At 69.4% G+C, this 56,754-nt stretch carries 53 protein-coding genes and 1 tRNA gene (2 of these 54 running past the window's edge); 42 read left to right on the top strand and 12 right to left on the bottom strand.

The genetic code is table 11. The annotated features are described in order from the left end of the window. A protein-coding gene (locus H4W30_RS18960; RefSeq protein ID WP_192743977.1) for a DNA polymerase III subunit delta' crosses the window boundary here: on the top strand, positions 1 to 1,152 show its 3' portion. The gene continues 57 nt to the left of window position 1, outside the view; only the last 1,152 of its 1,209 coding nucleotides appear in the window; its start codon lies off the left edge, out of view; it ends in the stop codon at positions 1,150 to 1,152. Positions 1,153 to 1,548: 396 nt separating this feature from the next. Here H4W30_RS18960 and H4W30_RS18955 read toward each other — a convergent pair whose 3' ends face one another. Further along, entirely contained in the window at positions 1,549 to 3,237 is a 1,689-nt protein-coding gene (locus H4W30_RS18955) for a hypothetical protein (protein ID WP_192743976.1), read from the bottom strand. A 140-nt stretch (positions 3,238 to 3,377) separates the two neighbouring features. On the opposite strand from H4W30_RS18955, the gene H4W30_RS18950 reads away from it, so the two are divergent. Next, positions 3,378 to 3,451, top strand: a tRNA-Thr gene (locus H4W30_RS18950). 95 nt (positions 3,452 to 3,546) lie between these two features. Here the strand turns inward: H4W30_RS18950 and H4W30_RS18945 are convergent. Beyond that, positions 3,547 to 4,173: a TetR/AcrR family transcriptional regulator gene (locus tag H4W30_RS18945; RefSeq protein ID WP_192743975.1), complete on the bottom strand. Its 627-nt coding sequence runs from the start codon at positions 4,171 to 4,173 to the stop codon at positions 3,547 to 3,549. A gap of 44 nt (positions 4,174 to 4,217) precedes the next feature. Here H4W30_RS18945 and H4W30_RS18940 point away from each other — a divergent pair, with 44 nt between their 5' ends. From H4W30_RS18940 to H4W30_RS18915, 6 genes are all read left to right on the top strand, one after another. Beyond that, the gene (locus H4W30_RS18940) at positions 4,218 to 5,144 is read left to right on the top strand and encodes an alpha/beta hydrolase (protein ID WP_225949381.1); all 927 of its coding nucleotides are present in this window, start codon (positions 4,218 to 4,220) and stop codon (positions 5,142 to 5,144) included. Then, a complete protein-coding gene (locus tag H4W30_RS18935; protein ID WP_192743974.1) occupies positions 5,141 to 5,956 on the top strand; it encodes an SDR family NAD(P)-dependent oxidoreductase in 816 nt (271 codons plus the stop codon). The genes H4W30_RS18940 and H4W30_RS18935 overlap by 4 nt, the downstream gene beginning before the upstream one ends. After that, on the top strand, positions 5,956 to 6,885 hold the full coding sequence (locus tag H4W30_RS18930) for a ferritin-like domain-containing protein (RefSeq protein ID WP_192743973.1): 930 nt from the start codon (positions 5,956 to 5,958) through the stop codon (positions 6,883 to 6,885). Before H4W30_RS18935 ends, H4W30_RS18930 begins: the two co-directional genes overlap by 1 nt. Further along, positions 6,882 to 7,367: an NAD(P)/FAD-dependent oxidoreductase gene (locus H4W30_RS18925; RefSeq protein WP_192743972.1), complete on the top strand. Its 486-nt coding sequence runs from the start codon at positions 6,882 to 6,884 to the stop codon at positions 7,365 to 7,367. The genes H4W30_RS18930 and H4W30_RS18925 overlap by 4 nt, the downstream gene beginning before the upstream one ends. Next, a complete protein-coding gene (locus H4W30_RS18920) occupies positions 7,364 to 8,851 on the top strand; it encodes a flavin-containing monooxygenase (protein ID WP_192743971.1) in 1,488 nt (495 codons plus the stop codon). Before H4W30_RS18925 ends, H4W30_RS18920 begins: the two co-directional genes overlap by 4 nt. Before the next feature lie 72 nt (positions 8,852 to 8,923). Next, entirely contained in the window at positions 8,924 to 10,456 is a 1,533-nt protein-coding gene (locus tag H4W30_RS18915; protein ID WP_192743970.1) for a PstS family phosphate ABC transporter substrate-binding protein, read from the top strand. 189 nt (positions 10,457 to 10,645) lie between these two features. On the opposite strand, the gene H4W30_RS18910 is transcribed toward H4W30_RS18915, so the two are convergent. Next, positions 10,646 to 11,110: a GreA/GreB family elongation factor gene (locus H4W30_RS18910; protein WP_034310019.1), complete on the bottom strand. Its 465-nt coding sequence runs from the start codon at positions 11,108 to 11,110 to the stop codon at positions 10,646 to 10,648. A gap of 123 nt (positions 11,111 to 11,233) precedes the next feature. Between H4W30_RS18910 and H4W30_RS18905 the strand changes: the two genes are divergently transcribed. The 6 genes from H4W30_RS18905 to H4W30_RS18880 all read left to right on the top strand — a co-directional run bounded on the left by H4W30_RS18905 (position 11,234) and on the right by H4W30_RS18880 (position 16,031). After that, complete coding sequence (locus H4W30_RS18905) at positions 11,234 to 11,821, top strand: TetR/AcrR family transcriptional regulator (RefSeq protein ID WP_192743969.1); 588 nt, start codon at positions 11,234 to 11,236, stop codon at positions 11,819 to 11,821. A gap of 115 nt (positions 11,822 to 11,936) precedes the next feature. Beyond that, positions 11,937 to 13,163 (top strand): M14 family metallopeptidase, encoded by a 1,227-nt coding sequence (locus H4W30_RS18900; RefSeq protein ID WP_192744158.1) that lies wholly within the window; start codon positions 11,937 to 11,939, stop codon positions 13,161 to 13,163. Between the two features lie 85 nt (positions 13,164 to 13,248). After that, positions 13,249 to 13,770, top strand: a complete 522-nt coding sequence (locus H4W30_RS18895; protein ID WP_126730126.1) for a gamma carbonic anhydrase family protein — start codon at positions 13,249 to 13,251, stop codon at positions 13,768 to 13,770. A 33-nt stretch (positions 13,771 to 13,803) separates the two neighbouring features. After that, a complete protein-coding gene (locus tag H4W30_RS18890; RefSeq protein ID WP_192743968.1) occupies positions 13,804 to 14,235 on the top strand; it encodes an uL11 family ribosomal protein in 432 nt (143 codons plus the stop codon). Continuing rightward, positions 14,232 to 14,651: a CGNR zinc finger domain-containing protein gene (locus H4W30_RS18885; protein WP_192743967.1), complete on the top strand. Its 420-nt coding sequence runs from the start codon at positions 14,232 to 14,234 to the stop codon at positions 14,649 to 14,651. The genes H4W30_RS18890 and H4W30_RS18885 overlap by 4 nt, the downstream gene beginning before the upstream one ends. A 111-nt stretch (positions 14,652 to 14,762) precedes the next feature. Next, positions 14,763 to 16,031 carry a serine hydroxymethyltransferase gene (locus tag H4W30_RS18880; protein WP_192743966.1) on the top strand — a complete coding sequence of 423 codons (1,269 nt, stop codon included), beginning with the start codon at positions 14,763 to 14,765 and terminating at the stop codon, positions 16,029 to 16,031. A 148-nt stretch (positions 16,032 to 16,179) separates the two neighbouring features. Here H4W30_RS18880 and H4W30_RS18875 read toward each other — a convergent pair whose 3' ends face one another. Then, positions 16,180 to 16,698, bottom strand: a complete 519-nt coding sequence (locus H4W30_RS18875) for an inorganic diphosphatase (RefSeq protein ID WP_016337787.1) — start codon at positions 16,696 to 16,698, stop codon at positions 16,180 to 16,182. A 167-nt stretch (positions 16,699 to 16,865) separates the two neighbouring features. On the opposite strand from H4W30_RS18875, the gene dacB reads away from it, so the two are divergent. The 13 genes from dacB to folK all read left to right on the top strand — a co-directional run bounded on the left by dacB (position 16,866) and on the right by folK (position 30,390). Then, positions 16,866 to 18,875, top strand: coding sequence for a D-alanyl-D-alanine carboxypeptidase/D-alanyl-D-alanine endopeptidase (gene dacB, locus H4W30_RS18870; RefSeq protein WP_192743965.1), 2,010 nt, complete (start codon positions 16,866 to 16,868; stop codon positions 18,873 to 18,875). Between the two features lie 100 nt (positions 18,876 to 18,975). Continuing rightward, the gene (locus H4W30_RS18865) at positions 18,976 to 20,004 is read left to right on the top strand and encodes a zinc-dependent metalloprotease (RefSeq protein ID WP_192744157.1); all 1,029 of its coding nucleotides are present in this window, start codon (positions 18,976 to 18,978) and stop codon (positions 20,002 to 20,004) included. Beyond that, the gene (gene tilS, locus H4W30_RS18860) at positions 20,001 to 20,975 is read left to right on the top strand and encodes a tRNA lysidine(34) synthetase TilS (protein WP_192743964.1); all 975 of its coding nucleotides are present in this window, start codon (positions 20,001 to 20,003) and stop codon (positions 20,973 to 20,975) included. Before H4W30_RS18865 ends, tilS begins: the two co-directional genes overlap by 4 nt. A gap of 13 nt (positions 20,976 to 20,988) precedes the next feature. Next, a complete protein-coding gene (gene hpt / locus H4W30_RS18855) occupies positions 20,989 to 21,552 on the top strand; it encodes a hypoxanthine phosphoribosyltransferase (RefSeq protein WP_093933323.1) in 564 nt (187 codons plus the stop codon). 144 nt (positions 21,553 to 21,696) lie between these two features. Further along, positions 21,697 to 22,059 carry a hypothetical protein gene (locus H4W30_RS18850; RefSeq protein WP_125683481.1) on the top strand — a complete coding sequence of 121 codons (363 nt, stop codon included), beginning with the start codon at positions 21,697 to 21,699 and terminating at the stop codon, positions 22,057 to 22,059. Positions 22,060 to 22,076: 17 nt separating this feature from the next. Next, positions 22,077 to 23,441, top strand: a complete 1,365-nt coding sequence (locus H4W30_RS18845) for a WXG100 family type VII secretion target (protein WP_192743963.1) — start codon at positions 22,077 to 22,079, stop codon at positions 23,439 to 23,441. 240 nt (positions 23,442 to 23,681) lie between these two features. Beyond that, positions 23,682 to 24,476 carry an ESX secretion-associated protein EspG gene (locus tag H4W30_RS18840; protein ID WP_192744156.1) on the top strand — a complete coding sequence of 265 codons (795 nt, stop codon included), beginning with the start codon at positions 23,682 to 23,684 and terminating at the stop codon, positions 24,474 to 24,476. A gap of 214 nt (positions 24,477 to 24,690) precedes the next feature. Then, positions 24,691 to 25,524, top strand: coding sequence for an ESX secretion-associated protein EspG (locus H4W30_RS18835; protein WP_192743962.1), 834 nt, complete (start codon positions 24,691 to 24,693; stop codon positions 25,522 to 25,524). A gap of 189 nt (positions 25,525 to 25,713) precedes the next feature. Then, entirely contained in the window at positions 25,714 to 28,131 is a 2,418-nt protein-coding gene (gene ftsH, locus H4W30_RS18830) for an ATP-dependent zinc metalloprotease FtsH (protein ID WP_126730140.1), read from the top strand. Further along, the gene (folE, locus tag H4W30_RS18825; RefSeq protein WP_192743961.1) at positions 28,100 to 28,714 is read left to right on the top strand and encodes a GTP cyclohydrolase I FolE; all 615 of its coding nucleotides are present in this window, start codon (positions 28,100 to 28,102) and stop codon (positions 28,712 to 28,714) included. Before ftsH ends, folE begins: the two co-directional genes overlap by 32 nt. Continuing rightward, on the top strand, positions 28,711 to 29,553 hold the full coding sequence (gene folP, locus H4W30_RS18820; protein WP_192743960.1) for a dihydropteroate synthase: 843 nt from the start codon (positions 28,711 to 28,713) through the stop codon (positions 29,551 to 29,553). The genes folE and folP overlap by 4 nt, the downstream gene beginning before the upstream one ends. Continuing rightward, a complete protein-coding gene (folB, locus tag H4W30_RS18815) occupies positions 29,546 to 29,905 on the top strand; it encodes a dihydroneopterin aldolase (RefSeq protein WP_125694967.1) in 360 nt (119 codons plus the stop codon). Before folP ends, folB begins: the two co-directional genes overlap by 8 nt. Continuing rightward, entirely contained in the window at positions 29,902 to 30,390 is a 489-nt protein-coding gene (gene folK, locus H4W30_RS18810) for a 2-amino-4-hydroxy-6-hydroxymethyldihydropteridine diphosphokinase (protein ID WP_016337774.1), read from the top strand. The genes folB and folK overlap by 4 nt, the downstream gene beginning before the upstream one ends. A gap of 216 nt (positions 30,391 to 30,606) precedes the next feature. Here folK and H4W30_RS18805 read toward each other — a convergent pair whose 3' ends face one another. Then, entirely contained in the window at positions 30,607 to 31,548 is a 942-nt protein-coding gene (locus tag H4W30_RS18805) for a MerR family transcriptional regulator (protein WP_192743959.1), read from the bottom strand. A gap of 60 nt (positions 31,549 to 31,608) precedes the next feature. Here H4W30_RS18805 and H4W30_RS18800 point away from each other — a divergent pair, with 60 nt between their 5' ends. The 7 genes from H4W30_RS18800 to H4W30_RS18770 all read left to right on the top strand — a co-directional run bounded on the left by H4W30_RS18800 (position 31,609) and on the right by H4W30_RS18770 (position 38,586). After that, on the top strand, positions 31,609 to 32,070 hold the full coding sequence (locus H4W30_RS18800) for a DUF3180 domain-containing protein (protein WP_126730147.1): 462 nt from the start codon (positions 31,609 to 31,611) through the stop codon (positions 32,068 to 32,070). Between the two features lie 69 nt (positions 32,071 to 32,139). Further along, positions 32,140 to 34,122: a DUF6779 domain-containing protein gene (locus H4W30_RS18795; RefSeq protein ID WP_192743958.1), complete on the top strand. Its 1,983-nt coding sequence runs from the start codon at positions 32,140 to 32,142 to the stop codon at positions 34,120 to 34,122. Between the two features lie 28 nt (positions 34,123 to 34,150). Next, entirely contained in the window at positions 34,151 to 35,320 is a 1,170-nt protein-coding gene (locus H4W30_RS18790; protein ID WP_192743957.1) for a PrsW family intramembrane metalloprotease, read from the top strand. A gap of 134 nt (positions 35,321 to 35,454) precedes the next feature. Further along, positions 35,455 to 36,381, top strand: coding sequence for a Rossmann-like and DUF2520 domain-containing protein (locus H4W30_RS18785; RefSeq protein WP_378234887.1), 927 nt, complete (start codon positions 35,455 to 35,457; stop codon positions 36,379 to 36,381). After that, positions 36,378 to 37,286 (top strand): pantoate--beta-alanine ligase, encoded by a 909-nt coding sequence (gene panC, locus H4W30_RS18780; RefSeq protein ID WP_192743955.1) that lies wholly within the window; start codon positions 36,378 to 36,380, stop codon positions 37,284 to 37,286. The genes H4W30_RS18785 and panC overlap by 4 nt, the downstream gene beginning before the upstream one ends. A gap of 12 nt (positions 37,287 to 37,298) precedes the next feature. Next, positions 37,299 to 37,793, top strand: coding sequence for an aspartate 1-decarboxylase (panD, locus tag H4W30_RS18775; RefSeq protein ID WP_126730155.1), 495 nt, complete (start codon positions 37,299 to 37,301; stop codon positions 37,791 to 37,793). A gap of 4 nt (positions 37,794 to 37,797) precedes the next feature. After that, positions 37,798 to 38,586 carry a type III pantothenate kinase gene (locus H4W30_RS18770; RefSeq protein ID WP_192743954.1) on the top strand — a complete coding sequence of 263 codons (789 nt, stop codon included), beginning with the start codon at positions 37,798 to 37,800 and terminating at the stop codon, positions 38,584 to 38,586. Positions 38,587 to 38,662: 76 nt separating this feature from the next. Here H4W30_RS18770 and H4W30_RS18765 read toward each other — a convergent pair whose 3' ends face one another. Together H4W30_RS18765 and H4W30_RS18760 are read right to left on the bottom strand one after the other, a co-directional pair. After that, complete coding sequence (locus H4W30_RS18765; RefSeq protein ID WP_192743953.1) at positions 38,663 to 39,424, bottom strand: class I SAM-dependent methyltransferase; 762 nt, start codon at positions 39,422 to 39,424, stop codon at positions 38,663 to 38,665. Next, positions 39,421 to 40,194, bottom strand: a complete 774-nt coding sequence (locus H4W30_RS18760) for a class I SAM-dependent methyltransferase (RefSeq protein WP_192743952.1) — start codon at positions 40,192 to 40,194, stop codon at positions 39,421 to 39,423. Before H4W30_RS18760 ends, H4W30_RS18765 begins: the two co-directional genes overlap by 4 nt. 96 nt (positions 40,195 to 40,290) lie before the next feature. Between H4W30_RS18760 and lysS the strand changes: the two genes are divergently transcribed. Together lysS and H4W30_RS18750 are read left to right on the top strand one after the other, a co-directional pair. After that, positions 40,291 to 41,802, top strand: a complete 1,512-nt coding sequence (gene lysS / locus H4W30_RS18755) for a lysine--tRNA ligase (RefSeq protein WP_192743951.1) — start codon at positions 40,291 to 40,293, stop codon at positions 41,800 to 41,802. Between the two features lie 151 nt (positions 41,803 to 41,953). After that, the gene (locus H4W30_RS18750) at positions 41,954 to 42,307 is read left to right on the top strand and encodes a histone-like nucleoid-structuring protein Lsr2 (protein ID WP_005165380.1); all 354 of its coding nucleotides are present in this window, start codon (positions 41,954 to 41,956) and stop codon (positions 42,305 to 42,307) included. A 6-nt stretch (positions 42,308 to 42,313) separates the two neighbouring features. On the opposite strand, the gene H4W30_RS18745 is transcribed toward H4W30_RS18750, so the two are convergent. Further along, complete coding sequence (locus H4W30_RS18745) at positions 42,314 to 43,153, bottom strand: AraC family transcriptional regulator (RefSeq protein ID WP_192743950.1); 840 nt, start codon at positions 43,151 to 43,153, stop codon at positions 42,314 to 42,316. Positions 43,154 to 43,381: 228 nt separating this feature from the next. Here H4W30_RS18745 and H4W30_RS18740 point away from each other — a divergent pair, with 228 nt between their 5' ends. Next, entirely contained in the window at positions 43,382 to 43,960 is a 579-nt protein-coding gene (locus H4W30_RS18740) for a TIGR03086 family metal-binding protein (protein WP_192743949.1), read from the top strand. On the opposite strand, the gene H4W30_RS18735 is transcribed toward H4W30_RS18740, so the two are convergent. Then, on the bottom strand, positions 43,957 to 44,715 hold the full coding sequence (locus H4W30_RS18735; RefSeq protein WP_225949380.1) for a (2Fe-2S)-binding protein: 759 nt from the start codon (positions 44,713 to 44,715) through the stop codon (positions 43,957 to 43,959). The genes H4W30_RS18740 and H4W30_RS18735 overlap by 4 nt on opposite strands. Before the next feature lie 406 nt (positions 44,716 to 45,121). Here H4W30_RS18735 and H4W30_RS18730 point away from each other — a divergent pair, with 406 nt between their 5' ends. The 4 genes from H4W30_RS18730 (at position 45,122) to H4W30_RS18715 (ending at position 50,775) form a co-directional block, all read left to right on the top strand. Continuing rightward, entirely contained in the window at positions 45,122 to 47,680 is a 2,559-nt protein-coding gene (locus H4W30_RS18730) for an ATP-dependent Clp protease ATP-binding subunit (RefSeq protein WP_192743947.1), read from the top strand. Between the two features lie 440 nt (positions 47,681 to 48,120). Further along, entirely contained in the window at positions 48,121 to 48,486 is a 366-nt protein-coding gene (locus H4W30_RS18725; RefSeq protein ID WP_126730168.1) for a type II toxin-antitoxin system RelE/ParE family toxin, read from the top strand. A gap of 1 nt (position 48,487) precedes the next feature. After that, entirely contained in the window at positions 48,488 to 48,826 is a 339-nt protein-coding gene (locus tag H4W30_RS18720; RefSeq protein WP_126730169.1) for a helix-turn-helix domain-containing protein, read from the top strand. Between the two features lie 188 nt (positions 48,827 to 49,014). Beyond that, positions 49,015 to 50,775, top strand: coding sequence for an Hsp70 family protein (locus H4W30_RS18715; RefSeq protein WP_192743946.1), 1,761 nt, complete (start codon positions 49,015 to 49,017; stop codon positions 50,773 to 50,775). On the opposite strand, the gene pcp is transcribed toward H4W30_RS18715, so the two are convergent. Together pcp and H4W30_RS18705 are read right to left on the bottom strand one after the other, a co-directional pair. Continuing rightward, complete coding sequence (pcp, locus tag H4W30_RS18710; RefSeq protein ID WP_192743945.1) at positions 50,776 to 51,411, bottom strand: pyroglutamyl-peptidase I; 636 nt, start codon at positions 51,409 to 51,411, stop codon at positions 50,776 to 50,778. Positions 51,412 to 51,502: 91 nt separating this feature from the next. Next, positions 51,503 to 52,918 carry a M1 family metallopeptidase gene (locus tag H4W30_RS18705; RefSeq protein WP_192743944.1) on the bottom strand — a complete coding sequence of 472 codons (1,416 nt, stop codon included), beginning with the start codon at positions 52,916 to 52,918 and terminating at the stop codon, positions 51,503 to 51,505. A 196-nt stretch (positions 52,919 to 53,114) separates the two neighbouring features. Here H4W30_RS18705 and H4W30_RS18700 point away from each other — a divergent pair, with 196 nt between their 5' ends. Continuing rightward, the gene (locus tag H4W30_RS18700) at positions 53,115 to 56,300 is read left to right on the top strand and encodes a BTAD domain-containing putative transcriptional regulator (RefSeq protein ID WP_192743943.1); all 3,186 of its coding nucleotides are present in this window, start codon (positions 53,115 to 53,117) and stop codon (positions 56,298 to 56,300) included. Between the two features lie 61 nt (positions 56,301 to 56,361). Here the strand turns inward: H4W30_RS18700 and H4W30_RS18695 are convergent, their stop codons facing one another. Beyond that, on the bottom strand, positions 56,362 to 56,754 hold the final stretch of the coding sequence (locus H4W30_RS18695) for an ABC transporter permease (protein ID WP_192743942.1). It continues 399 nt past the right edge of the window; the window shows 393 of its 792 coding nt (coding positions 400-792); its start codon lies beyond the right edge, outside the window; the stop codon is at positions 56,362 to 56,364.

Raw genomic sequence — 56,754 nt, 5'->3', positions numbered from 1 at the left:
GCCGCGCGCACGCTTTCCACGGCGTCGGCCGCGGCCACGCGGATCGTCGAGAACCAGCCTGTCGCGCCCGGCGCGATGACCCACGCCTGGCTGATCACCGGTCCGCCGGGGTCGGGGCGCTCGACGGCTGCGCGGGTCTTCGCGGCGGCGTTGCAGTGCAGCACCGGCACCGGCTGCGGCGAATGCCCCGGCTGCCGCACCGTGCTGGCCGGGACGCACGCGGACGTCAAACTCGTCGTGCCTGAAGGCCTTTCGATCTCCGTCGCGGAAATGCGTTCGCTGGTGCAGGCCGCCGCCCGCCGCCCGACCACCGGGAAGTGGCAGGTGGTGATCATCGAGGACTCCGACAGGCTGACCGAAGGCGCGTCGAACGCGTTGCTGAAGGCCGTCGAGGAGCCGCCGGACCGGACGGTGTTCCTGTTGTGCGCGCCGTCGGATCACCCGGACGACGTGTCGGTGACGATCCGCTCGCGGTGCCGTCTGGTCACGCTGCGGACGCCGCCGCCGGAGGCGATCGCGCAGGTGCTCATGGAGCGGGACGGCATCGATCCCGAACGCGCGCGGTGGGCCGCGTCCGTCTCAAGTGGACATGTCGGCCGTGCGCGGCGGCTCGCCACCGACGAGGCGGCCCGGCAGCGGCGGGCGACCGTGCTGCGGATCCCGCTCGGCCTGCGGCGTCCGTCCGATGTGTTCACCTGCGCCGATCAGCTGATCAGTGCCGCGGAGGCCGACGCGGGCGAGGAGAGCAAGGTCCGCGACGAGGCCGAGCGTTCCGAACTCCGCACCGCGATGGGCGGCGACGGCATCGGAAAGGGCGTCGCCGGGGCGAAACGAGCCGCCGAGGCCGCCGTGAAGCAGCTCGAGAAGCGCCAGAAGTCCCGTGCGACCCGAACCCAGCGGGACACTCTCGACCTCGCGCTGGTGGACCTGGCCGCGTTCTACCGGGACGTGCTGGTGACCGCGAGCGGCGCGGGCGCGACGCTGAACCACCCCGACCACGCTTCGGAAATCGCGCAGGCCGCCTCCGCCTGGGCGCCGGACTCGATCCTGCGGCGGCTCGAAGCCGTCCTGGAATGCCGCGAGGCCATCGACCTGAACGTGAAGCCGAGGATCGCCGTCGAAGCCATGGTCACCACCCTGCGCCAAGGCTGATCGGCGCTTCACTCACCACCCCAGCCCCCCGCCCGTCCCAGGGGGGCGACCCCGAGTCCAGTCTACCGGGGGTGGAGGGGGAAAAGGGCTGGTCGCGGGAGTTGTCCACAGGTGGGGATGGTTGTGGACAACTGCTGTGGGTAAGTGAAGGCGGTTCGGGTTCGGATCGCGATGGCGGCCGTTAACGCCGAGTGGGGGGTGTGTGGAAATAGGGACATTCAACGTCTCTATTTCCACACACCGTGTGGGTTTCAGGTCGTCCAACGCACTGAAATCCACACAGTCACTGCACGGCGAAAGGGGCCCTCGCCGCAAGGCGAAGGCCCCTGAAGACGAACGGTCCTTCCACGCCGGTGCAAAGCGTGAAAGGACCGTTCATCACCCTCCTCGCCCCGTCTAGTCCTCCGAGTCCAGGGAGCGCGGACGCGGCGAAGGTTTGAACCCAGGCGAGTTCTTCGCGATCGGGACAACCGCGAGCCGCCGCCGTCCCGGCATGGCCGCCACGAGCACCACGCCGATCAGCAGCATCGCCGTACCCGTCCAGAACATCGGCACCGTGTCGTAGGCCGCGTTGGTGTAGGCCAGGTTCTTGACCGGCCCCTTCGGCGCCGCACCACCGTTGTTGCCGGCGGGAGGTGCCTGAGCCGTGCCGCATTCGACACCGCCTGCCGGAGCGTGCGCCCGGGCGATCTGCTCGCCGAGCGAGATCTGCGCCAGTGACGACGGCAGGTTCTTCGCGGCCTCCGGCGGCAGCGCCTTCTGGAGCGCGGTCGTCGGGAGGATCTGGAGGTCCAGCAGCCGCGCCGAGGCACCCAGCTGGAAGCCCTTGAACGGCGACGTCGTGTCGCTCGACTTCTGGTTCAACCCGGCGATCGACAGCTTCAGCACCCCGAGGTCGAGCGTGAGCCCGTTGCCGGCCTCGCCGCCCGGGAGGTGCTTGGTGGCACCGTCCATCATCTCGGCGAGCCCGCCGATGACCGGCACGTTCTTCAGCTGCTCGAAGCCGGGGGTCTGCTTGAGCGACGGCAGCGGGATCCCGATCGGGATGTCCTTGGTCGGGTTCTTCGCGTCGAGGGTGAACAGCACCTTGTCGCCGCGGACGATCTGCAGCACCGGCGCGGTGTACTCGACTTTTGACGTCTTCTTGTCACCGGTCGAGGTGACCCGCAGCGTCGGCTGGCTGGCGACCTTGATCGTCAGGCCGAGCGGCGTGCCCTTCAGCAGCTCGATGTTGGCCGCCTGCAGAGTCGACGTCGACTCGACCGCCTTGTTCTTCGAGCCGGGGATGTCGACCAGCCGCACGACCGAACGCGACGACAGCGTGTTCGGCAGGCTCAGCACGGCGCCCTTGCCGTCGGCGTTGGTGCTGGTACCCGAAAGCAGCCCGCCGAGGTTCGCCAGCGGGCCGAGCGCGGACAGGCCCGCCTTGAGCTGGTCCGAAGCCTGGGTCAGCTGGTCGGCGCCCGGGATGTTCGGGATGGTCGGCAGCAGCGCGAGGTTCGCGATCGACGTGCTCGAGTCGGCGATCGTGCCGACGCACGGTCCGAGCGTCGGGCTCCAGCGCGCGTGCGCCTCGCCGTTGAGCAGGCCGAGGTTGAACAGCGGGTTCGTCGGCGCGTTGAGGCCGCCGCTGATCGGCTTCGGGTTGTCCGGCAGGGCCGTCTGCACGAGGCTGCCCGGCGTCTGCGGCGCGTTGCCCGCGGCGGACAGGCCGAACGGCGACGACTGCGCGATCGCCTTCTCATAGCTCAGGTAGGCCTCGGAGTTGGCCTGCGCGCTGGAGAGACCCATCCCGGCCTCGAGCGCGGACTGCTTCGGCAGCAGCTTGTCCGCCCCGGGCAGGATCGCGCTCGTCGGCACCGCGTTCGGCAGCAGCCGCAGCACGCCCAGCGCCGCTCCCGCGTCACCGACCGCCTTCCCGAGCGGCTGGGGGCCGATCGGCGCCGACATCGGCGGCTGTCCCGGATTGGCCGGATCGGGGATCGGCGTGGTCGGGATGTCCTGGGCGATCGCCGGGGCCGCGGTCAGCAGAAGCAGGGCCGCGGCGGCCGGAAGTGCCAGCACACGGGGCAGTCGTTGCCGCATGAACAGGTCCTCCAGTGGGGATGGGCCGATCTTGGGGGACTGAGACCGGCGTCATAGGACCTTAACGACGGTGGCCCCGGAAGGTGACGTTCAAGCCTCCGCTACACTTGTCCCCGTCATCGGGTGCGAGCCCGATGTCCGCCGCCTTAGCTCAGTCGGCCAGAGCGATTCACTCGTAATGAATAGGTCAGGGGTTCGATTCCCCTAGGCGGCTCCGCAGGTCAGGGCCTCATTCGGAACTCTCCGGATGAGGCCCTGACTCGTTTCCGGCCCGGCGGAGAGCTCGCGCCGGAAGTTCACCCGTTGGTGTCACCCCTTGAGGAACATCCGCGACAGCGAAGTGCCCACTCCGGTGAGGTGGCCGACGAGCGCGTCCGCGTCCGCGTCGAGCAGCCCGGAGCGCCACGCGAGCATGATCTCCACGAAGCCGCCGATGCCCAGCAGGACGTTCACCCGGAACTCCAGCCCGTCCACGTCCGGCTTCAGATGCGGTCGCGCGAGCTCGATCAGCAGGCCGGTGGTCTCCTGGACGGTCTGCCGCCGCAGTTGCTCCAGCACCGCGCTGCCCGCGTGGTCGCCGAACAGGATCTGCGCGCGGGCGGGCTCCTCTTGCACGTGGTGCACGACGACGTCGACAGCGGCGCGGAGCTGGTCCAGGGCGGGTCGCTCGATGTGGGCGGCGACGGCGTCGAGGACCATCCGCAGGGTTTCGTCGCGGACCTGTTCCCAAGCGGTGGCGAGCAGCGCGTCGCGGTTGGCGAAGCTCTCGTAGAAGTACCGGTCGGTCAGGTTCGCCCGCGCGCAGACACCCCGCATGGTGACCGCCGCCCAGCCCTGTTCCTGCCAGATGTCGAGTGCGGCGCCGAGGAGGGCGAGCCGTCGTTCGGCGCGGCGTTCGTCGGCGGTCTTGCCGCTGTAGCGGCGGGACGCGGTCACCTGCCCATCTTGACAGCAGGTGCCCTCAGATTCATTCTGAGGGCATGCGACCGCAGAATGGCCTGCGAACCGGTTTGGCCGCCGCGCTGACGTCCGTTTTCGTGCGGCCGATCGCCAACGCGATCCCGGCCAACCGCGCGGGTGTGGCGTTCTCCCGTGCCTTCATCGCGAGCAGCCTGTGGCTGGCCTCGCCGCCGTTGAAGGGGAGCCGCGTCGAGCCGGGTATCCGCGGCGAGTGGGTTCGCGCGCCCGAGGTGACCGAAGGCAACGCCGTGGTCCTCTACCTCCACGGCAGCGGGTACGCGCTCTGCTCGGCGCGCACGCACCGCGGGCTGACCACACGGGTTTCCGCCGGCACCGGCCTGCCGGTTTTCGCCTGCGAGTACCGGCTCGCGCCGCGGCATCGGTTCCCGAGCGCCGCCGACGACGTCCGCGCCGCCTACGACCGGCTGCTCGACCAGGGATATCGGCGGATCCTCGTCGCGGGCGACTCCGCGGGCGGGCATCTCGCGGTCGACCTCGCCGCCCAGCTGCTGCGGGAACGAAAAGACCCGCCTGCCGCGCTGGCCCTCTTCTCGCCGCTGTTCGACGTGACGTTTTCGCTGGCCGCCCAGCGAGAACGCATGAGCCCGGACCCGATGATCTCCGCCGCCGCGGCCGCGCGCCTGGTCGGTCTGTACACAGTGGACGCAGACCTCGATTCGGCGCGGCTTCGGTTCGCCTTCGACGACATCAAGGGCTTCCCGCCGACGATCATCCAGGCGGGTGGGCTGGAAATGCTCGCCGCGGACGCCATCGAACTGGCCAGGGCCCTGCGCCGCGCGGGGGCCGACTGCGAACTCGAAGTGGTCCCCGGCCAGATGCACGTCTTCCAGGCATTGACCCGCTTCATCCCCGAAGCGGCACCGGCGATGGAGCGGGCTTGCCGCTTCCTCACCGGCAATCTTCCGGCGATCGTGAGGGCGGCATGACGAAACGGACCCACGGAGCACACGCCGTCGTCACAGGCGCGGGCAGCGGGATCGGCAGGGCGATCGCGGCCGAGCTCGTCCGGCGCGGCAGTCGCGTCGTCTGCGCGGACATCGATCTCGAAGCCGCCGATGAAACCGCGAAGATGCTCAAGGACGCGGTCGCCATCGCCTGTGACGTGTCCGATGTGGACGAAGTCGCGGACTTGGCGAACCAGGCACGCTCCTGGTTCGGCCGCGAGCCGGACCTCGTCGTCAACAACGCCGGGATCGGCGCGGGCGGCAAGCTCGTCGGGGAGAGCCCGCTGTCCGATTGGCGGCGCACGCTCGGCGTGAACCTGTGGGGCGTGATCCACGGCTGCCACACCTTCGTCCCGGCCATGCGGGCGGCGAAGGCGGGCGGCGTCATCAACGTCGCTTCGGCGGCCGGCTTCACCGCCGCGCCGAAGATGGCCGCGTACAACGTGAGCAAGGCGGGCGTCGTCAGCCTTTCCGAAACGCTGGCGGCCGAACTGTCCGGCACCGGCGTCGCGGTCACCGTGCTGTGCCCGACTTTCGTCCGTACCAACATCTTCGGCGGCGAACTCATCGAAGACGGGGCTCGCGGGCTGGCCCAGCGGGTCTCCGACGTGGTCGGGTTCTCGCCGGAGCGCGTCGCCAGGATGACGCTCGACGCCCACGATCGCGGCCGCCTCTACGTCGTGCCGCAGCCCGACGCCCAGCTTCTGTGGCACGCCAAGCGTTTCGTGCCCGTCCCGTACACGCGGATCGCCGGTCTGCTCGGCCGGTTCCTGCCCGCCGAAAAGGAGAAGTGATGGCCTACGACTTCGCGGCGATGCTCCAGACGATCAAGGACAAGCAGTGGTCGCTGGCCGACATCGACTGGGACGCGCCCGGCGCCGAGACGATGACCGACGAGCTCCGCGCCAAGATGCGGCCGTTCATGGCCGATCTCGTGTGGATCGAGCACGTCGGCGCCCGCGGGTTCGCCTCGCTCGCCAAGAAGGCGCCGACGCCGGTGATCCAGGAGATCTACCGCTACTTCCACGCGGAGGAACAGAAACACGCCAACGCGGAGCTGGCGTTGATGAAACGCTGGGGCATGCTCGACGAGCACGGTTCGATGCCCGAGCCGAACATCAACGTCAAGCTCGCCATCAAGGTCCTCGACGACTACGGCGACACGCTCCCGCTGACGGCGCTGGCCACGCTCATCCCGCTGCTGGAATGCGCGCTGGACGGCGCACTGGTGAAGTTCCTGCTGGAAGAGGTCTCCGATCCGGTGTGCCATCAGGTTTTCCGGCATATCAACTCCGACGAGGCCCGGCACATCACGGCCGATTTCGAGGTCTTGGAACTGATCGGCGCCGGCTCCACGACCAAGCTCCTCACTGAATCCGTCGGCTCGCTCAAACCCCAGATCGTGCTCGGCCTGATCGTGGTGTTCGTCCCGCTGATCAACAAGATGCGGGACAACATCGTCGCGATGGGCCTGCCGGAGAAGAAGCTGTACAACGCCGTGAAACGGTTCTCCACCATCGGCGGGCGCGGCGAGTTCACCAAACGGATCCCGGCGTACCACGTGCTAAAGGCGCAGGCGGCCATGATCGTCGACCGTTCGCACTTCTATCACCGGCTGCTCGCCGACCCGATGGTGAAGATGACCCGCCTGATCCCCGCGCGGCTGCTGGGAAAGCCGCAGTCGTGGACCGAGGAGATCACGCACGAACCGGTCGCGTCATGAGCCTCGGCGAATTCCGGGGCGAGGTGCTGCGCGGCACCGAGTGGTTCGGGCACGACTTCTCCGGGCAGCGGGTGGCCGTGGTCGCGCCCGGTCGCGAGGCGGCGCAGATCGTGCCCGAGGTCGCGGCCACCGCGCGTGCGGTGAAGGTGTTCCAGGAAGAACCCGACTGGGTGGTCCCGATGCCGGTGCCCGGGCCGCACGCCCTCGGCATCGCCGTCGCCCGGGTTTTCCTGCGCTGGCAGGTGAAAGACCCGTGGATCCGCAGGCTCCTCACACCGGACCGGCGCTTCGGCTCGCGGCGGACGGCACCCGGCCTCGGCTACTACGGTGCGCTCCGAAGGCCCGGCTGCAAGCTCATCACCTGGCCGATCTACGCCTTCGCGCCTGACGGCATCCGCACCGCCGAAGGTATCGAGCACCAGGCGGACGTCGTCGTGCTCGGTGCGATTTCGCTGTTCGCCAAGGAAGGACTTCCCGTATGACGCCGGACCACGAGATCGCGATCATCGGCGGGGGTTTCTCCGGGATCGGCGCCGCGATCCTGCTTCACAAGGCGGGTTTCGAAGACTTCCTGATGCTGGAGGAGGGCGACGGTGTCGGCGGTGCCTGGCACTGGAACACCTATCCCGGCGTCGCCGTCGACATCCCGTCGTTCAGCTACCAGTTCTCGTTCGAGCAGATCTCCGGCTGGTCGCGCGTCTACGCGCCTGGCCGCGAGCTGAAGGCGTACGCCGACTACTGCGTCGACAAGTACGACATCCGCCGCCGCACCCGCCTCGGCAGCAAGGTCGTCTCCGCGGCCTTCGACGACGAAACGCACTTGTGGCGGCTGGAAACCGCCGACGGCTGGTCGATGACGGCACGATTCGTCGTCGGCGCCACCGGCGTGCTCACCCAGCCGAAACCGCCGGACATCGCCGGGATCGACGGTTTCCGGGGCACGGTCATGCACACCGCGCGCTGGGATCACTCCGTCGACCTGCGGGGCAAACGGGTCGCCGTCGTCGGCACCGGGGCCTCGGCCGTGCAGGTGATCCCGTCCATCGCGCCGGAGGCGGGCCACCTGACGGTGTTCCAGCGCACGCCGATCTGGTGCCTGCCCAAACCCGACGCCGTCCTGCCGCGGCCCGCCAGGCTCGCGCTGCGGCGGCTGCCGGGCGCGAAACTGGTGTCCCGGCTGGCCAGCCAGGCGCTCGTCGAGGTGACCTTCCCGCTGGCGGCCCATTTCCACAACCTCCTGCCGACCGCGGGCGCGGGGGAGCGGATCGGGCGCGCGCATCTGCGCCGCGCGGTGAAGGACCCGGTGACCCGGAAGAAGCTCACCCCGCGTTATGCCTTGGGCTGCAAGCGGCCGAGCTTCTCCAACGAGTACCTGCAGACGTTCAACCGGGACGACGTCACGCTGGAGACCACGGGCATCGACGCGATCACCGAATCCGGCGTGCGCACGGCCGACGGCACCGAGCATCCGGCCGACGTCCTGGTGCTGGCGACCGGGTTCAAGGTGTTCGAGAAGGGCAACATGCCGGCCTTCACCGTGCGCGGCGCGGGCGGCGCCGATCTGGAGAAGTTCTGGGCGGAGAACCGGTTCCAGGCCTATCAGGGCGTCAGCGTGCCGGGTTTCCCGAACTTCTTCACCATTCTCGGACCGTACGGCTACAACGGTTCCTCGTACTTCAACCTGATCGAGACGCAGACCGCGCACATCATCCGGTGTCTGCGCAACGCCCGGAAGACCGGCGCGACCCGCGTCGAGGTCACGAGCGAGGCGAACGACCGGTACTTCCGGAGCATGCTGGAGCGCCGCAAGCACCAGGTGTTCTTCCAGGACAGCTGCTCGCTGGCCAACAGCTACTACTTCGACGCGAACGGGGACGTGCCCTTCCGCGCCTCGCCCACCCTGGAAACCATGGTGACGAGCCGGTTCTTCGACCTCGACGACTACGCCTTCGCGGACGGCCGGTGAACACTGGCTGAAGTCCGCCGTCCCCCGCCGGGATGAGCCGTAGGTTCGATTCCCCGAACCTGGAGGCTGGTCTTGGAAGGCTTTCCCTGGGACGTCCTGCTCGCGGTGGCGGGGATCGGCGTCCCGGCCGTCGCGTTCCTGTGGGAGTTCGTGCTCGTCGGCCGCAAACGGCTCGGCTACCGCGTACAGATGGACACCCCGACGGCGTCCGGGCGTGGGTTCGCGCCGACCGCCGACGCGCTCGCGCAACTGCAGCACGAGAACGGGGAGCGGCTCGTCGACCCGTCGTTCGTGCTGCTGCGCATCGAGAACAACGGCACCACCGACATCGACACCGACGACTACGCGGTCAACGCGGACGACCCCGTCGGCATCCGCGTGAAGTTCCCCGGCCGCACCGTGGCCGGGATGGTGGTGACCGAGCTCAGCTCGCCGCATCTGCACGAATGTTTCGGCGACGACTCCGGTTTCGGGGCGCGCGACGAGAATCCCGCACGGCCGTCCGGCGTGATCGACCTGCCGAGGGTGCCGCTGAACCGCGGCGCGCACTACAAGATCCTCGCCGTGCTCGACCGCGTCCCCAACGGCTCGCCCGACGCCTTCGAAGATCCTCAGGTGATCGGCGAGATCAAGGGCGGCAGCCTCCGCGAGACCAAGAGCCGCACCGGGCCGACGGGTTCGGTGATGGCGCTGATCCTCTTCCTCGTCGTGGTCAGCATCTTCCAGCTGACCCGGTCGCTGTTCTTCGACGAGAAGCCGCCGCCACTGGACTGCGCGTCCGGGAAGCTCACGATCACCGGATCGACGGCCTTCGCGCCGGTGCTCAGGGAAGCGACGGCTTCGTACACGAAGACGTGCCCGGGCGCGTCGTTCGTCTTCGACAGCCGGGGCAGCGCCGAAGGGCTGGGCAGCCTGAACCAGGCGGCGAACGACGGCACGCTGGCGTTCTCCGACGGCGCCAAGGGCGAGGGCTATCCGCAGCTGCTTCCGCGCCCGGTCGCGTTCTCGCTGTTCACGCTCGTGATCAACAAGGAGGCGGGAGTCCAGGATCTTTCGCTCGCGCAGATCCGCGACGTCTACGACGGCAAGATCGCGAACTGGCGGGAGATCGGCGGCAAGGACCAGCCGGTCCGGCTCGTCGACCGGCATTCCGACTCCGGCACGCGGCGGACGTTCGAGGCCCAGATCCTGGCGGGCAAGCGGGAACCCGGCGACAACTCCGACGACTGCCTCAAGCCGGCGCCGGGTGCCCAGCCGGGAGTGGCGCGGTGCGCGAAGCCGTCCACGAACGACGTCCTCGACGCGGTGTCGCGGGTGCCGGGCGCCCTCGGCTACAGCGAACTGGGCGCGGCCACGAAACGCGAGGACGTGCTGCCGGTGCGGATCGACGGCCACCAGGCGACGCTGGAAGGCGCGATCCACGCGGCGTACCCGTTCTGGGAGACCGAGTACGCGTACACCTTCGGCGAGCCGAAGGCCGACTCGCTCGTCGCGAGCTTCCTGCGGTACCTGACGAATCAGGTCGGCAAGGACATCGTCCGGTCGCATGGGCACCGGCCGTGCGCGGAGCTGGCGAATCCGGTGCTGTGCCGTCCGGGTGTGTGAAGGCCCTTCACAGCCTGCCGGACGCTTGCGCCGGCGCTGGGGGTGTCGCGAAAGCCACTTTCGGGACATCAGGCGTCGCGAAAGTGGCTTTCGCAACGCGCCACCTTCGACCTTCCCCTCGACAACGCGCGTGAAGGCCCCCTTCCCTCGGCTCAGCCGAGGGAAGGGGGCCTTCACGCGCTAAACGGGTCAGGCAGGCGGCTTCAGCGTGACGACGGTGGCGCTGGTCTCGCCACGCGGCGTCCGGTACGTGATCTCGTCGCCCTCCTTCGCGCCGACGAGCGCGAGCCCCAGCGGGCTGTCCGAGGTCACCGTGGAGGCGTCCGCGTCCTCCCCGGGGATCGTGACGATGTGGAGCTCGTCTTCGTCGCCGTCGGCGAACCTGAGGGTGACGGTGGTGCCGTCGGGGAGCAGGCCCTTGCTGTTCCGGCCGCCGTGCTCGAGTTTCGCCGCGACGTCGGCGATGCGCCGGTCGAGGTAGGCGGCGGCCTCCGCGCGGTCCAGCACCTCCGCCTGGTCGGCCGCGTCGCCGGTTCGTTCCTGCTCACCGACGAGCGGCGCCATCGCGTCGCGCTGCGCACGCAGATCGGCGAGTTCCTTCTCCAGCTGCCGCCGCGCGGCCGGGCTGAACCCGTTGTCCCCTGAGGTCACCATGTCGCGCATTGTCCGCTACGGATCGGCGGCTAGCCACCTAGATTTTTCACCCGCTGTGATCGGCCAGGACGGTTGCCCTAAGCTTCAGGGCTCCCGTCCTGACTACTTGGTGTAAGGAACTTCGTGACCGCCGTTCCCGGCCGCAGCGCGCGGCTCTCCCCCAATCAGCTGCAGAAACAGGAGCAGATCGTCGAAGCGGCGCGTGTCGTGCTCGCCAGGGACGGGCTCGCGGGTTGCACCGTGCGCGCGATCGCGGACGCCGGACCGCTCACGAAGAGTGCGATTCATTACTACTTCGCGGATATCGACGTCCTGATCGACCGCGCGATGGCGGCGCACATCACAACGTTCATCGCCGATTTGCGCAAAATTTCGGCGAAGCACGATCACCCGTCCGAGCGGCTCTTCGCCGCGCTCGAAGCCTTCCTCGACGAGTTCTCCGGCCGTCCGAACGCGGCGTTCCTCTGGTTCGAGTACTGGATCGCCGCGGGCCGCGCGCAGCACCCTCAGGCCATCGACGTGATGCTGACGTCGATCACCGAACTGCTGGCGGAACTGCTCGCCCCGCTCGACGTCGAAGACCCGCGGGCCAGGGCGCGGGCGTTGCTGTCCTACCTGCTCGGCGCGATCGTCCAGCAGCGCGTCCGGCGGCGGCCGTTCGCCGCACTGCGTGGCGACATCGAAGCGCTCTGTTTCGCGAACTACGGCTAGAAATACGCATTAGATCCGTACCGTTACGGATTGTTCGCCCTTCCCGCTCCGGCCATGGTGAGGTTCCCCTTCCCTGCCTGAGAGCTAGGAGACGACGATGCGCATAAGACGGTGCATGGCCGTGGCGATCGCGGCCGTCGCGGCGTTCACCATCCCGGTCGCCGCGAGTCCGGCGACCGCGGACCAGCAGGCCGAGGACGCGCAGGTCCAGATCTACGAGGTCTTCGGGACCGGGACCTCGCAGCAGCGCACCCAGATCTCCCGGCTCGGGGTCGACGTCCTCGGCTCGGCGGGCGGCACGACCACGGTCATCGGCGAAGCGCGCGACGCGGCGAAGATCCGTTCGCTCGGCTACCGCGTCGAGCAGCGCGGCGTTGTCGACAGGTCCGAGAAGGTCGGCACGAACGCGATCAACGACTTCCCGCCGTCGGATTCCGGCTACCACAACTACGCCGAGGTCACGACAGTCCTGCGCAACGCCCAGTCGAACTTCGGCTCGATCGCGCGGCTGAGCAGCGTCGGCAACTCGTACCAGGGCCGGGCGCTGAACATGCTCAAGATCAGCGACAACGTCGCCACGGACGAGAACGAGCCCGAAGTCCTCTTCACCTGCAACCAGCACGCCCGCGAGCACCTCACCACCGAGATGTGCCTGCGGATCGTGAACCGGTTCACCCAGGGCTACGCCTCCGACCCGGCGATCAAACGGTTCGTCGACAGCGTCGAGATCTACGTGATCCCGAACGTCAACCCGGACGGCTCGGAGTACGACATCTCCGGCGGCAGCTACAAGTACTGGCGCAAGAACCGGCAGGGCAACGGCACCGACCCCAACCGCAACTGGGCCTACAACTGGGGCTGCTGCGGCGGTTCGTCGGGCTCGACGACCAGCGAGACCTACCGCGGCCCGTCGGCGTTCTCCGCGCCGGAGACCCGCGCGGTGTCCAACTTCGTCAACTCGCGCAAGATCGGCGGCGTCCAGCAGATCAAGGCGAGCATCGACTTCCACACCTACTCGGAGCTCGTGCTGTGGCCGTTCGGCTTCACCTACAACGACACCGCCCCCGGAATGACCGCCGCGGAAGCGCAGCGGTTCCAGACGGTGGGCCGTCAGCTGGCGGCGACCAACGGCTACACGCCGCAGCAGTCGAGCGACCTGTACATCACGGACGGGACGATCGACGACTGGATGTGGGGCACCCACAAGATCCTGAGCTTCACCTTCGAGATGTACCCGCGGGGTTCGAACCCCGGCTTCTACCCGCCCGACGAGGTGATCGTCCGCGAAACCACCCGTAACGACAAGGCCGTGGACCTCCTGCTGAACACCGCCATCGGCTGACCTCTGTAGCGCGTGAAGGCCCCCTTCCCTCGGCTCAGCCGCGTGAAGGGGGCCTTCACGCGCTAGGACGCATAGGGTGCGGGGCATGCCGATGTTCGAATTCGAGGGGCACCGTCCCCAGGTGGATCCCGAAGCGTGGATCGCCCCCACCGCCACCCTGATCGGCGACGTCGTCGTCGAAAAGGGCGCCTCCGTCTGGTACGGCGCCGTGCTGCGCGCCGACTTCGGGAAGATCCTCATCCGCGAGGGCGCCAACATCCAGGACAACTCGGTCATCCACGTCAACGGCGGCGTGACCGAGGTCGGCAAGAACGTCACCGTCGGGCACCAGTGCCTCGTGCACGACTGCACGATCGGCGAGCAGGCGCTGATCGGGAACGGCTCGACCGTGCTCGACAAGGCGCAGATCGGCGCGAAGGCGCTGGTCGCGGCCGGCGCCACGGTGACGCCAGGGATGGTCATCCCGCCGGAGACGGTCGCCATGGGCAGCCCGGCGAAGAAGCACGTCCCGCTCGACGGCACCGCCCGCGGCTGGGTCGAGCACAACGCGGCGATCTACCAGGAGCTCGCGCGCCGCCACGCGGAAAGCGTCAAGCCGATCGATTGACTCTCCAGTAACTGGAGACCATAGCTTCGGCGCATGGCACCGAAGTCGAAGAAGAAAACGCACCAGGCGACGCTCGAGTTGACCGCCGGCAACGCGCCGGTGGTCGACCTCGGGAAGACGCTCGGGCAGACCGGCGTGAACCTCGTCGAGGTCAAGAAGGCCTACGACGCGGCGACCGCCGCCCAGCGCGGCGACATCGTCCCGGTGGTCGTGTCGGTGTTCGAGGACCGCTCCTTCGAACTCCGGCTGAAGACCCCTCCGACGTCGTTCCTCATCAAGAAGGCCTTGGGCGGCAAGGGATCCAGCCGTCCAGGACACGAGGTCGCCGGGAAGCTGAGCCAGGAACAGCTGCGCGGCATCGCGGAGCGGAAACTGCCGGACCTCAACACCGGAGACCTCGGCGCGGCCATGCGCACGGTCGCGGGCACGGCCCGCTCGATGGGTGTCGCGATCGAAGAACCGTGACGCGCAAGCACGTGATCGTCCCGCCGTTCCGCGACCTCGACCCGGCCCTCGAGGTCGCGGAAAGGCTGCTGGCGCAAGGGAATCCGCGGCTCATCGAAGTCTTTTCGGCACTGCCGGACGAACACGCCGCCGCCGACCGGCTCAACCGGATCCTCGCCGGGACCGGCGCCTCGCCCCGGCTCGTCGAAGTCGCGAACGGCTGGCGTCTCGTGCAGGTGGCGTCGTGGCCGGGCTGCGGCGACCTGGTCGCGGGCGCTTCCGGGCTGGCGGAACTGGTCGCGTTCGGTGGCTGGCGGCGGCTCAAACGCTGCGCCGTCTGCGCGCGGGCGTTCTGCGATCGCACGGCCGGATGCAGCCGCCGGTGGTGCGCCGGCCATCGTCCGCACGCCGAGGCCCGCTCGAGCGGAGTGCTCTAGTCTGGTCCGCACCAGCGACTGGCGCCATTTGAGGTGGAGCACCACCGGGAAGCGACGACGAGGCCGGTACCGCGCGCCTGGGTCCGGCCGTCTCTGGCAGGAGTACGTCCGATGACACACCAGCCCGAACTTTCCGCGCTCGCCGCCGCCGACCCGCAGATCGCGGGGCTCGTGGAGGACGAGGCGAAACGCCAGCACGACAAGATCCGCCTGATCGCGTCCGAGAACTACGTCTCGCAGGCCGTTCTGGAGGCGACGGGCACCGTCCTCACCAACAAGTACTCCGAGGGCTACGCCGGCAAGCGGTACTACGAAGGCCAGCAGCTCATCGACCAGGTCGAGACCCTCGCCATCGAGCGCGCGAAGGCCGTCTTCGGCGTCGACCACGCGAACGTCCAGCCGTACTCCGGCTCCCCGGCGAACCTGGCGGTGTACCTCGCGTTCGCCCAGCCGGGCGACACCGTGCTCGGCATGGCGCTGCCGGACGGCGGCCACCTCACGCACGGCTGGAGCGTGTCCGCGACCGGCAAGTGGTTCACCCCGGTCCGCTACGGCGTCCGCAAGGAGACCGGCCGCGTCGACCTCGACCAGGTCCGCGAACTCGCGCTGAAGCACCGGCCGAAGCTGATCTTCGCCGGCGGCACCGCGATCCCGCGCACCATCGACTTCCCGGCGTTCGCGGAGATCGCCCGCGAGGTCGACGCCGTCCTGGTCGCCGACATCGCCCACATCGCCGGGCTGGTAGCCGGTGGCGCGCACCCGTCGCCGGTCGGGCACGCGCAGGTCATCACCACGACCACGCACAAGACGCTGCGTGGTCCGCGCGGCGCGATGATCCTTTCCGACGCCGACCACGCGAAGGCCGTCGACAAGGCGGTGTTCCCGGGGCTGCAGGGCGGCCCGCACAACCACACCACCGCCGCGATCGCCGTCGCGCTGGGCGAGGCGCAGAAGCCGGAGTTCTCCGAGTACGCGCACACGATCGTCGCGAACGCGCGGGCGCTGGCGGAGGCGCTGGTCGAGCGCGGTTACGACCTCGTGTCCGGCGGTACCGACAACCACCTGCTGCTGATCGACCTCACGAACAAGAACGTGCCGGGCAAGCCCGCCGCGCAGGCGCTGGACCGCGCCGGGATCGAGCTGAACTACAACACCGTGCCGTTCGACCCGCGCAAGCCGTTCGACCCGTCCGGAATCCGGCTCGGCACCTCCGCGATCACCACGCGCGGGCTCAAGCCGGAGCACCAGACGCAGGTCGCGGAGTGGATCGACCGCACGATCACCGCGGCGGCGGGTGAGGAACAGTCCGCTTTGGACACCATCGCCGCCGAGATCCGCGAGTTCCTGGCGCCGTTCCCGATCCCGGGCTACTCGGCGTAGAAGTACGTGAAGGCCCCCTTCACTGCGCCAGGCGCAATGAAGGGGGCCTTCACGTACTACGGGAGACGCGACCAGGCACTCACGAAACGCACGAAGGGCCCCTTCACCGCACGAGACGCGGTGAAGGGGCCCTTCGGCACTTAAGCGACTAGTGCGCCGCCGGACCGTCGATGGCCTCCTTGGCCAGCCGGTCGGTCTCGCGGTCGAGCGAACGCTTGATCTCGGCCTCGGCCTCGGAGCGCCCGACCCAGGTCGAACCCTCGACGCTCTTGCCCGGCTCCAGGTCCTTGTACACCTCGAAGAAGTGCTGGATCTCGAGCTTGTGGAACTCGTTCAGGTGGTGGATGTCGCGCAGGTGCTCCAGCCGCGGGTCGTTCGTCGGCACCGCGAGGACCTTGTCGTCCGGGCCCTTCTCGTCGGTCATCCGGAACATGCCGATAGCGCGGCAGCGGATCAGGCAGCCCGGGAACGTCGGCTCCTGGACGAGCACCAGCACGTCGAGCGGGTCGCCGTCCTGGCCGAGGGTGTCGTCGATGAACCCGTAGTCGGCGGGGTACTGCGTGGCGGTGAACAGCGTCCGGTCGAGTTTGATCCGACCGGTCTTGTGGTCCACCTCGTACTTGTTGCGCTCCCCCTTGGGGATTTCGATAGTGACGTCGAATTCCACGCCGGCCTCGCTGCTCTCGTCTTTGGTACGCCCCGCCGTCGCGGACGGCTCACCGAGTTCATGGTCTTGTCTTCACTAGTGTGGACCACGGGGTCCCGGGTGCTCGCATCGATGTGGTCGTATGTGAGCTTGGCCCCTTCCCCGGACGGTGGATGAAGGAGCGTTGAGTGCCGGAAAACGATGACCCGAGGTGGCCGTCGGACGACAAGGACACCTCATCCGCCGAGCCCAAAGGCGCCAAGGGGGAGGGCGAGGCCACGATCTGGCTGCCCATGTCGGGGATGGCGAACGGCAAGACCGAAGAGCTGTCAGTGCCGAAGGTCACACCCGAAAGTGGCTCCTGGTTCGAACCCGTCGTCGAGGTCGAGGAGGAACCGGACGTCCCGGAGACCCCGACCCCGAAGTGGTCCGCGTTCGAACCGGTGACGCCGGTCGAGCCGAAGGAACCCGAAGCGCCGAAGACGGTCTTCGTCCAGCCCGTCCAGCCGCGGCAAACAGACAAACCGGACTGGGATCAGTTCGATCGGGTCGCCGAGCCCCCAGAACCCGAGCCTGAACCCGAGCCGAAACCCGAGCCCCCGCGCCGCCCCGAGCAGACGCGGGTCGAGCCGCCGGCGCCCGCGCCGGTCCCGTCCGCGAGCATGCACGCCCGCCCGGTCCGCATCGAGCCCGCCGAAGAGCGCTTCGACGCCGAAGCGACCGTCGGGATCCAGCGGCCCGAGCCGCCCTCCCAGGAACCCCCGGCCGCCGAAACCGAGGCCGCGCCCGCGCCGAAGCCGAAACGCAAGCGCAAGGCCCTGCTGATCACCACCCTGGTCGTCGTCCTCCTGCTCGCCGGGATGGGCGGCGCCGCCGCGATGCCGAAGGTGTCGAACCGCCTCGGCCTGCCCTGGGCGCCGAACGCGCCGAAGGGCGAGATCCCCAAACCCGCCGGGGTCACCCGCGTCCTGCACGGGCCGGACATCAACGGCGCCGGGCCGACGAAGGCAGGTCTCGCGGCCGCGCTGGCCGGCCCCGCCGGTTCCCCGGACCTGGGCACGCTCACCGGTACCGTCGTGGACGCGGCGTCCGGGGAAGTCCTGTGGGACAAGAACTCCGGCACTCCGCTGACCCCGGCGTCGACCACGAAGATCCTCGTCGTCGCGGCCGCTCTGCTGTCGATGGACCACGGGACGCAGTTCTCGACGAAGATCGTCCAGGGCGCGGAGCCGGGCACGGTCGTCCTCGTCGCGGGCGGCGACCCGTCGCTGACCTCGCTGCCGCTGGGCACGGACTCGCCGCTGTACCCGGGCGCGGCCCACGTCGACGACCTCGTCGCCCAGGTCAAGAAGGCCGCGGGCGGCAAGATCTCCAAGGTCCAGCTGGACATCAGCCTGTTCAAGGGGCCGACGTCCGCGAAGGGCTGGGACCCGGAGGACACCGCCGCCGGGAACACCTACATGGCGCCGGTCCTCCCCGTGATGGCCGACGGCGGCCGCGCCGACCCGAAGAACGACCACTCGCCCCGCGTCGCGAATCCGGCGGCCGCGCTGACCCAGAAAATCGCGGGCAAGCTCGAAGCACAAGCCGGCGGTACGACGACGGCGCCGAAGGACGCGAAGGTGCTCGGCGAGGTCAAGTCCCAGCCGCTCGCGGAGTTCGCCAACTCGCTGATGCAGCTCTCGGACAACCTGATGGCCGACGTCCTCGCCCGCCAGCTCGCGCTCGCGAAGGGCGCCGAGGCGTCGTTCACCGGCGGCGCGACCGCGACGATGAACGTGCTCAAGGAGGCCGGGTTCGATCTCACCGGCGTCCAGATCAACGACGGCAGCGGGCTGTCCGACCAGAACAAGATCCCGGCCAAGGTGCTCAGCGAGATCCTCGCGGTCGCGGCGGCGCCGGACGGCAAGGATCCGAGGACGCCCAAACTGCGGCCCCTGCTGGCCGGCCTCCCAGTCGCGGGTGGCAGCGGGACGCTCGAGAAGCGCTACGGCGATCCGGCGTCGGCCGCGGGCCGCGGCTGGGTGCGCGGCAAGACCGGGACGCTGTCCGGCGTGAACACCCTGGCCGGTGTGGTGCTGGACACCGACGGCCGGATGCTGGTGTTCGCGCTGATGTCGTCCGGTTCGGACCAGAACAAGGGCAGGGCCGCGCTCGACGTCGTCGCGGCGACCCTGCACAAATGCGGCTGCAGGTGAGCGACCGGAACCGGAGCGTGAGGAAGTCGGGACGGAATCCGGTCTTCCAGCGGGTAGCGTCATAAGAGTGACTGAGGAAACGCCGACCAAGACACGTTCGATGGTCGACTGGTCCCTGGCCGCCTCGACGGGCGCCCTGCTGGTGCGCGGCGGTCCGGTGGTCGACCGCGAAGAGGCCGAAGAAGCCGTCGCCGATCTCCGTGACCTGACCGGCGAAGCGGAGGGGCACGTCCGCGAGCTGACCGGGCTCGGCCTCGATCTGCCGCTGCTGCCCGCCGATGTCGTCGACAGACCCGGCTGGGTCCGTTCGGCCGCCGCCGGGCTCGACGCGCTCACCGGCCGCGCGCTGCCGGAAGCCCAGGGCGGCCCGCTGGCGCCCGTGCTGGCCGGCGGCGCGGGCGTCCAGACCGGGCTGGTGCTCGCCTTCCTGGCTTCCCGCGTGCTCGGCCAGTACGACCCGTTCGGCGGGCCGGACCGCGCCGGCCGCCTGGTGCTCGTCGCGCCGAACGTGGTCGCCGCCCAGCGCGCGATGGACGTGCCGGGGCACGACTTCCGGCTGTGGGTCTGCCTGCACGAATGCACCCACCGGCTGCAGTTCACCGCGGTCACCTGGCTGCGCGACTACTTCGCCGACGAGGTCGAGCGCCTGATCGGCGGGCTCGCCGGCCGCGACGCGGACGGCCTGAGCGATCTGGTCGGCCGCCTGCCGGACACCATCAAGCAGATCGGCAAGGGCAAGGCGGGCGGCGCCGGCCTCGCCGAACTCCTGCAGTCACCCGGCGAACGAGCGGTGTTCGACCGGTTGCTCGCCCTGTCCACCCTCTTGGAGGGGCACGCCGACTTCGTGATGGACGCCGTCGGGCCGCAGGTCGTGCCGAGCGTCGAGCTGATCCGTTCGCGGTTCACCGCCCGGCGCAAGGGCGGCGGCCTGATCGACCGCGTGCTGCGCAGCCTCCTCGGCGTGGACGCGAAGCTGCGCCAGTACGAACAGGGCGCGAAGTTCACCAAGCACGTCGTCGACGCCGTCGGCATGGACGGCTTCAACGCGGTGTGGACTTCGCCGAACACGCTGCCGACCAGGGCCGAGATCACCGATCCGGCGGCCTGGGTGCGGCGACTGCACGGGTGAGCGGGCCGGATCCGGCGATCGCGGCCGTGCGGACGGCCGTGCGGGACTTCCTCGCGCCCTCAGTGGTCGCGGACGAGATCTGCGTCGCGGTCTCCGGCGGCGCGGATTCCTTGGCGCTGGCCGAAGCGGCGGCGTTCGCCGGGTCACGCGCCGGGCTGAAGGTGCGGGCGCTAGTCGTCGACCACGGCCTCCAGGAGGGTTCCGCCGAAACCGCCGCCCGAGCCGCGAACACGGCGCGGGAACTGGGCGCCGACACGGCCGAAGTCCTGAAGGTGCGCGTCGAGGGCGCGGGCGGACCGGAAGCGGCGGCCCGCCGGGCCCGTTACGGCGCCTTGCGTTCGGCACTGCCCGATGGACGCGGCGTCGTCCTGCTCGGCCACACCCTCGACGACCAGGCCGAAACCGTCCTGCTCGGCCTCGGCCGGGGTTCCGGGCCGCGTTCGCTGGCCGGGATGCGCCCGCACGATCCGCCCTGGGGACGGCCGCTGCTCGGCGTCACCCGCGCGACCACGCGGCAGGCGTGCCGGGCGCTCGGCGTCGACCCCTGGCAGGACCCGCACAACGAAGACCCGCGCTTCACCCGTGTCCGGTTACGGACCGAAGTACTGCCCCTTCTGGAGGATGTGCTGTCCGGCGGTGTCGCGGCGTCGCTCGCCCGCACGGCGGCGCAACTGCGCGAGGACACCGAGGCGTTGGACACACTCGCGGACGAGGTCCACCTGCGCGCCTTCACCGGCGAAGGGCTCGACGTCGCGGTGCTCGCCACCGAACCGCCCGCGCTGCGGCGACGCGTCCTCCGCAGGTGGCTGCTGGACTCCGGCGTCCGCGAACTCACCGACGCCCACCTGCGTTCGGTCGACGCGCTGGTGGGGAACTGGCGGGGTCAGGGCGGGGTCTGGCTACCCGGCGACTTGGTGGCCGCGCGGGCGCATGGCAGGCTCTCCCTCGAAGCACCCCAGTCCACCACCTAGAGGGGATCGTCCCGTGTACGAAGGCGAGATCGCCTCCGTGCTCGTCACCGAGCAGCAGATCAACGACAAGATCGCCGAACTGGCGGCCAAGGTCGCAGCGGACTATCCGGCCGACGGCCCCGGCTCCGGGCAGGGAGACCTCCTGCTCGTCGGCGTGCTCAAGGGCGCGGTGATGTTCATGACCGACTTCGCCAGGGCGCTCCCCCTTCCCTCCCAGCTCGAGTTCATGGCGGTCTCCTCCTACGGCTCGGCGACGTCGTCGTCCGGCGTGGTGCGGATCCTCAAGGACCTCGACCGCGACATCGCCGGCCGCGACGTGCTCATCGTCGAGGACATCGTCGACTCCGGGCTGACCCTGTCCTGGCTGCTGAAGAACCTCGCGAGCCGGAACCCCGCTTCGCTCGAGGTCGTCTCGCTCCTGCGCAAGCCGGAGGCGGTCAAGGTCGACGTACCGGTCAAGTACATCGGGTTCGACATTCCCAACGAATTCGTAGTCGGGTACGGCCTGGACTACGCGGAGCGTTACCGGGACCTGCCCTACATCGGAACTTTGGATCCCCACGTCTACACCTCCTGAGAACCGCTTGCCCGGGTGTGCGGGAATACGGAACCCTGAGCACGGAGAACGCGTCATAGGCTGCGATCGAGTGCGTTAACCTATGCGAAGACCTTTGCCACGCAGCCGTCGTGGCCTGGCCCGGGGGAAACGGAGAGAGCTCAGATGGGGAACAGCTTGGCGGACGCGAACGCGTTCAAGAACGCCGCGGCCCAGGGTCAGGTCGGGATCGACCCTGACGCGGCCCAGACCGTCCTGAACAAGATCCGCACCGGCAAGGACGCCATCGAGGCCCTCCTGCAGCGGGCCGGCGACCTCGGGCAGGCGCCGAAGCTGGGCAACAACCCGGTCGGCAACGCGATCGCCGCGAAGGTGGCGAACCGTGCCGACGGCGGCGGCGACTCGTACGCGGCCGCGCTCCAGAACCTTTTCCAGCAGTACGAGGCCGCCGAGTCCGGCATCGTGACCGCGATGGCCCGCTACCACGAGATCGACCAGGCCGCGGCCGAGCCGTTCCGTAACGTCTGAGGGGGAGTCAGAAAGCCATGCCACCGAAGCACAGCGCCGACTCTTACGGCGAGAGCAACACCAGCGGCACCCCGGTGCAGCTCGGCGACAATTCGGATGCCGCGAACATCGTGTCGTCCGCGCGCGGCCGTTCCGACGGGTTCGACATCGGCGCCGACCGCGCCATCACCAACCCGCCGAACTGGGAGAGCGCGCCGAGCAGCCAGGACCTGTGGAACCAGGCCAACATCGGCAACGACCCCAGCACGGCGACCGCGATCAGCCAGTCGTGGGGCTCGCACGGCGCCAAGCTGAGCCAGGCGTCGAACGACCTCTACAACGCGATCTCCGAACTGGGCGCCGCCTGGATCGGGCAGGGCGCCGCGGCCGCGCAGGGTTCGCTGGTCGCCATCGCGAACTCGGGTTCGCAGGCCTCCGAGGCCGCGCACACGATGTCGGACAGGCTGCAGAAGCAGGCCGACGCCGCCACCAAGGTCAAGCTCATGCCGAAGCCGACCGACTACAGCCCCGAGAAGGCCATGGGCCAGGCGCTGGCGGCGGGCCCGATCGGCATGATCACCGACCAGAAGCCCCTCGCCGACCAGGACAAGGAAGTGCGGGCGGAGCAGGCCAGGTTCCTCGAGGCCTACACCAAGGAGATGAGCGAGGTCGACAGCTCGACCCCGAGCTTCGGCCCCGAATCCCTCGGCATGAAGCCGACCGCGACGCACAACAGCGCCGGGTTCAGCGGCGTCGGCAACATCGGCGGCGCGGGCCTCAACTCCGGCGCCGTCTCCGGCACCCCCGTCTTCGCCGGCACGCACGGCTACGGCGCGCAGGGCAGCGGCGCGGCTCCGGTCCACGTCGGTCCGGACTCGGGCGTGTTCTCGCAGGCCGGCTACAGCCCCGCCGCGAGCCCGGCCGCCGGTGTCGCGCCGGGTGCGGGCGTCGCGTCCGGCGCCGGTGCCCCGATGACCCCGCACGCTCCGGCGAGCGGCGGCAACGGGCTCGGCCAGGCCCTCACCGCGGCCGCGCTCGGTGGCGGCCTCGGCTACGCGGGCGCCAAGGCGCTCGGCCAGGGCAACAAGTCCGGCGCCAAGGACACCGACAGCACCGACGCCGCCGCGACCGAGAAGGGCGGGCCCGCGCAGAGCGCCGCGTCCCAGGCCGTTCCGCAGCAGGGCATCGTGTCCTCCAGCGGCACCATCGGAGGCGCCACGCCGCCGATGCACGGTATGGGCGGAGGCATGGGCATGGGCGCTCACGGCGCGCAGGCCGAGCAGGAAGAGGAGCACACGCACGCGTCGTTCCTCATCGAGCCGGACCCGGACGACGCCTTCGGCGCCAACGAGGCGACCCCGCCGCCGGTCATCGGCGCGTGGACCGAGGACGACGAACGCTAGAGCGGTTTCCCACCGGGCGCGCGGCCGATCCGGCCGCGCGCCCGCTGACTTGTGCGAGAGCCTGTCGGCGGAGCCGAAGTCGGATGCCGAAGGGCGACCACACGTGAACCCGCCCGGCCGAAGGCCCCGCTATCGCGGTGGCAGGACACCCTGTACGCGGTCGCGAGACAGCTGACCAAGCAGTGTCCTGCCGACGCCGATCGCGGACGCGGGTTCACCAACAGACACTAGGGGCGGATGATGGCGAACGGTGACCTGCTCACCCCGGTCGAGCTGGACTTCCTGTGGGAGAGCGCGAACGCCGGTGAGCTGCCGTACCCGCTGCGGCTCCGCTCGCACGGGGCGACGATGGACGAGCGCGGCGCTCTGCGGACGCAGACGCTCCAGTCGCTGAACCAGCGCCGTCTCGCCGACGAGCGCGGACGCCCCGAGCCGCATATCGAGGACTACTTCGGCGTCCTCGCGAGGCCGGACCTGAGCCTGGACTGCGTCCAGCTCAACAATCCCAACACCGAACCGCTGCTCGCGGTCGCGTCGGTGCTCGGCGGCCAGGGCCTGCTGACGGTGCAGGACCCGCGCGGTTTCCACTTCCACCCGATCGCCCCGGACGGCCTCGCGAGCGCGATCGTCTCCCTCCTGCCACCGGGTTCGCGGGGCACGGAGAAGTCGATCACCCTCCCGCTGGACGGGCTCGTCGGCGCCTCGGGCGCGGACTTCCTCCAGCGCCGTCAGCCGCAGGTCGACGGCTCGGCGACGTCCGACGAGGACCGCAAGGCCCTGTCGAGGCTTCAGGCGCAGCCGCGGCTTCGCGGTGGCCAGTTCGGCGCCAACGCGCGCAGCAAACACGGCACGCGGAGCCGGTCTTCGGTGCTGAGCTGGTTCGACACGCAGTCCGGCCGGTACTTCACCCAGGCCACCCGCGGTTCCGACGGGCGGGACTGGATCACCGTCGCCCCCGCGGACCCGGCGACGCTGCGGCAGCGGCTCACGGAGCTGCTGGGGAAGATCGCTTCCGACGCCTCCCTCGCGCACTGAGCCGAAAGAGTCCTCCGCCGCTCGCCCCCGGTCCGTGTCGCGAAAGCCACTTTCGGGACATCAGGCGTCGCGAAAGTGGCTTTCGCGACACGCGTCCTGCCAGGCGCCGGGCATGATCCGCGATCCGGCCGCCGGCTGTCGTACCCCTTCGCTATCGTGAACTCCGGGCGTCCCGAGGCCCAAGAAGCCGAGGTGCCGGGAGGGCACGGAGCAAATGCACCAGGAACACTTCACGCCGATGGCGTTCGACTTCCTCTGGGAGTCCGCCGAGCTCGGCGACCTGCCATACCCACTGCGCGTCCGGTCGCACGGAGCGACCGAGCTCGAACGCCGGGCGCTTCGCCAGCGCGTCGACAACGAACTCCAGGCCCGCGGGATCCGCGACGGCCGGGGAAGGCTGGAGCGGCGGATCGAGGACTGGCTGTACCTCCTCGCCCGCGGCTCGCTGACCATCGACGCGCTCCACATCCCCGAATTCCAGGCCCCGACGATCGCCGTGCTCGGCGCCACCGACGGCCGTGACGCGGTGATCGCGATCCAGGACCAGTCCGGGATCTGGCTGCGCGAAGCACCGGCGGACGGGCTCCCGACGGCGGTCGTCGACCTGCTGCCCCCAGGACAGCGCGGCTCGGAGGCGTCCGTCACGCTGCCGATCGACGACGCCCGCCGCACCGAGCCGATCCGCGCCGCCATCAACCCGACGAAGCAGGCCGAGGAGCCCGAAGCGGCGAAGAGCCGTCGCAAGGACAAGCCGCGCGTCTCGCTCAGTGAGCGCATCACCGCGGATCCGCGTGAGGCGTTCGGCAAGCTCACCGGCCAGCCGAGGCTGCGCGGCGGTCAGCTCGCAGCGAACAGCCGGTCCCACGTCGGCGCCAAGCAGCGCTCCCGCGTGCTCGGCTGGTTCGACACCGCCAGCGGGCGCTATCTCAGCACGTCACAGGCCGGTCCGGACGGGCGCGAATGGGTCACCGTCTCGCCCGCCGACGTCAAGACGCTCCGGACGCGGCTGGGCGAAATGGCCGCCGGTGTGGCGGTCGACACACGCTAGGGTCCGGCTCCGGGAACCCTCGCGCGACGTCCGCCGTTTACGTCCGAGAGGCTCACCACCCTCATCCGTCCAGGCGGGCGGTATCCTGAGGGGCGGGTGTCGGAGCACCATGGGTCGTCAAGATCGTGATGGCGGGTATCACATGAGCCGCCCAACCAGGAAGGGTCGAGGCCACCAGGGCCGAGTCGTATGAACCGGAAGAGCGTGCTCAGGAACCCAGTGCTCTGGATTCTCGCGGCGGTACTGGCGTTTCTCGCATACAACACGATCTTCGACAGTGATCGTGGCTACACCCAGGTGCCGATCTCGATCGCGAACCAGCAGATCACCGCGAACAACGTCAAGGAAGCCTCGCAAGAGGACAAGGAGCAGCAGATCAAGCTGCTCCTGAACAAGAAGATCGAGGTCGACGGCCAGCAGGTCGACCAGATCATCGCGCAGTACCCGGCGAACGTCGCGGGCACCATCTACGGCCAGCTCATCGGCCTGAAGAGCGGTGACAACCCGGTCAAGTTCACCACCAAGGTCACCCAGCAGAACGTCCTCACCCAGATCCTGATCTTCGCCATCCCGCTGGCGCTGGTGCTGGGCCTGCTGATGTGGATGATGAACAACGCGCAGGGCGGCGGGAACCGCGTCCTCAACTTCGGCAAGTCGAAGGCCAAGCAGCTCAACAAGGACATGCCCAAGACGACCTTCGGGGACGTCGCGGGCGCCGACGAGGCCGTCGAAGAGCTGTACGAGATCAAGGACTTCCTGCAGAACCCGGCGCGCTACCAGGCGCTCGGCGCGAAGATCCCCAAGGGCGTCCTGCTCTACGGGCCGCCCGGTACCGGTAAGACGCTGCTCGCGCGAGCCGTCGCCGGCGAGGCGGGCGTGCCGTTCTACACGATCTCCGGTTCCGACTTCGTCGAGATGTTCGTCGGTGTCGGCGCCTCGCGAGTCCGCGACCTGTTCGAGCAGGCCAAGCAGAACGCGCCCTGCATCATCTTCGTCGACGAGATCGACGCGGTCGGCCGCCAGCGCGGCGCCGGCCTCGGCGGCGGCCACGACGAACGCGAGCAGACGCTGAACCAGCTCCTCGTCGAGATGGACGGCTTCGACGCGCGCGGCGGCATCATCCTGATCGCCGCGACCAACCGTCCCGACATCCTCGACCCGGCGCTCCTGCGTCCCGGCCGCTTCGACCGCCAGATCCCGGTGTCCGCGCCGGACATGCGCGGCCGCAAGGCGATCCTCGAGGTGCACGCCAAGGGCAAGCCGATCGCGCAGGGCACCGACCTGAGCAGCCTCGCCAAGCGGACCGTCGGCATGTCCGGCGCGGACCTGGCGAACGTGCTCAACGAGGCCGCGCTGCTCACCGCCCGCCAGAACGGGCACGTGATCACCGACGCCGCGCTGGAGGAGTCGGTCGACCGCGTCGTCGGCGGCCCCGCCCGCAAGAGCCGGATCATCTCCGAGAAGGAGAAGAAGATCACGGCCTACCACGAGGGCGGGCACGCGCTCGCCGCGTGGGCGATGCCGGACATCGAACCGGTCTACAAGCTGACGATCCTGCCGCGCGGGCGCACCGGCGGTCACGCCCTGCTCGTCCCGGAGGACGACAAGGAGTTGATGACCCGTTCGGAGATGATCGGGCGCCTGGTCTTCGCGATGGGCGGCCGGACGGCGGAGGAGCTCGTCTTCCACGAGCCCACCACCGGTGCCTCCTCCGACATCGAGCAGGCGACCAAGATCGCCCGCGCGATGGTCACCGAATACGGCATGAGCGCCCGGCTCGGCGCGGTCAAGTACGGCCAGGAGCAGGGCGACCCGTTCCTCGGCCGCTCGGCGGGCCGCCAGGCGGACTACTCGCTCGAGGTCGCGCACGAGATCGACGAGGAGGTGCGCAAGCTCATCGAGACCGCGCACACCGAGGCGTGGCACGTGCTGAGCACCTACCGCGACGTGCTGGACGAGCTGGTCATCGAGCTCCTCGAAAAGGAGACGCTGACCCGCAAGGACCTCGAGCGGATCTTCGCGACCGTCGAGAAGCGGCCGCACATCACCATCTTCAACGAGTTCGGCGACCGCAAGCCGTCCGACAAGCCGCCGATCAAGACCCCCGGCGAGCTGGCGATGGAACGCGGCGAGCCGTGGCCCCCGCCGGAGGAGAAGAAGGAGCAGCCGGTGCTGCAGCCGGCGCCGACCCCGGTCGGCACCGCGCAGGGCGGCGGCGACCTTCCCGGCGGCCCGCCGTACGCGCAGCCCGCTCCGCCGCCGGACCCGAACGCGAACCCGTACGCCCCGCCGCCGCCGGGCGCCTACCCCAACGGTGGTCGCCCCAACGGTGGGCCGAACGGCACCGGTCACTGGCCCCAGGCATATGGTGGGCAGCAGCCGGGTGGTCCGGCAGGCGGTTACCAGGGTGGGCCCGTTGGCGGCCCGCCGAACTACGGGGCTCCTCCCGGCTGGACCCCGGCCACGCAGCCGGGCGGCCAGCCGAACCAGCCCTGGCGTCCCGCCGAAGACCGCCCGCGTGACGGCTGGTTCGCTGACCAGCCCGGCGGTCAGCAGGACGAAGGACAGCAACGGCGTGACGACGGACAGGACGACACCAAGCGGTAACGGCGTAAGCCCGGTCTTCGACCAGGACCGGGCCGAGAAAGCCGTACGCGAACTCCTGCTCGCCTGTGGTGAGGACCCGGACCGGGACGGTCTCTTGGAGACCCCGGCCCGGGTCGCTCGCGCTTACCGGGAAATGTTCGCCGGTCTCTACACCGAACCGGACCACGTCCTGGACCGCACGTTCGACGAGGCACACGAAGAACTCGTGCTCGTGACGGACATTCCGATGTTCAGCACCTGTGAACATCATTTGGTGCCCTTCCACGGTGTCGCCCATGTCGGCTACATCCCGAACGGCCACGGCAAGGTCACCGGCCTGTCCAAACTGGCCCGCCTCGTCGACCTCTACGCCAAGCGCCCCCAGGTCCAGGAGCGCCTGACCTCCCAGGTCGCCGACGCGATCATGCGCAAACTCGAGCCCCGCGGCGCGATCGTCGTGGTCGAGGCCGAGCATCTCTGCATGGCCATGCGCGGCATCCGCAAACCCGGCGCCAGGACGACGACGTCCGCCGTGCGCGGTCTGCTGCAGACTTCGGCGTCCTCGCGGGCGGAGGCGCTGGACCTGATCAAGGGCCGTCGATGACCGCCCTTCCCCGGCCCGGCCGGTGCGCGGTGATGGGCATCCTGAACGTCACCCCCGATTCCTTTTCGGACGGTGGCCGCTACCTCGGCGTCGAGCAGGCGCTGGAACACGCGCACGAGATGTGGGCGCGCGGCGCTGATCTGATCGACGTCGGCGGGGAGTCGACGCGGCCGGGAGCGTCCCGGGTGGACGCCGGGACCGAGATTTCCCGGATCATGCCGGTGATCCGCGCGCTCGCCGCCGACGGGGTCGCGATGTCCGTGGACACGACACGCGCCGAGGTCGCCCTCGCCGCGGTCGAAGCGGGCGCGTCCGTCATCAACGACGTCTCCGGCGGGCTGGCCGATCCGAACATGGCGAAGGTCGCCGCCGAGACGGGTGTCCCTTATGTACTGATGCACTGGCGCGGGCACAGCAAGGACATGAACGCACTCGCGTCCTATGAGGACGTCGTCGCGGACGTGCGCGCCGAGCTGCTGTCCCGAGTGGACGAAGCGCTCGCCGCCGGTGTCGACGCTGATGCGATCGTGCTCGACCCCGGGCTTGGGTTCGCGAAGAACGCGGAGCACGACTGGGCGTTGTTGAACGGCCTGGATTCCTTTCTGTCACTGGGTTTCCCGGTTCTCGTCGGCGCGTCGCGCAAACGGTTCCTCGGGCGCCTTTTGTCCGGAAAGGACGGAAAGCCCGCTCCGCCGGACGGCCGCGAGAACGCGACCGCCGCCGTGTCCGCGCTCGCCGCGGCGGCCGGCGCCTGGGGAGTGCGGGTGCACGAGGTCGGCGCGAGCATCGACGCCGTGACCGTCGCGGCGGCTTGGCGGAAGGGGAGTCCCGTTGTCTGACCGGATCACGTTGACCGGATTGAGGGTCTTCGGCAGGCACGGGGTCTTCGACCACGAGAAGCGGGACGGGCAGGAGTTCGTCGTCGACATCGTGGTGTGGCTGGACCTCGGCCCGGCCGCCGCGTCCGACGACCTGACCAAGACGCTGCACTACGGCGAACTGGCGGAACTCGCCGCCGGGATCGTGGCGGGCGAGCCGTACGACCTGATCGAGAGTGTCGCCGGGAAGATCGCCGACGAGGTGCTGCGCGACGAGCGGCTGTCCGCCGTCGAGGTGACGGTGCACAAGCCGTCCGCACCGATCCCGCTGAACTTCGACGACGTCGCCGTCACGGTGCGACGCGAACGATGAGCCGCGCGCTGCTCTCGCTCGGCTCCAACCTGGGGGACCGTCTCGCGTACCTCCGGTCCGCCGTCGACGCGGTCCGGCCCGCGGTCGTCGCGGTGTCGTCGGTCTACGAGACCAAGGCTTGGGGCGTCGAGGACCAGCCGGACTTCCTCAACGCCGTCGTCCTGGTCGACGACCCGGCGCGTGATCACTGGGACTGGCTGCGCACCGGGCAGGCCGCCGAGCAGGCGGCGGAGCGCGTGCGCGAACTCCGGTGGGGTCCGCGCACACTGGATGTCGACATAGTGACCGTGGACGGGGTGCGCTCCGACGACCCCCAGTTGCTGCTTCCGCATCCCGGCACGCCGGAGCGCGCGAGCGTGCTGATCCCCTGGTTGGAGATCGAGCCCGACGCGGTGCTTCCCGGCCACGGTCCCGTCGCCGACCTCCTCGCCGCCCGCCCCGCCTCGGACCGCGACTCCGTCCGCCTCACGCATTTCGTCCTCTGAATGCGGTAGTTGGCGATACGAACCACCGCATCCAGAGGACGAAACGCGCCTCTCGCGGTCATCTCTCGGTCGCGACCGGGCCGGGGGTGCGGGACTGTGTGGATTTTGGTGCGTTGGACGACCAGAAGTCCACACGGTCTCCGCCTGTCTCCGCATTTCGTCCTCTGGATGCGGTAGTTCGCGGCACGAACCACCGCATCCAGAGGACTGATTGCGCTACTTCAGCGCGGAGCGCAGGGCGGCGATGATCCACTCCGCCTGCGGCATCTGCGAGGGGAACGACGGCCAGCCGTTGATCTTCCCCAGCAGCAGCCAGTATCGCTCGGCCCGCGGGTCGGAGCTGATCGCCATCCCGTCGGTCAGCCGCTTCCGCCAGGCCGGGTCGCCCGGGTCGCGGCCGTTGCGCGAAGACTGCGTGAAGATCGTCTCCGCCAGTTCCCGGCCTTCGGGCGAGTCCGGCGCGAGACCGGCTTCGAGCGCTTCGGTCGCCCGAGCGCTCCACGCCATCCACAGCTCCTGCTGCTTCGCGCCGAAGTCCGCTCCGTCCTGCTTCCGCAGCTGCGAGTGCCACTCGCTCATCCGGCGGATGGACGCGCGGAACTCGTCGTCCTGCACGAGTTCGGCGAACTCGATCCAGGCCTCCAGCTGCTCGGGCGTCGGGTCGTCGGGCAGCTCCGGTTTCGCCGAGCGCATCCGCTCGTAGAACTCCGGGTCCAGATCGAGCCCTTCGACCATGTCCGCCCAGAACTCGTCGAGCAAGCGTTTGCGGTCTTCGTCCGACATCGACGCGAGTTTGTTCATCAGTTCGACCTCCTCCAGTGGTGAGTCCCGTTTGGCCACCGCTCGCAGGACCGCGCGGCGCAGCTCCAGCCGCCGGATCTGCTCGTCCAGGGCGGCGACGTGCTGGACCGCGAGGTCCCCGATGGTCGCTTCCCTGGTCAGCGCCCGCTCGACGTCGGCGAGGCCGAGCCCGAGTTCCCGCAGCGTCCGGACCAGCTCCAGACGCGCCATCGCGGTGGCGTCGTAGAGCCGGTAGCCCGAATCGGTGCGGTCGGTCGGGGGCAAGAGCCCCTCGTCGGAGTAGAAGCGGATGGTCTTCACCGGCAGGCCGGTCCGTTTGGCCAGCTCCCCGATGGTGAAAACCGCTGCGGTGCCCATATGCCTCATCGTCGACTCTCCAGTTGGTGGAGAGTCAAGCCTGCCAGGTAGCGTTGGACCATGCACTTCACCCGGCCACGTGAGCTGGCGGTGGCCGGCCTCCTGGGATTGGTCCTGGCCTATCTGCTCTTCCAGGTCGCCTACGGATCCATCCCCGCGCTTCCGCTCTTCGCCGGAATCACGCTGCTCGTCCTCGCGCTCTGCGAGTTCGTGCTCGCCTTCATCATCCGGTCGCGGATCAAGGAGGGCCGCGTGCTTTCCGCGATCTCCGTCGCTCGATCGGTGGCCCTCGCCAAGGCCTCTTCGCTCGCCGGATCCGCGATGACGGGCGTCTGGCTCGCGGCTTTCGCGTATCTTTTTCCGCGACGTGACGAACTCCTCGCGGCGAGCGGTGATCTCCGCTCGGCCACGGTCGGGATCGTCAGCTCGGCGGCGCTGGTAGCTGCGGCTTTATGGCTCGAACACTGCTGCCGGACTCCCGAGGGCGGTGATCGGGACACCGATCCCGAGCCGACCGGTTAACGCTCGGGAGCCACCGCTCGAAGTACCGACTAGGTCTCGTTCGGATTACTAGAAGGTACGGTGTTGGGCATGACCGGGGTGGGTGACGACTCGCGCGGCCGCCTTGCGGGTAGGCCGTGGCTTGTCGTCGGCTTGGTTCTCGCCGTCGGCGCGACTCTCGCATTGGTGCTTTCCGACGACCTCCGCTACTTGCGTCTGGGGATCGTCGCGGCGCTGTGGGCCGCCTTGATCGGTGCGTTCCTCGCGGTCCGCTACCGCAAGCACGTTTCGCAGAGCGAGGACGCCGTCGCCGAGGCGCAGGCCGTCTACGAGCTGGAGCTGGAACGCGAGATCGCCGCCCGCCGCGAGTTCGAGCTGGAGATGGAGGCGGAGACCCGGCAGGCCGCCGAGAGCCGCTCCCAGGAAGAGCTCGAAGCGCTCAGAGCCGAGGTGAGCGCTCTGCGTGAAAGTCTCCAGTCGCTCTTCGGCGGCGAGGTCCTCCTCGAACGCGTCGCGCTCACCGCGCAGGCCACCCGGATGCGGTCCCTCGACAACAAGCAGCTGATGAGCGCGGGATCCGAGAACGGCAACGGCAAACCCCAGCTCATGGCGGCCAAGAACACCACGATCGACGTCGACGACCGTGAGCGCGAGCGCCCGACCGAGATGATCGACCGCGTCCTCGAACCCGCCGCCATGCGGGCTCCGGCGCCGCCCGCGGCCCGCCGCAAACCGGCGAACGGTCAGGTCAACGGCGCAGGCGGCTACGGCCAGAGCAATCAGGTCCAGCGGCCGAAACCGGTCGACGAATCGACTCGCCGCAGTATGCGCAAGGCGGACGCCCGCGCCTCCAAGGCCGCCGAGGCGCTCGCCGCCGAAGCCGCCCGCCGCGAGCGGATGGAGCTGTCGAACCCCGGGATGTCGCCCGCCGAGGTCTCCCGTCCGATGCCCAGGGTCGACGCCCAGCGCAAGACCCCGCCGCCGGTGACCCCGGCCGAGGTGTCCCGCCCGTCCATGCCGGGTGTGTCGCGCGCCGAGGTCTCGCAGCCCTCGATGCCCACCGTCGCCCGCCAGCCCCAGCGCAACGAACCGCCTCGCCGCCCGCAGCAGCAGCCGTCGCTGCAGCAGCGGCTCGACGCCGGCACCGTGCAGCGTCCTCCCGCGCCGCGGCCCGAGGAGGAGACCCGGAAGCAGACGCCGCCGGTGAAGCCGCCCGCGCCCGCGAAGCCGGTCAAGAAGGTCGAGCCCGATCGCCCCCGGCCGAACCGCGAGCTCGGCCTGACCCGCCCTGGGATGAAGCCGGTCGAGCGGTCCCGTCCGGCCGGTGGCACGCCGCCGCCCGCGAACAAGCCCGCCACGCCGGAGCCGATGGAGGCCACCGGCGAGTGGAAGCCGTCGTGGACGCAGGAGCGCCCGGTCTCCGACCTGAGCGCGGCGTTCCCCAGGAAGGACGACTTCCAGGACCGGCTGCGTCCCAAGCCCCAGCAGCCGCAGCCCTCGGCGTCCCTGCCCCGGCCGGAGCCGCGCCCCGAGCCTCGTCGTGAGCCGGAGCCGCCGACCCCGCCGTCGATCCCGGCCGTGTCCGAGCCGCCTCGCCGGGCCGAGCCCGTGCGGAAGCCGGAGCCCGAACCGGTGCGCCGTCCGGCGGCCGAGGCGCCGTCGCGGCACAGCTCGCCGCCCGTCGAGGAGCCGCCCGCGGTCAATCCGACGTTGCCCGAGGAGATCCGCTTGTCGCAGAACGGCGGCGGTGGACGTCGTCGCCGCGCGGCGGAAGATTCGTCGGTCTCGCTCACGCCGGCCCCGAACGTTCCCGAGCCCACCGGTGGCGGCCGTCGCCGTCGCCCGGACGGGGAGCCCCCGGCTTGGCAGAGCACCGAGTCCTCGGGTGGCCGTCACGGCGGCAGGCGGGCGAAGCCGGACGACGAGACGCCGTCACGCAACGGCTCTTCGCACAGCCGTCCGGAGACTTCCGAGGCGGGCTCCCACGCGTCCGGCCGGTCGGTGATGGATCTGCTCGCCGCCAACGGCGCGAACGAGTCCACTCCGCGGCGCAGGCGGCGTGCCGAAGACTGACCCCGTACCGACGGTAGGGTGACCCGCTGTGAGCGAGCCTTCCTCCCTGGCGCCCGGCCCCGACCGGACCCGCCGGTCCCGGTCGATCACCGTGCTGCTGCCGGTGCTCGGGCTGATCGCCGTCGCGCTGTGCGGGTTGTTCGTCTTCGGCACGGTGACCGAAAAGGTCGGCCCGCTCGCGGTGGGGATCGGTGTGCTCGCGGCGCTCGTCCCGGTCGCCGTGGTGGTCACCGCGTTCCTGTGGGTCGACCGCTGGGAGCCCGAACCGCCGAAGCTCCTGCTGCTGTCCTTCGTCTGGGGTGCGTGCGTCGCGACGATCATCGCGTTGCTGCTCAACAGCGGCGCCGAGGCCGTCGGTGAACTGCTGCTCGGCACCGGCGTGGGCAGCAAGATCAGCGGCCTGGTCTCCGCCCCGCTGGTCGAGGAGGCCGCGAAGGCCGCTTTCATCCTGCTGCTGTGGTGGCGCCGCCCGATCGAGTTCGACGGCGTCGTGGACGGCATCGTCTACGCCGGGTTCACCGCGGCGGGTTTCGCCTTCACCGAGAACATCTATTACTTCGGCCGCGCCTTCGCCGAGCACGGCTTCGGGGACGGCACGAGCGCCGGTGTGCTCGCGGCGTTCTTCCTCCGCGGCGTGCTCTCGCCGTTCACCCATCCGCTGTTCGCCGTCATGACCGGGATCGGGCTCGGCATCGCCGCGAGCAGCAAGGTGCGCTCTCTGCGGATCCTGGCGCCCATCGGCGGTTACGTCGTCGCGGTGCTGCTGCACGCGCTGTGGAACGGTGCCGCGCTGCTCGGTGGCGCGAAGACCTTCCTGAACGTCTACTTCCTGATCATGGTGCCGCTGTTCATCGGGGTCTTCTCGGTGGTGGTCATGCAGCGGCGGCGTGAGCAGCGGATCGTCGCGGCGGCGCTGCCCATGATGGTCGACGCGCGCTGGATCGCCCCCTCCGAGGTCGCGCTGCTGGCCAGTCTCTCCGGGCGGCGGTCGTGGCGGAAACAGGCGCGGAAGCAGTCGGGGCGGGAGGCGGCGAAGGCCGTCGGCCGCTACCAGGCCAGCGTGACCGAGCTCGCGTTCCTGCGGCGCGGCCGCAAGCTCACCGACGACGCGAAACAGCGGCAACGTGAGCTGCTCCAGGTGCTCAAGACGTCGCGGGCCGAGGCCGTGCGGCTGGCCGACGGCGCGCCGCGCGGATGACCACTGTCAGGTGAAGCTGGTCACGGGGGCCGGTTCAGACCCGTGCCGGAGGGTTACCCTCGCGCCGTCGTCTGGTACCCGCGACCGCAGAGCGGGACTGGAACGAGTTGAGGAGTTTCGACCATGAGCGTCCACTGGCGCACGCCATGATGAGGCCCGCTCGCCTGGCCGTCGGCGTCGTTTCCGCGGGGCGCGTCGGCAGTGTCGTCGGCGCCGCGCTCACCAGGGCCGGGCACACGGTTGTCGCCGCTTCGGGCCTGTCCAACGCTTCGGTGCGCCGGGCGGAGCAGCTGCTCCCCGACGTGCCCCTCCTGCCGCCCGACGAGGTCGCCCGCCGCGCCGACCTGGTCCTGCTGGCCCTGCCGGACGACGCGCTCGCCGGGATGGTGCGCGGATTCGTCGCCACCGGATCGCTGCGGCCGGGGCAGATCGTCGTGCACACCTCCGGCGCGCACGGAATCGACGTCCTCGCGCCCGCCGCCGAGGCAGGCGCGCTGCCACTGGCCCTGCACCCCGTGATGACCTTCACCGGCCGCGCCGAAGACCTCGACAGGCTGACCACCTGCAGCGTCGGCGTCACCGCGACAGAGGGTGACGAAGCGGCGTGGAACGTCGGCGAGGCGCTGACCGTGGAGATGGGCGCGGAGCCCGTCCGGGTCCCTGACGAGGCGCGAGCGCTCTATCACGCGGCGTTGGCACACGGCGCGAACCACCTGATGACACTGGTCGCCGACTGCGGGGAACTGTTGCGGGAGGCGGGAATCGCCCAGCCAGAACGCCTGGTGGCTCCGTTGTTGTCGGCGGCGTTGGATAATGTTCTCCGACACGGGGACCGGGCGCTGACCGGGCCGGTGGCCCGTGGTGATCTCGGCACCGTGCGTAAGCATCTCGCGGTGCTGGCCGAACGTGGCCCCGACGTCGCCCCGAGCTACCGCGCGCTGGCCAAGCGCACGCTGGCGCGCGGCGACGCCGCCGGGCTCCTGGACGCGTCGGCCGCCGCCGAGCTCACCGAACTCCTGAGTGATCCCGCAGATCCCGCCGAAGGGCAGCAAAACCAGTGACCACACCGAAATTCGCCCGAGGCACGCTGCACACCTTCCAGCCGCCCGAGCAGGTCAGCCAGGTGACGCGTGCCCTGCACGGCGTCGGCCGCAAGGTCGCGCTCGTGCCCACGATGGGCGCCCTGCACGCGGGGCACCGCGAGCTGATCCGCCGGGCGAAGCGGCTGCCGAACACGGTGGTCGCGACGTCGATCTTCGTGAACCCCCTGCAGTTCGGGGAGGGCGAGGACTTCGAGGCGTACCCGCGTCCGCTGGACAAGGACCTCGAGGTGCTGAAGGAGGACGGTGTCGAGCTGGGCTTCCTGCCCAAGGCGTCGGATCTGTATCCCGAGGGGGCCACCGTCACGGTGCATCCCGGCGCGCTCGGCGACGAGCTGGAAGGCGCGGCGCGGCCGGGTCATTTCGCCGGCGTGCTGACCGTGGTGGCGAAACTGTTCAACATCGTGCGGCCGGACTACGCCTTCTTCGGGGAGAAGGACTACCAGCAGCTTGTGCTGATCAAGAAGATGGTGCGTGACCTGAACTTCGACACCCGCGTCATCGGGGTGCCGACGGTACGGGAACGCGACGGGCTGGCGTTGTCCTCGCGCAACGTCTATCTGACCCCGAAACAGCGCGAGGACGCGATCGTGTTGTCGGCGGCGCTCACCGCGGGTGCCTTCGTCGGACGCGACGGCGCGGAAGCCGTGCTGGCGACCGCCAGGCAGACCCTCGCCGCGCGGCCCGCGGTCGAGGTCGACTATCTGGAATTGAGGGGAACCGACCTCGGGCCCGCGCCCGTGGACGGTGAAGCGCGGTTGCTGATCGCGGCCAGGGTGGGGAGTACCCGGCTGATCGACAACGTCGGAGTGATGCTCGGCGCGGCCGTGGATCATCCGGAAACCGCGCTGGACGCAGGGGAATAGGGAGAGTCCACGATGTACCGCACGATGCTCAAATCGAAGATCCACCGGGCGACGGTCACCCAGGCCGACCTCCACTACGTCGGCTCGGTGACCGTCGACGAGGACCTGATGGACGCGGCGGATCTGCTGCCGGGCGAACAGGTGTCCATTGTGGACGTCACCAACGGCGCGCGGCTCGAAACGTACGTGATCGCGGGCGAACGCGGCAGCGGGGTGCTCGGTATCAACGGCGCCGCCGCGCATCTGGTGCACCCGGGTGATCTGGTGATCCTGATTTCGTACGCGCAGATGGAGAACGCCGAGGCGGCCGCGTTCCGGCCGCGGGTCGTCTTCGTCGACGCGGACAACCGGATCGTCGAGAAGGGCGCCGACCCCGGGCACGCGCCGGAGGGTTCGGGTCTGCTGAGCGGCACCGTGACGCTGGCCGACGACGACACGATGACCTTCCCGGTCGCCGAAACCGCCGACGCCCGCCGTCTCGACGCGCTGCTGCACGCCGAAAGCTGAGCCCTTGCTGCTCACGGTCGACGTCGGCAACACCAATATCGTTCTCGGGCTGTACTCGGGAAACGAGCTGATCGGCGACTGGCGCATGCGCACCGACGCGCGTATGACCGCCGACGAGCTCGCGCTGACCATGCGCGGGCTCCTCGGCTCGCACGCGGACTCGATCACCGGGATCAGCGCGTTGTCCACGGTTCCCGCGGTGCTGCGGGAGCTGCGCGTCATGCTTTCGCGGTACTACGCCAAAGTGCCGAAGATCGTCGTCGAGCCGGGGGTGCGCACCGGCGTGCCGCTCCTGGTCGACAACCCCAAGGAGGTGGGCGCGGACAGGCTGGTGAACACCCTCGCCGCGCACCATCTGCATCCGGACACCGCTTGTGTGGTGGTGGATTTCGGGACTTCGACCAATGTGGACGCCATCTCCGCCAAGGGCGAGTTCCTCGGCGGCGCGTTCGCGCCCGGTATCGAGATCTCGGTCGACGCGCTGGCCGCGCGGGCCGCGGCGCTGCGCAAGGTGGAGCTGGTGCCGCCGCGGTCGGTGATCGGGAAGAACACCGTGGAATGCCTGCAATCCGGCATCCTCTACGGTTTCGCCGGCCAGGTCGACGGCCTGGTGAAGCGGATCAAGCGTGAGCTTTCGCCCGGCGGGGCGGAGCCGGTCGCGGTGATCGCGACGGGCGGCCTCGCGCCCCTGGTGCTGGAGGAGTCCGAGACGATCACCGAACACGTCCCGGATCTGACGCTCCTGGGCCTCCGGCTGGTCTACGAGCGCAACCACGCCTCGGCCCGCGCGTGAATTACGCCTCCAATCACGCGAGTTACGCCTTCAATCACGCGAGTTCGCCGTCTGATCACGCGAGTGGCGCCTTCCGTCACCGACGGGAAGCGATCATGAGCACCCGTCGCGTCATCAGATCCTGGTTCCGCAACGTCTGTTCGAGGCTCGCCCGCAGCTGCGCCGGATCCTGCCCCGATTCCTCGGCCAATTCCTCGACCCGCGCGAGCGAGAGCTCCACGGTCCGCCGCTGCCGCGCCCGCCAGTCCGGCGTCTCCTCGTAGGAGAGGACGTCGAATCCCGCCGCTTCCAGCAGCGGCCGGTGGTCGGCCACCTGGGGCGGCCGGTTCACCGGCTGCCCGTCGAAGTCCCAGGTCGTGACGAGCAGACGTCCGCCGGGCACGAGGATCCGCGCGAACTCCGCGCAGGCTCGCCGTTTGTCGGGCGCGAACAGCAGCGCGTCGACGCTCATCACCGCCTCGAACGACGCGTCGTCCAGGCCGGTGTCCTGAAAATCGCCGACGCGGAACTCGGTCGCTTCGACGTCCATCGCCTCCGCGCGCCGCCGCGCCGACGCCAGCGCCGTCTCCGCGATGTCGATGCCGGTGAGTGTCGCGTACGTGCGCGCGGCGACCCACAGCCCGGGACCGCCGCGCCCGCAGCCGATGTCGGCCAGCCGCCCGCCCGGTTCGAGCCGCGCTTCGGCCGCGATGCGGCGCAGGTCGGTGCGGGTCACGAAGCTGTAGGTGTCCAGCTCGGCGGGGTACTCGTCGCCGTACACCTCGGCCCAGATCCGCGCGGACACCGCCGACGCGGGAGCGCCGAACGTCGCGGTGAACGTCGCCTTCCAGTCGGTCATCGCTTACCCGCCCGGAAGACGGTGGTGGTGATCGGCAGGTCGAATTCCCCCGAGGCGGTTTCCGGATTCCGGTCGAGGAATTCCCGTGCCGTGTGAAGTTTGGCTTCGCGTTCCTCGGCCGGGGCCACCAGCATGTGCGAATGGGTGGCGAGAGTCGCCACCAGGGTCTCCGCGGTCCTCGGCTGTTTGTGGCCGAACGTCTTCTTCTCGAACGGCTCGAAGGCCTCGTGTTCCGGCAACGATTCGTAGTCGCTCAGCCAGCGCCTGCTCGCCGAGGTCTTGATCAGGGCGTTCAACTCGGTCAGCCAGCCGGACGACTCGTCGTCGTGATTCCACAGCGCGGCGACGACGCCTCCGGGTTTCAGCACCCTGGCCATCTCCGGATAGGCCCGGTCGAGGTCGAACCAGTGGACGGCCTGGCCGACGACCACGGCGTCCACGGAGCCGTCGGGCAGCGGGATCTCCTCGGCCGTCCCGATGAGCGGGGTCACGGCGGGGAATGCCTTCTTCAGTTCCGCGAGCATCTTCTCGTCCGGCTCCACCGCGGTGACCTCGACACCCAGCGCGAGCAGCCCCTCGCTGACCTTGCCGGTGCCTGCCGCGAGGTCCAGTACCCGTTCCGGCGCGTGCCGGGCGCCGGCCAGCCCCCAGGCCAGTGCCTTTTCCGGGTAGTCCGGCCGATGCGCGGCATAGGCGGCCGCTGTCGCGCCGAACGAGGCGGCGCGGCGGGCGTGCAGTTCGGGTTCGATGCCGGGACCGGATGAGTTCACGTTCTCAAGGTTAATGGACAGAAAACCGGCCGGTCCGGACCCGGAAAAGGTAATCCGGTTGGCGTAGGGAAGCGGCGGGTTCGTACGCTGTGCGCCATGACTGAAATCCCCGCATCCGAGGGCGTGAGCCCCGACGAAGACCTGCCGGAACAGATGCGGGTGCGCCGGGACAAGCGCGACCGGATAATCGCGGAGGGTATCGATCCGTATCCGGTAGAGGTGCCCCGGACGCACTCACTGGCCGAAGTCCGCGCGAAGCATTCCGGTCTTCCCGCCGACACGGCCACCGGCGAGATCGTCGGTATCACCGGCCGGGTCATGTACATGCGCAATACCGGCAAACTGTGTTTCGCGAGTCTCCGTGAAGGCGACGGGACCGAGTTGCAGGCGATGCTCAGCCTGGCGAAGGTGGGCGAAGACGCTCTCGCGGCCTGGAAGTCCGATGTCGATCTCGGTGATCACGTATTCGTCGAGGGCGAGGTGATCACCTCGAAGCGCGGTGAGCTTTCCGTGATGGCCACCTCGTGGCGGATCACGTCGAAAGCATTGCGCCCGTTGCCCGTGGCGCACAAAGACCTCGCCGAGGAAACGCGGATCCGGCAGCGTTATGTCGATCTGATCGTGCGTCCCAAGGCGCGGGACGTGGTCCGCACCCGCGCCGGTGTGCTGCGTTCCCTGCGTGACTCGTTTCACGGCCGGGGATTCCTCGAGGTCGAGACCCCGATGCTGCAAACGCTGCACGGCGGCGCGGCGGCAAGGCCATTCGTCACGCATTCGAATGCCTTCGACCTCGACCTCTACTTGAGGATCGCGCCGGAGCTGTACCTCAAGCGTTGTGTGGTCGGCGGTATCGAGAAGGTCTTCGAGATCAACCGGAACTTCCGGAACGAGGGCAGCGACTCCTCGCACTCGCCCGAGTTCGCCATGCTCGAGTACTACGAAGCGTATGCGACCTATGACTCCAACGCGGTGATGACGCGGCAGCTCATCCAGGAGGCGGCGCAGAACGTTCTCGGTACTCAGGTGGTCACTCTCGCCGACGGTTCGGAGTACGACCTGTCCGGCGAGTGGACCACACTCGGAATGTACGAGTCGTTGTCCGAGGCGTTGTCGGAAGAGGTCACTCCCGAGACATCGGCGGACAAGCTGCGTTCCTATGCGCAAGCGCGAGAGCTGGAGCTCGACCCCAAGTTAGGCCACGGCAAACTCGTCGAAGAACTTTGGGAACATCTCGTCGGCGATCATCTCCACGAACCTACTTTTGTCCGTGATTTTCCGGTCGAGACATCCCCGCTGACCAGGCAACATCGCAGCAAGCCGGGGGTCGCCGAGAAGTGGGATCTGTACGTGCGCGGATTCGAACTGGCCACCGGATACTCCGAGCTGGTCGATCCCGTGGTGGAGCGTCAGCGGCTGGTGGAACAGGCTCGGCTGGGTGCGCAGGGCGATAGTGAGGCCATGAACCTGGATGAGGATTTCCTCCGCGCGCTGGAGTACGGAATGCCGCCGAGCGGTGGTGTCGGAATGGGGATCGACCGGTTGCTGATGGCGCTGACCGGCCTTGGTATCCGGGAGACCATCCTGTTCCCGCTCGTCCGACCCGAATAACCCGTCCGCGTGACAGATACCTCGATCGTTCTCGTAAACAAGATTTGCGTTATGTCTCGGTAGCGGGTATTAATGTCGCTAGACAAAGTCTTCTGTCCGGGGCATGCCCCGTACCAGATCATTCGTGTAAGCCCCCAGCAGGAGGAAACAGATGGCACAGAAGGTGCTCGTCTCGCTCGTCGACGACCTCGACGGCACTGAGGCGGAAGAGACCGTCGAGTTCGGTTTGGACGGTGTGAGCTACCAGATCGACCTTTCCGCGGAAAACGCGGAAGAGCTTCGTGACGCGCTGGCCCAGTATGTGGAGCACGCCCGTCGCGCGGGTGGCCGTAAGCGCACCGCCATTCGTCCGGTCGCCGGCGTGAAGGCCGCCGCCCGTCCCGCGACCGTGGACCGCGAGCAGAACCAGGCCATTCGCGCCTGGGCCCGCAAGAACGGCTTCCAGGTTTCCGACCGCGGACGTATCCCGTCCGAGGTCGTGGAGGCCTACCACAAGAAGAACTGAGGTCTTTCAGACCTGACGGCCGCCGGGAATCCGTTCCCGGCGGCTTTCTTGTTCTTGTACACGGTTCAAGCGGGCGTACTCGGTGGGCGCCCATCCGGTCACGGAGCGGAAATCCCGGGTGAAGTGCGCTTGGTCGCTATAGCCCAGCACGGTCGCCAGTTCCGCGTAGTCCGGCCGTTCCTCGGCGGCGATCCGTGCCGCCGCCTCGTTCAAGCGGTATACCTGAATCGCCCATTTGGGGGCGGTGCCGACATGTTCGGCGAACAGGCGTTGCAGGCTTCGCTGAGACAGGCCCGTCCGGCTTGACAGCTCGCCGACTCTGGTAATGGCCGGATCGGCCGCGATTGTTTCCACCGCTTCGACGGCCGTCCTGGCGGCGGCGGTCAGCACCGGATCTTTCGCGAGGAGCAGTTCCTCGCAGCGGCGGACCATTTCGAAGTCGTCCGTCGCATTCCGTACCGATTCCGTCACTCCTTCGGCGCCGGGGAAGAGATCGGTGAGCGGAACGGAACCGCCGGAGATCATCGAGACCGGACCGGTGAGGAATGCCCGGAAAGCCCCCGGCCGGAATCGCACGCCGATACCGTGGTCCGTGCCCGCGACGGTGTAGCGGAAAGGTCGTTTCCCGGGGCCGAACGCGCCGGCCGCGTCGCGGAAGAACGTGACGTTCACCGCGAGATTGGGCAGGACCACCTGTTCCTGGGATGGCCGGCCGCCAAGGTCCCAGCGCAGCACCCAGTGGTGGTCGACGAACGGGCGCAGCTCCGGCGCGGGGCGATGCCGGACGAGGCTGAACTTCGCCTGCCGCGCGTTGACGATCCCCGCCGGGATCCGGTGCCCGCTCACCGGCTCAACTTAGGCCGTGTCCGGTAGGTCTGTTCGATGGTCTTCGTGATCCAGGTGGTTCCTGGTGGTGCGGGCGGTTCGGCCTCGTACCGGGTCGTACTCGGCTGGACCGCCCGTGCCACCAGGGGCCGCCTGGGCGCGAAGACCGCGGACAGAGCTACCGGGCACGGCCTAACCCTGTCGCGTTTCTTCAAGACAGCGCGCCGGGTTCCGTGAACTCATGCCCTCATGTCCGAACACGCTGCCCTGATCGCCCCCGCCGCCGCGGAATTCGCCGGAATCCTGCGCGGGATCGGCGAGTCCGACCTCTCCGCCCGCACCCCGTGCGCCGAATACGACGTCCGTGCGTTGCTGAACCACCTTCTCTACTGGGGCCCCTGGCTCGAAGCCGCCGGACGCAAGGCGGCGCCGCCCGAGGTGTCCTCCGGCGAGGCCGAGGCGGACCTCGTCGGCGACGGATGGCTCGCCGACATCGAGAAGCAGACCGCGCGGCTCGTGGACGTCTTCGGGACGCCGGAGGCGTGGCAGGGGCAGACCACCTTCGGCGACCCGATGCCCGCGTCGATGGCGGGATACATGGTGCTGGACGAGTTCGTCTTCCACGGCTGGGACCTCGCCAGGGCGACGGGCGCGGAGTTCTCCGTCCTCCCCGAAGTCGCCGACGCCGTGTACGCCATCGCGCTGGAGATCGGCGATCAGGCGCGCGCGATGAAGGTGTACGGCGAAGAAGTGGCGGTCGCGGACGACGCGACGACGTTCGAGCGCGCCTTGGGCGCGACGGGCCGCAATCCCGGCTGGACGCCTTAACGAACTCTCGGGCAGCCGTCGCATTCCGATTCCGCGGGAAGCAGATAGTTGAAACAGCAGCCCTCGCGGTTTCGTGTCCATTCGCGGCGTCCGTCGGCTCCCGTGGCCAGCGTCAGCTTCGACGGCGAGGTCAGCGGCGGGAACCGGGCTTCGAGGACCAGGGCGGCGTCCGCGACGCCGGCGCCCTCGGACTCCGGCGTCCCGCCGAGGCGCCCCGCCGACCACAGCGCGTTGTCGAGCGCGTCCGTGGCGGCCGCCCACAACTGCCGACGGCCGAGCCTTGTCAGCGGCCCGTAGACGTCGATGAACCGGCTCGCGTGGGCGACGAACCTGCCCCGCAGCACCGTCGCCAGCGCCCGCTCGTCCCGCACCACGACAGCCCTCGGGTGTGCCGAGCCAGGGTCCGTGGGCAGGCAGTGGAACGTTTCGCCGAGGACGGCCACCGAATCGGGATGGGGCCGGTCCGCGCCGATCCGGAACGCCAGCGCGGACGGCGCCAGCGACGGGACACGGCGTGCGTGATGGAGCAGCATCGCGCCGGCGAGGGCCGGGACGTGCAGGTACCAGGACAGGATCCAGCTCGCCGGGGTCCGCTCGGGGATCCGGGCCGCCTCGGGATACGTCTCGGCCAGCCAGTCGGTGAGCCGCTCCCGCCACCGCACGAGCCGAGCCGGTTCACCGAGCAGGTCGCCGCAGCGGACCCAGCCCGGCTCGTCCGCCGGGACGTCCGCGCGGAGACGGGCGTCCTCGGGCATCCTGGAGAGGGAAGCACGGAGCCCGTTCGACGGGGACGCGAGAGCGTAGTGTCGTGACACACCGGCCTCCCGTCATTAGGTACGCCTTACCTTACATACGGTCCGTGACTACTCCGGACGGGTGTCCATCCACTGGGCAGACCCGTGTTCGCGCTCAGCGGACAACCCTCGTCCGGCGGAATCCGAGCGCGCCTTCGCACGTTGGGCTTGACGTAAAGGTGCAGGGCAACCGGAAGATGAAAGAGCGCACGGCCGGAGAACGGCCGGGGCGCGAACGGGCCGCAATCAGCCGTAGTGGTACGCCAGCGCGACCGCATGGCTACTAGAGTGGTCTCACGGTGCTGAATCCATCGCGGTGAAAGCACGATGGAAACGGGCCGCCGTCGCAGCAGTCGAGGGAGTGCACATGTTTGAGAGGTTCACCGACCGCGCGAGGCGGGTGGTCGTCCTGGCCCAAGAAGAGGCCAGGATGCTCAACCACAACTACATCGGCACCGAGCACATCCTCCTGGGTCTGATCCACGAGGGTGAAGGTGTCGCCGCCAAGGCGCTGGAATCGCTGGGCATCGCGCTGGAGGGCGTCCGCCAGCAGGTCGAGGAGATCATCGGCCAGGGGCAGCAGGCCCCGAGCGGGCACATCCCCTTCACCCCGCGGGCCAAGAAGGTGCTTGAGCTGTCCCTGCGCGAAGCGCTGCAGCTCGGCCACAACTACATCGGCACCGAGCACATCCTGCTCGGGCTGATCCGCGAGGGAGAAGGCGTCGCCGCACAGGTGCTCGTCAAGCTCGGCGCGGACCTCAACCGGGTGCGTCAGCAGGTCCTGCAGCTGCTGTCGGGCTACCAGGGTGGCAAGGAGTCGACCGAGACCGGCTCCGGACGCGGTGAAGGCACCCCGTCGTCGTCGCTGGTGCTCGACCAGTTCGGCCGCAACCTGACCGTCCAGGCCCGCGAAGGCAAGCTCGACCCGGTCATCGGCCGGGGCAAAGAGATCGAGCGGGTCATGCAGGTGCTGTCGCGGCGCACCAAGAACAACCCCGTCCTCATCGGCGAGCCCGGCGTCGGCAAGACCGCCGTCGTCGAAGGGCTCGCGCAGAACATCGTCAAGGGCGAGGTGCCCGAGACGCTGAAGGACAAGCAGCTCTACACCCTCGACCTCGGCTCCCTGGTCGCCGGTTCCCGGTACCGCGGTGACTTCGAAGAGCGCCTCAAGAAGGTGCTCAAGGAGATCAAGACCCGCGGCGACATCATCCTGTTCATCGACGAGCTGCACACGCTCGTCGGCGCGGGTGCCGCCGAGGGCGCGATCGACGCCGCGTCGATCCTGAAGCCGATGCTGGCCCGTGGTGAGCTGCAGACGATCGGCGCGACCACGCTCGAGGAGTACCGCAAGTACATCGAGAAGGACGCCGCGCTGGAGCGCCGCTTCCAGCCGATCCAGGTCGGCGAGCCGTCGCTCGAGCACACGATCGAGATCCTGAAGGGTCTGCGTGACCGGTACGAGGCACACCACCGTGTCTCGATCACCGACGGCGCGCTGGTGCAGGCGGCGACCCTCGCGGACCGCTACATCAACGACCGCTTCCTCCCGGACAAGGCGATCGACCTGATCGACGAGGCCGGCGCCCGGATGCGTATCCGCCGCATGACCGCGCCGCCGGACCTGCGCGAGTTCGACGAGAAGATCGCCGACGTGCGCCGGGACAAGGAGTCCGCGATAGACGCGCAGGACTTCGAGCGCGCCGCCCGCCTCCGTGACGAGGAGAAGACCCTCCTCGGTCAGAAGGGCGAGCGGGAGAAGCAGTGGAAGGACGGCGACCTCGACGTCGTCGCCGAGGTCGACGAGGAGCAGATCGCCGAGGTCCTCGCCAACTGGACCGGTATCCCGGTGTTCAAGCTCACCGAGGAGGAGACCACGCGTCTGCTCCGCATGGAGGACGAGCTGCACAAGCGGATCATCGGCCAGGAGGACGCGGTCAAGGCCGTCTCCCAGGCGATCCGCCGCACCCGCGCCGGCCTGAAGGACCCGAAGCGCCCCTCCGGCTCGTTCATCTTCGCCGGCCCGTCCGGTGTCGGTAAGACCGAGCTGTCCAAGGCGCTCGCGGCGTTCCTGTTCGGCGAGGACGACGCGCTCATCCAGATCGACATGGGCGAGTTCCACGACCGGTACACCGCTTCGCGGCTCTTCGGTGCCCCTCCGGGCTACGTCGGCTACGAAGAGGGCGGCCAGCTGACCGAGAAGGTGCGGCGCAAGCCGTTCTCGGTGGTGCTGTTCGACGAGATCGAGAAGGCCCACCAGGAGATCTACAACACGCTCCTGCAGGTCCTCGAAGACGGCCGTCTCACCGACGGCCAGGGTCGTACGGTCGACTTCAAGAACACCGTGCTCATCTTCACCTCGAACCTGGGTACCTCGGACATCTCCAAGTCCGTCTCGCTCGGGTTCTCGTCCGGCGGCGACACCGCCAACCGGTACGAGAAGATGAAGCAAAAGGTCAACGAGGAAATGAAGAAGCATTTCCGGCCCGAGTTCCTGAACCGGATCGACGACATCATCGTCTTCCACCAGCTGACCAAGGAACAGATCATCGAGATGGTCGATCTCATGATCGCCCGGGTCGAGACGCAGCTCAAGGCCAAGGACATGGAGCTCGAGCTCACGCCCAAGGCCAAGTCGCTGCTCGCCAAGCGCGGCTTCGACCCGGTGCTGGGCGCGCGGCCGCTGCGTCGCACGATCCAGCGCGAGATCGAGGACCAGCTGTCGGAGAAGATCCTGTTCGGCGAGGTCCAGCCCGGCCAGATCATCCTGGTCGACGTCGAAGGCTGGAACGACGAAGAGGGCGAGAAGGACGACAAGGCGCACTTCGTCTTCCGCGGCGAAGCCCGGCCCTCGTCGGTCCCGGACGCCCCGCCGGTGAGCATCGGTGCCGGCTCGACCGAAGAGAACGGTGAAACCGAGGGCGAGTAAGTCCCTTTCGGTTCCGGAAGTGCCCGTCGCGGGTTCGCCGCGGCGGGCACTTTCGCGTTCGTGTCGTCCTTCTGATCACGCGAGTTCGCCTTCCAGTCACGTGAGTTACGCGTTCAATCACGTGAGTTACGCCTTTCCCGCACAGAGGCCTGTGTGCGTGGATGGCCAACTCGCGTGATCAGGTGGACGACACGCGTGATTGGGCGCGTAACTCGCGTGATTGGAAGCGGAACTCGCGTGCTTGGAGTCGTAACTCGCGTGATTGGACGCGGAAGTCGTGCGATCGAGCGCGGGTTATCGCGGCAGGAGGTGTGGGCTCGCGAGGGGTGACGCCTTGCGGCTGCGCAACACCGGCCGGTGTCGAGCGTCGGAAGCGCACCTTCGTAGGAACTCTGGCCTTCGCGCCCTGATCGATATAAGGTCTACATTATGGTCGCCTGATGCAGTGGGAGATCGAACTTCACGACGAAGTGGATCGCTGGTTCGCGGCGCTGTGTCGCGAAGAACCGCGCACGGCCGACCGGGTCGAAGAGGCGATCGACATGTTGGCTCGTGAAGGACCGCGGCTCGGGCGGCCACTGGTCGACCGGATCAGTGGCTCGCGCAGGCACAACTTGAAAGAGTTGCGCCCGGCGTCTGCCGGGCGAACCGAGATCAGGATCTTGTTCGTGTTCGATCCGGCGCGCAAGGCCGTGCTCTTGGTGGCCGGTGACAAGGCCGGCAACTGGAAACGGTGGTACGACATCACCATCCCGATCGCGGAGGAGCGATACCGGCAACACCTGGACGCGATGGAGGAAGGCTGAAATGGGTCGGTCCTGGAAAGAGGTCAAGGCCGAAAAGCTCGCCGCGGACCGTGAGGCGGGGCGCGACGTCGAAGCCGCGCGGGCCGAGGCACGAGAAGCCACTCAGGCGTACATCCTCGGCTTCCGGCTGTCGCGGCTTCGCGAGGACGTCGGATTGAGCCAAGCCGAGGTCGCCAAGCGAATGGGCGTCAGCCAGCCGCGGATCAGCCAGCTGGAGCAGGGTGATCCGAGCCAGATGGAATTGGACACGCTCCGCCGGTACATCGTCGCCCTGGGCGGCCGCATGCGCGTGGTCGCCGATTTCGACGATCACGACGTCACCATCTCCACCGCCGTCTGACCCGGCCCGATATCCCGACCACGCTGGTTGGGCACTTCCCCGCGGAATGCCCGCCGTGCGCGGATGGCGAACTCGCGTGATTGAAGAGCGAACACGCGTGTTTGTAGGCGTAACTCGCGTGATCAGAGGCGGAACTCGCGTGATCGGGCGACGTGAGACGATGCCCTTCGGGTCCGGGAGGGGGTCAGGTGGACGTTCTGGCGATCGATTTCGGTACCTCCAGCACGGTGGGGGTGCTTTCGATCCACGGCAGGGGGACGCAGGTCGTCGAGATCGACGGGTCGGTGACGATGTCGTCCGCGATCTACGCCGACAAGGACGGCACGGTCTTCGTCGGCCGTGACGCCGAACGCCGGGCCCGGCTGGATCCGAGCCGGTTCGAGGCGAATCCGAAGCGGCGCATCGACGAGGGTGCCCTCCAGCTCGGTGACGTCTCGCTTCCCATCGCCGACGCCTTCGCCGCGGTCCTGCGCCGCGTCGGCGAAGAGGCCGAGCTCATACTCCAGCGTCCGCCCGCCCAGGTGCGCATCTCGCATCCCGCGGGCTGGGGCCCGGATCGCAAGCAGATCCTTCGCGACGCCGCGCTCAAGGCCGGTTTCGGCACGACGATGCTCATTCCCGAACCGGTCGCCGCCGCCGCGCATTACGCCTCGCTCAACAACGGTCACCGGCCGCCCGGCCCGATCGCGGTGTACGACCTCGGGGCGGGCACCTTCGACTGCGCGGTGGTCGGGGTCAGCGCACAGGGGTTCGCCGTGCTGGCCGAGGACGGGCTGCCCGACCTCGGCAGTCTCGACATCGACCAGGCGCTCCTGGTGCACATCGGCCGTGAGGTTTCGCATTCCGAACCCGCGCGCTGGCAACGGATCCTGCGCCCGCAGTCGGTCAGCGACCGCCGGACGCGCCGGTCGTTGCTGCAGGACGTCCGCGACGCCAAGGAAAGCCTGTCCCGCCATCAGCAGACCGAGATCCCGATGCCGGAGCCGTTCGGCGACGTGCGGGTGACGCGGATGGAGCTCGAGGCGCTCGTCCGGCCGAGTTTCCTGCGCAGCGCCGAGCTTCTGGCCACCACGATCCGCCGTGCCGGGCTGTCCCCGGACCGCCTCGGCGGCGTCTACCTCGTCGGCGGGCCGAGCCGGATGCCGTTGCTGGCGAGCCTGCTGGCGAATCAGCTCAAGATCGCGCCCACCACGCAGGATCAGCCGGAGACGGCCGTCGCGTTCGGGCTGCACCACGTGCCGGCCGGTGGCGAAGACTCGCAGCTGACGGTGCCCGCCTTCGCGCCGGTCGCGCCGCCGGTGCGGCAGCAGCCCGTTCAGCAACCGCCGGTCCGGCAACAACGTCCGCAGCCACCACGCTGGACGCCGCCACCGCCGGGCCGGAACTGGCAGAAGCCCACGACCTACGGCGTCGTCGCGCTCGCCCTCGCGGCGATCGTGACGACGATCGTCCTGCTCAGCGGCGGCGAAGACGAGCCGGTCGCCGCGCCCGCCCCGGCGCAGCCGGTGAGCTGCGATCAGCCCGGGCCGAAGGACGCGCAGGGGTTCACGGACTGTCTCCGCCGGATCGCCGCCGTCATCCCGCAGCGGGACGAGTGCCGGGACGCGCCCGACGCCGCCACCACGGTGGGTGCGGCGTCCGCGGTCACCTGCGTGTTCAAGGACGACAAGGGATCGAACGCGATCAACTACTACCAGGGCGTCGCGATGACCGGTCTGGAGGACGGCGTCCGGCAGCGCATGACCAAGGGCAAACCCGTCGAAGGCACCTGGGCGGCCGACGGGCTTCGGGGGCGCTACCTGGCGGGCGTGGGCGCGCGAAGCGGCATCGTGCTCTTCGGGACCGAGGACGCGCCGTTGAGCGCGATGCTCGTCTCGACCCGCAGCGACGGCTCCGCGCGGACGACGGCGGAGATGGTCGAGTTCTTCACCGCGCAGCTCAAACCTTGATCAGTGCAGGGTGCCCGCCGGTGTCGAGAGATCCTCGGTCACCGAAAGCGCGGTCTCCACGATGATCTCCAGTGCCTCGGCGGCGCGGTGCACGGCCAGGCTCGGCGCGGTCGTCCGCGCGGCCTGCTCCGGCGTGTACGGCACGTGCACGAAACCGCCGCGAACACCGGGAAAGTCGTTGTCCAGCAAGTGCATCAGCCCGTAGAAGACCTGGTTGCACACGTACGTCCCGGCGGTGTGCGAGACCGACGCCGGGAGCCCCGCGGCCTTGATCCCGGTGACACACGCCTTCACCGGCAGCGTGGTGAAGTACGCGTTCGGCCCGCCGGGGATCACCGGGACGTCGACGGGCTGCGAGCCCGCGTTGTCCGGGATGCGGGCGTCGATCAGGTTGATCGCGACCCGCTCCGGGGTGACGTCGGGACGCCCGCCCGCCTGGCCGACGCAGATCACCAGTTCCGGCCGGTATTCGTCGATCGCGTCGCGCAGGGTGACCAGCGAACGCGAGAACACGCACGGCAGTTCGACGGCGACGGTGTCGTGCCGGCGGCGGGTGAGCAGGGAAACCGCCTGCCACGACGGGTTCACCCGCTCACCGCCGAACGGTTCGAAACCGGTGAGGAGCACTGACGTCATGCCCTCACCCTAACGTGTGACGCTGGTCAGCCTGGTCCTCGTGAGTGGCTAGGACGGTTCTAACCGTCCTAGCCACTCACGAGGGGGAAGGTCAGGCGGCCGGCTTGAGGTCCCCCGGGTAGAGGAACTCGGGTGCCGGTTTGGTGTTGCCGTAGAACCACGCGTCGAAGAAGCCCTGCAGGTTCTTGTGCGCGACGCGTTCGGCGAACTTCTGGAACTCCGGCAGGCTCGCGTTGCCGTCGCGGTGGATGGCGGGCCACGTCTTCAGGATGCGGTCGAACGGCGCCGTGCCGATGTAGTTCTTCAGCGCGTGCAGCGCCACCGGCCCCTTCGAGTACACGTACGTGAACTCGTTGCCGGGCCCCATGTCGTACAGCTTCCCGGCCCAGAAGCGGTCCGTCGCCTTCTGCACGGCGGTCAGGTAGCGCGCCTTGAGGTCCTGCCCCGACTTCGCCTCCGACCAAAGCCATTCCGCGTACGAGGCGAAGCATTCGTTGAGGCAGACGTCCTTCCACTTGTCGACGGCGACCGAATCGCCCCACCACTGGTGGGCGTTCTCGTGCACGATCGTCGGGACGTTGCCCGCCGCGCCCGAGTAGATCGGCCTGCTCAGCGTCTCCAGCGAGAACCCGATCGGCTCGGCGAGGAAGATGCCGCCCGCCGCGTCCACCGGGTAGCGCCCGAACTTCGACGACAGGAAGTCGATGATCTCCGGCAGCCGCGCCTCGGCCTGTTTGGTCGACTCCGGGGTGCCGGGGGCGTAGGCGTTGACGACCGGGGTGCCGTCGGACAGCTTCGTCCGCTCGAACTCCCATTTGTCGATCGCGACCGTCGTCATGTACGGCACGGCCGGGGTCTCTTCGGCCCAGACGTACGTGGTGTTGTCGCCCGAAGCGAACTTCCCGCGCTCGCGGCCGTTCGAGATGACGCCCCATTCCGAGGGCACGGTGACGGCGAGGTGGAAGGTCGCCTTGTCCCGCGGGGTGTCGTTGACCGGGTACCACGTGGTCGCGGATTTCGGCTCGCCCGCGACGAACGCGCCGCCGGATTTCGCGTACTGCCAGCCGTTCTCGCCCAGCGCCGGATCCTCGATCGGCTGCGGGACGCCGTGGTAGGCGACCTCGGCGGTGAACCGCTCGTGGTTCCGCAGCGAACGCGCCGGGGTGATCACGAGTTCGTGGTCGCCGGTCCGGGTGAAGGTCGCTTTCCGCCCGTTCACCTTGACCGAGTCGACAGTGAGCCCGCGCAGGTCGAGGTTGAACGAACTCAGCGCTTGGGTGGTCCGGCCGGTGATCGTCTGGTGGCCGGTGAGCTGCCTGGTGGCGGGCTCGTAGCCGATCTTCAGGTTGTAGTCGGCGACGTCGTAGCCACCGTTGCCGTCCTGCGGGTAGTAGCTGTCGCCCGCGCCGTCGGCGCCGGGTTTCCCGGTGTCGGCGAGGGCGGTCCCGCCGCCGAGGACACTCGCGGCCAGAACGGCGGCGATGACGGCCGTACTCCGGTACCTCATTCACGCTCCCAGTCGATCGGCGGTGACTCGGTCACGAACGTAGCGCCGTGGCCTCGGCCGTCCGCCCGGAAAGATCCTTCGTGCCCGGATAATCCCCACTTCCGTCGCCTGATCGAGGTCTGGAGTCCGAGAGCGCGCTCTGAAAGACGCAGCCTGGTCGGGCTATCCATTTGCGGCTTCTGGAAAGCTGGGGGTCGTGCGTGTGACGCTGCTGGGCCCGGTCGGAGCGGAGGCCGGTGACGGCACCCCGGTCGACATCGGCGGTGCCCGCCTCCGCATGCTCCTGGCCAGGCTCGCGCTGGACCCCGGCCGCGCCGTCCCCGCCTTGGCCCTCATCGACGGTCTCTGGGGCGCGGAGCCGCCCGCCGACGCGGCGAACGCGCTGCAATCCCTGGTCTCGCGGTTGCGCAAGGTGCTGCGTGCCGACGACGTCACCCTGGACTCGGGGCCGGGTGGATACCGCCTGGACGTCGCCCGCGAGGACGTCGACGTGTGCCGCTTCGAGCGGCTGGCGGCGGAGGGGCGCGCGGAGCTGGCGGCAGGCCGGGACGCCGGAGCGGCCGCCATTCTCGCCGAAGCGCTCGGCCTTTGGCGTGGTCAGGCGCTGTCCGACGTGCTCGATGCCCCTTTCGCGCAGGCACCGGCGACCCGGCTCGAGGACCTGCGCCTCGAAGCCGCCGAAGACCGTTTCGAGGCGGAGATCCGGCTGGGCGGGCACGACCGGGTGCTCGCGGACCTGAAGGAGGCGGCCACGCGGCACCCGCTGCGTGAACGGCTCGCCGGGCTGTGGATGCGGGCGTTGTGCGCGGCGGACCGGCAGTCCGACGCCCTCGCCGTCTACGAGGAGGTCCGGGCGGCGCTGGCCGATCAGCTCGGCGTCGACCCGTCGGCCGAACTCCGGGAGATCCATCTCGCCGCGTTGCGCGGTGAACTCGGCCCGCCGCCCGCGGCCGCCGATCATCTCCCGGTCCGGCTCACCAGTTTCGTCGGCCGCGACGACGAGTTGAAGCTGGTCGCCGAGCTTCTCGCGGGTGCGCGGCTGGTGACGCTGGTCGGGCCCGGCGGCGCCGGGAAGACGCGGCTGGCCACCGAGGTCGCGACGCGGCATCCGGCGCACGCGCGCGGACGCGTCTGGTTCGTGCCGCTCGCCGGCGTCCGCGACCCGGGAGACCTGCCCGGCGCGGTCTTCGCCGCACTGGAGCTGTGGGATCTCGGTCTTTCACACGGTGGCGATCCGATGCGCCGCCCGGTGGACGCGCTGGCCAGGGTCGTGGAGACGCTCGGCGCCGGTGAATCGGTGCTGGTGCTGGACAACTGCGAGCATCTGGTCGACGCGGCCGCGGAGCTGACGAACACCTTGTTGCGCCGCGTGCCGACCCTGCGGATCCTCGCGACGAGCCGGGAAGCGCTGGCCATCGACGGCGAGACGCTGTGCCCGCTCGGCCCGCTGTCCGTCCCGGAAGGCACGCCGACCGTTTCCCAAGCGGCCGAGGCGGGCGCGATCCGGCTGTTCGTCGACCGGGCGGCCGCCGTCCGCCCGGACTTCGTGCTCGATGAGTCCACTGTGGACGACGTCGCGCAGATCTGCCGCAGGCTGGACGGGATGCCGCTGGCGCTGGAACTCGCCGCCGCGCGGCTCCGGTCGATGACCGTCGCGCAGATCTCGCGGCGGCTCGACGACCGGTTCCGCCTGCTGACCTCGGGCAGCCGCACCGCGCTGCCGCGGCAGCGCACGCTGCGGGCCGTCGTCGAGTGGAGCTGGGACCTGCTCGACGACGCCGAACGCGTGCTCGCCAGGCGGCTTTCGGTCTTCGGGGGCGGCGCCGAGGTGGAAGCGGTCGAGAGCGTCTGTGCCGGCGATGGCCTGCCCGCCGAAGACGTCCTGTACGTCCTCGGTTCGCTCGTCGAGAAGTCCATTGTGGACGCCATCGCCGGAGACCACGGCGAGCCGCGTTACCGCATGCTGGAGACCATCCGGGCCTACGCGGCGGAACGGCTCGACGAAGCCCAAGAGCGAGAACAGCTCACGAAGGCCTACCACCGCTACTACGCCCAGCTCGCCGAGCGGCTGGAGCCGATGCTGCGGACGGCGGATCAGCTCGTCGCCATCTCGCGCTACGACGCGGAGCACGGCAACATCGTGACCTCGCTCCGCCAGGCAATCGACGCCGGTGACGTGGAAATGGCGACGCGGCTGTTCGGCGGCACCTTCTGGTACTGGCTGGTCAAAGGCGACAACGACCGGGGCGAGTCCTTCGTCGACGAAGTGCTCACCTTCGGAGACCGGCTGGAGGACGACTTCGCGGCCGCGTTCCGGGCGATGCGGGCGATCTCCGGCATGGTGCCCGGCGTCGGCGACCCCGAAGCCGTGCGGGAGCTCATCGACGACTGTGTGCGGACGAACGCGCACACCCGCTTCGCCGGGCTGGCGATCGGCCTGCCCATGCTGGCCTTCTTCAGCCAGAACAAGGAACTGGCGCACCGCGAGGTCGAGCGGGCGCTGGCGAGCCCGGACCCGTGGTCCAGGTCGGCGGGGTCGTGGGCGCAGAGCTTCCTGCTCGCCGACGACGGCGACCCCGAGGGCGCGGAGAAGGCCAGGGACAAGGCCTACGAAGGGTTCACGGCCGTGGGCGACCGCTGGGGCACCGCGATGGCCGTGGGCATGAAGGCGAGCGACATCTCGATGTCGGGTGATCACGACGCCGCGATCGCGCTGTACCGGCGAGGCCTCGCCCTCGCGCTCGAACTGGGCTCGCAGGACGACGTGATCCAGCAGCGCTGGCGCCTCGCGACGGAGTACGCGCGGGCCGGCGACCTCGAGACGGCGATGCGCGAGATGCGCGACGCGGAGCGCTACGCGATCGACACGGGCAACGACCAGCTCGCGGTGATGGTGCTGGTGGGCAAGGCCGATCTGCTCAGCCGCGCCGGGCGGATCGACGAGGCACGCGCGGTCGGCGTCCGGTTCCGCGAGCGGATGGCGACGGTGCCGATGCCGGGCCTCTTCGGCGACGAATTCGGTGGATACATCGACACCGAGATCGCGCTGGCCGCCGGGGACCTGGACGCGGCCGAGCGCGGGGCCGCGGTGGTCGTGAAGTCCACCGCGCAACGCGGCGACATGCCCGACCTCGGCCGGATCGTGGAGGTCTGCGGCCTGATCCGGTTCCGGCAGGGAAGGCCCGAGGCGGCCGTCCGGCTGCTCGGCGCGGCGAAGCTGTTGCGCGGCAGGCTGGACCTCGGGGAACCGGGCATCCGGCAGCTCATCGACGACCTTCGCGAGCACTTCGGCGAGGAGCGCTACGAAGAGCTCCTCGTCCAGGACGCCGGCCTGTCGCGTCCGGACCTGGTCGCCTGGATCTGCCAGGAAGCGAGCGCGTGAAGAAGGGCTCCTCGCCCGGCAGAGGCGAGGAGCCCTTCACGCGCGTTCCCCCTGACCCCCGTCAGACGCGCTTCCGGTAAGCCCAAGTGGCGAGCGGGAAGAAGACCGCGATCGCGGCCGCCATCCAGATCAGCGAACCGGTCAGCGGGCCGGCGATCGGCCCGCCGTTCATCAGCCCGCGCAGGACGTCGGACATCTGCGTCACCGGGCTGATGTCGGCCCACGCCTTCAGCCAGCCGGGCATGGTGCCGGTCGGGACGAAGACGTTGCTGCCGAAGGTCAGCGGCATCAGCACCACGAACATCAGGCCCTGCACCGCGCCGGGGCTCTTCACCAGCATCCCGACGAACACCGATGCCCAGCAGAACGACAGCGCGAACGCGATGACGAGCGCGATCGCCAGCGCGAACTCGGCCGGCCCGGTCTGGACGCGGTAGCCCATGATCGTCGCGAC

It is taken from the genome of Amycolatopsis roodepoortensis, from assembly GCF_014873915.1.
In the GTDB taxonomy this organism is placed as follows: Bacteria; Actinomycetota; Actinomycetes; order Mycobacteriales; family Pseudonocardiaceae; genus Amycolatopsis; species Amycolatopsis roodepoortensis.
This window is presented reverse-complemented; position numbering and strand designations above follow the sequence as displayed.

Coding starts and splice junctions, on each gene's coding strand:
- H4W30_RS18955 (WP_192743976.1), bottom strand. CDS start 3,237: ATGCGGCAACGACTGCCCCGTGTGCTGGCACTTCCGGCCGCCGCGGCC.
- H4W30_RS18940 (WP_225949381.1), top strand. CDS start 4,218: ATGCGACCGCAGAATGGCCTGCGAACCGGTTTGGCCGCCGCGCTGACG.
- H4W30_RS18935 (WP_192743974.1), top strand. CDS start 5,141: ATGACGAAACGGACCCACGGAGCACACGCCGTCGTCACAGGCGCGGGC.
- H4W30_RS18930 (WP_192743973.1), top strand. CDS start 5,956: ATGGCCTACGACTTCGCGGCGATGCTCCAGACGATCAAGGACAAGCAG.
- H4W30_RS18925 (WP_192743972.1), top strand. CDS start 6,882: ATGAGCCTCGGCGAATTCCGGGGCGAGGTGCTGCGCGGCACCGAGTGG.
- H4W30_RS18920 (WP_192743971.1), top strand. CDS start 7,364: ATGACGCCGGACCACGAGATCGCGATCATCGGCGGGGGTTTCTCCGGG.
- H4W30_RS18910 (WP_034310019.1), bottom strand. CDS start 11,110: ATGGTGACCTCAGGGGACAACGGGTTCAGCCCGGCCGCGCGGCGGCAG.
- H4W30_RS18900 (WP_192744158.1), top strand. CDS start 11,937: ATGGCCGTGGCGATCGCGGCCGTCGCGGCGTTCACCATCCCGGTCGCC.
- H4W30_RS18895 (WP_126730126.1), top strand. CDS start 13,249: ATGCCGATGTTCGAATTCGAGGGGCACCGTCCCCAGGTGGATCCCGAA.
- H4W30_RS18890 (WP_192743968.1), top strand. CDS start 13,804: ATGGCACCGAAGTCGAAGAAGAAAACGCACCAGGCGACGCTCGAGTTG.
- H4W30_RS18880 (WP_192743966.1), top strand. CDS start 14,763: ATGACACACCAGCCCGAACTTTCCGCGCTCGCCGCCGCCGACCCGCAG.
- H4W30_RS18865 (WP_192744157.1), top strand. CDS start 18,976: ATGGTCGACTGGTCCCTGGCCGCCTCGACGGGCGCCCTGCTGGTGCGC.
- H4W30_RS18850 (WP_125683481.1), top strand. CDS start 21,697: ATGGGGAACAGCTTGGCGGACGCGAACGCGTTCAAGAACGCCGCGGCC.
- H4W30_RS18845 (WP_192743963.1), top strand. CDS start 22,077: ATGCCACCGAAGCACAGCGCCGACTCTTACGGCGAGAGCAACACCAGC.
- H4W30_RS18840 (WP_192744156.1), top strand. CDS start 23,682: ATGGCGAACGGTGACCTGCTCACCCCGGTCGAGCTGGACTTCCTGTGG.
- H4W30_RS18835 (WP_192743962.1), top strand. CDS start 24,691: ATGCACCAGGAACACTTCACGCCGATGGCGTTCGACTTCCTCTGGGAG.
- ftsH (WP_126730140.1), top strand. CDS start 25,714: ATGAACCGGAAGAGCGTGCTCAGGAACCCAGTGCTCTGGATTCTCGCG.
- folP (WP_192743960.1), top strand. CDS start 28,711: ATGACCGCCCTTCCCCGGCCCGGCCGGTGCGCGGTGATGGGCATCCTG.
- folK (WP_016337774.1), top strand. CDS start 29,902: ATGAGCCGCGCGCTGCTCTCGCTCGGCTCCAACCTGGGGGACCGTCTC.
- H4W30_RS18805 (WP_192743959.1), bottom strand. CDS start 31,548: ATGGGCACCGCAGCGGTTTTCACCATCGGGGAGCTGGCCAAACGGACC.
- H4W30_RS18800 (WP_126730147.1), top strand. CDS start 31,609: ATGCACTTCACCCGGCCACGTGAGCTGGCGGTGGCCGGCCTCCTGGGA.
- H4W30_RS18795 (WP_192743958.1), top strand. CDS start 32,140: ATGACCGGGGTGGGTGACGACTCGCGCGGCCGCCTTGCGGGTAGGCCG.
- panD (WP_126730155.1), top strand. CDS start 37,299: ATGTACCGCACGATGCTCAAATCGAAGATCCACCGGGCGACGGTCACC.
- H4W30_RS18765 (WP_192743953.1), bottom strand. CDS start 39,424: ATGACCGACTGGAAGGCGACGTTCACCGCGACGTTCGGCGCTCCCGCG.
- lysS (WP_192743951.1), top strand. CDS start 40,291: ATGACTGAAATCCCCGCATCCGAGGGCGTGAGCCCCGACGAAGACCTG.
- H4W30_RS18750 (WP_005165380.1), top strand. CDS start 41,954: ATGGCACAGAAGGTGCTCGTCTCGCTCGTCGACGACCTCGACGGCACT.
- H4W30_RS18740 (WP_192743949.1), top strand. CDS start 43,382: ATGTCCGAACACGCTGCCCTGATCGCCCCCGCCGCCGCGGAATTCGCC.
- H4W30_RS18735 (WP_225949380.1), bottom strand. CDS start 44,715: ATGCCCGAGGACGCCCGTCTCCGCGCGGACGTCCCGGCGGACGAGCCG.
- H4W30_RS18730 (WP_192743947.1), top strand. CDS start 45,122: ATGTTTGAGAGGTTCACCGACCGCGCGAGGCGGGTGGTCGTCCTGGCC.
- H4W30_RS18725 (WP_126730168.1), top strand. CDS start 48,121: ATGCAGTGGGAGATCGAACTTCACGACGAAGTGGATCGCTGGTTCGCG.
- H4W30_RS18720 (WP_126730169.1), top strand. CDS start 48,488: ATGGGTCGGTCCTGGAAAGAGGTCAAGGCCGAAAAGCTCGCCGCGGAC.
- pcp (WP_192743945.1), bottom strand. CDS start 51,411: ATGACGTCAGTGCTCCTCACCGGTTTCGAACCGTTCGGCGGTGAGCGG.
- H4W30_RS18705 (WP_192743944.1), bottom strand. CDS start 52,918: ATGAGGTACCGGAGTACGGCCGTCATCGCCGCCGTTCTGGCCGCGAGT.